General features: G+C 47.8%; 55 protein-coding genes and 1 riboswitch (1 of these 56 running past the window's edge). Of the genes, 32 read left to right on the forward strand and 23 right to left on the reverse strand.

All coding sequences use genetic code 11. The features are described 5' to 3' along the window. The first annotated feature begins 127 nt into the window (after positions 1-127). The 7 genes from ABNS04_RS00770 (at position 128) to ABNS04_RS00800 (ending at position 9,544) form a co-directional block, all read left to right on the forward strand. Complete coding sequence (locus ABNS04_RS00770; RefSeq protein ID WP_272978567.1) at positions 128-1,114, forward strand: efflux RND transporter periplasmic adaptor subunit; 987 nt, start codon at positions 128-130, stop codon at positions 1,112-1,114. Next, positions 1,107-4,220 carry a CusA/CzcA family heavy metal efflux RND transporter gene (locus ABNS04_RS00775; RefSeq protein WP_272978568.1) on the forward strand — a complete coding sequence of 1,038 codons (3,114 nt, stop codon included), beginning with the start codon at positions 1,107-1,109 and terminating at the stop codon, positions 4,218-4,220. Before ABNS04_RS00770 ends, ABNS04_RS00775 begins: the two co-directional genes overlap by 8 nt. 166 nt (positions 4,221-4,386) lie before the next feature. Continuing rightward, positions 4,387-4,473: riboswitch (cyclic di-GMP riboswitch) on the forward strand. Positions 4,474-4,490: 17 nt separating this feature from the next. Next, positions 4,491-4,994, forward strand: coding sequence for a hypothetical protein (locus ABNS04_RS00780; protein WP_006956728.1), 504 nt, complete (start codon positions 4,491-4,493; stop codon positions 4,992-4,994). A gap of 72 nt (positions 4,995-5,066) precedes the next feature. Further along, the gene (locus tag ABNS04_RS00785; RefSeq protein ID WP_272978572.1) at positions 5,067-5,771 is read left to right on the forward strand and encodes a fimbria/pilus periplasmic chaperone; all 705 of its coding nucleotides are present in this window, start codon (positions 5,067-5,069) and stop codon (positions 5,769-5,771) included. After that, positions 5,740-8,124 (forward strand): fimbria/pilus outer membrane usher protein, encoded by a 2,385-nt coding sequence (locus ABNS04_RS00790; RefSeq protein WP_272978574.1) that lies wholly within the window; start codon positions 5,740-5,742, stop codon positions 8,122-8,124. Before ABNS04_RS00785 ends, ABNS04_RS00790 begins: the two co-directional genes overlap by 32 nt. After that, the gene (locus ABNS04_RS00795) at positions 8,121-8,990 is read left to right on the forward strand and encodes a hypothetical protein (RefSeq protein WP_272978577.1); all 870 of its coding nucleotides are present in this window, start codon (positions 8,121-8,123) and stop codon (positions 8,988-8,990) included. Before ABNS04_RS00790 ends, ABNS04_RS00795 begins: the two co-directional genes overlap by 4 nt. An 8-nt stretch (positions 8,991-8,998) precedes the next feature. Next, on the forward strand, positions 8,999-9,544 hold the full coding sequence (locus ABNS04_RS00800) for a prepilin-type N-terminal cleavage/methylation domain-containing protein (RefSeq protein ID WP_272978578.1): 546 nt from the start codon (positions 8,999-9,001) through the stop codon (positions 9,542-9,544). A 68-nt stretch (positions 9,545-9,612) separates the two neighbouring features. On the opposite strand, the gene ABNS04_RS00805 is transcribed toward ABNS04_RS00800, so the two are convergent. Together ABNS04_RS00805 and ABNS04_RS00810 are read right to left on the reverse strand one after the other, a co-directional pair. Further along, a complete protein-coding gene (locus ABNS04_RS00805; RefSeq protein WP_286681547.1) occupies positions 9,613-12,201 on the reverse strand; it encodes a bifunctional aconitate hydratase 2/2-methylisocitrate dehydratase in 2,589 nt (862 codons plus the stop codon). Positions 12,202-12,343: 142 nt separating this feature from the next. Then, positions 12,344-13,219 carry a LysR family transcriptional regulator gene (locus ABNS04_RS00810; protein WP_272978583.1) on the reverse strand — a complete coding sequence of 292 codons (876 nt, stop codon included), beginning with the start codon at positions 13,217-13,219 and terminating at the stop codon, positions 12,344-12,346. A gap of 134 nt (positions 13,220-13,353) precedes the next feature. Between ABNS04_RS00810 and ABNS04_RS00815 the strand changes: the two genes are divergently transcribed. After that, entirely contained in the window at positions 13,354-14,427 is a 1,074-nt protein-coding gene (locus tag ABNS04_RS00815) for an efflux RND transporter periplasmic adaptor subunit (RefSeq protein ID WP_272978585.1), read from the forward strand. Next, positions 14,427-17,486: an efflux RND transporter permease subunit gene (locus tag ABNS04_RS00820; protein WP_272978586.1), complete on the forward strand. Its 3,060-nt coding sequence runs from the start codon at positions 14,427-14,429 to the stop codon at positions 17,484-17,486. The genes ABNS04_RS00815 and ABNS04_RS00820 overlap by 1 nt, the downstream gene beginning before the upstream one ends. 72 nt (positions 17,487-17,558) lie before the next feature. On the opposite strand, the gene ABNS04_RS00825 is transcribed toward ABNS04_RS00820, so the two are convergent. Further along, a complete protein-coding gene (locus ABNS04_RS00825) occupies positions 17,559-19,316 on the reverse strand; it encodes a DUF885 domain-containing protein (RefSeq protein WP_272978588.1) in 1,758 nt (585 codons plus the stop codon). A 107-nt stretch (positions 19,317-19,423) separates the two neighbouring features. Between ABNS04_RS00825 and ABNS04_RS00830 the strand changes: the two genes are divergently transcribed. Further along, on the forward strand, positions 19,424-20,359 hold the full coding sequence (locus ABNS04_RS00830) for a Dyp-type peroxidase (RefSeq protein WP_272978590.1): 936 nt from the start codon (positions 19,424-19,426) through the stop codon (positions 20,357-20,359). 16 nt (positions 20,360-20,375) lie between these two features. On the opposite strand, the gene argR is transcribed toward ABNS04_RS00830, so the two are convergent. Continuing rightward, entirely contained in the window at positions 20,376-20,855 is a 480-nt protein-coding gene (gene argR, locus ABNS04_RS00835; RefSeq protein WP_272978592.1) for a transcriptional regulator ArgR, read from the reverse strand. 122 nt (positions 20,856-20,977) lie between these two features. On the opposite strand from argR, the gene mdh reads away from it, so the two are divergent. Then, entirely contained in the window at positions 20,978-21,910 is a 933-nt protein-coding gene (gene mdh, locus ABNS04_RS00840) for a malate dehydrogenase (RefSeq protein ID WP_006956704.1), read from the forward strand. A 71-nt stretch (positions 21,911-21,981) separates the two neighbouring features. Here the strand turns inward: mdh and ispB are convergent, their stop codons facing one another. Then, entirely contained in the window at positions 21,982-22,953 is a 972-nt protein-coding gene (ispB, locus tag ABNS04_RS00845) for an octaprenyl diphosphate synthase (protein ID WP_006956703.1), read from the reverse strand. Positions 22,954-23,168: 215 nt separating this feature from the next. On the opposite strand from ispB, the gene rplU reads away from it, so the two are divergent. The 8 genes from rplU (at position 23,169) to ABNS04_RS00885 (ending at position 29,567) form a co-directional block, all read left to right on the forward strand. Continuing rightward, positions 23,169-23,480: a 50S ribosomal protein L21 gene (rplU, locus tag ABNS04_RS00850; protein ID WP_006956702.1), complete on the forward strand. Its 312-nt coding sequence runs from the start codon at positions 23,169-23,171 to the stop codon at positions 23,478-23,480. A gap of 18 nt (positions 23,481-23,498) precedes the next feature. Beyond that, positions 23,499-23,756, forward strand: a complete 258-nt coding sequence (gene rpmA, locus ABNS04_RS00855; protein ID WP_006956701.1) for a 50S ribosomal protein L27 — start codon at positions 23,499-23,501, stop codon at positions 23,754-23,756. A gap of 104 nt (positions 23,757-23,860) precedes the next feature. Then, entirely contained in the window at positions 23,861-25,027 is a 1,167-nt protein-coding gene (gene cgtA, locus ABNS04_RS00860) for an Obg family GTPase CgtA (protein WP_286681476.1), read from the forward strand. Between the two features lie 22 nt (positions 25,028-25,049). Next, positions 25,050-25,550 carry a type 3 dihydrofolate reductase gene (folA, locus tag ABNS04_RS00865; protein ID WP_348671157.1) on the forward strand — a complete coding sequence of 167 codons (501 nt, stop codon included), beginning with the start codon at positions 25,050-25,052 and terminating at the stop codon, positions 25,548-25,550. Between the two features lie 114 nt (positions 25,551-25,664). After that, on the forward strand, positions 25,665-26,042 hold the full coding sequence (locus ABNS04_RS00870; protein ID WP_286681475.1) for a DUF3718 domain-containing protein: 378 nt from the start codon (positions 25,665-25,667) through the stop codon (positions 26,040-26,042). Between the two features lie 144 nt (positions 26,043-26,186). Next, entirely contained in the window at positions 26,187-27,686 is a 1,500-nt protein-coding gene (locus ABNS04_RS00875; RefSeq protein WP_348671158.1) for an alpha/beta hydrolase, read from the forward strand. A 1-nt stretch (position 27,687) separates the two neighbouring features. Beyond that, positions 27,688-28,422 carry an ATP-binding cassette domain-containing protein gene (locus ABNS04_RS00880; RefSeq protein WP_006956890.1) on the forward strand — a complete coding sequence of 245 codons (735 nt, stop codon included), beginning with the start codon at positions 27,688-27,690 and terminating at the stop codon, positions 28,420-28,422. Then, entirely contained in the window at positions 28,422-29,567 is a 1,146-nt protein-coding gene (locus ABNS04_RS00885; RefSeq protein ID WP_006956889.1) for an ABC transporter permease subunit, read from the forward strand. Before ABNS04_RS00880 ends, ABNS04_RS00885 begins: the two co-directional genes overlap by 1 nt. Before the next feature lie 13 nt (positions 29,568-29,580). Here ABNS04_RS00885 and ABNS04_RS00890 read toward each other — a convergent pair whose 3' ends face one another. The 7 genes from ABNS04_RS00890 to folE2 all read right to left on the reverse strand — a co-directional run bounded on the left by ABNS04_RS00890 (position 29,581) and on the right by folE2 (position 36,575). After that, positions 29,581-30,903 (reverse strand): FAD-dependent oxidoreductase, encoded by a 1,323-nt coding sequence (locus tag ABNS04_RS00890; protein ID WP_348671159.1) that lies wholly within the window; start codon positions 30,901-30,903, stop codon positions 29,581-29,583. Positions 30,904-30,906: 3 nt separating this feature from the next. Next, complete coding sequence (locus ABNS04_RS00895; protein WP_348671160.1) at positions 30,907-31,488, reverse strand: GNAT family N-acetyltransferase; 582 nt, start codon at positions 31,486-31,488, stop codon at positions 30,907-30,909. A gap of 2 nt (positions 31,489-31,490) precedes the next feature. Continuing rightward, positions 31,491-32,876 carry an adenosylhomocysteinase gene (gene ahcY, locus ABNS04_RS00900; protein WP_006956886.1) on the reverse strand — a complete coding sequence of 462 codons (1,386 nt, stop codon included), beginning with the start codon at positions 32,874-32,876 and terminating at the stop codon, positions 31,491-31,493. 35 nt (positions 32,877-32,911) lie between these two features. Next, positions 32,912-33,916, reverse strand: a complete 1,005-nt coding sequence (locus ABNS04_RS00905) for an adenosine kinase (RefSeq protein WP_006956885.1) — start codon at positions 33,914-33,916, stop codon at positions 32,912-32,914. Positions 33,917-33,965: 49 nt separating this feature from the next. After that, entirely contained in the window at positions 33,966-34,916 is a 951-nt protein-coding gene (locus ABNS04_RS00910; RefSeq protein WP_348671161.1) for a cobalamin biosynthesis protein, read from the reverse strand. Between the two features lie 24 nt (positions 34,917-34,940). Continuing rightward, entirely contained in the window at positions 34,941-35,525 is a 585-nt protein-coding gene (locus tag ABNS04_RS00915) for a DUF2726 domain-containing protein (RefSeq protein ID WP_348671162.1), read from the reverse strand. A 123-nt stretch (positions 35,526-35,648) separates the two neighbouring features. Further along, the gene (gene folE2, locus ABNS04_RS00920; RefSeq protein ID WP_348671163.1) at positions 35,649-36,575 is read right to left on the reverse strand and encodes a GTP cyclohydrolase FolE2; all 927 of its coding nucleotides are present in this window, start codon (positions 36,573-36,575) and stop codon (positions 35,649-35,651) included. A gap of 188 nt (positions 36,576-36,763) precedes the next feature. On the opposite strand from folE2, the gene ABNS04_RS00925 reads away from it, so the two are divergent. Continuing rightward, a complete protein-coding gene (locus tag ABNS04_RS00925) occupies positions 36,764-37,117 on the forward strand; it encodes an Hpt domain-containing protein (RefSeq protein ID WP_286681466.1) in 354 nt (117 codons plus the stop codon). Here ABNS04_RS00925 and arcA read toward each other — a convergent pair. The 8 genes from arcA to ABNS04_RS00965 all read right to left on the reverse strand — a co-directional run bounded on the left by arcA (position 37,111) and on the right by ABNS04_RS00965 (position 45,169). Continuing rightward, positions 37,111-37,833 (reverse strand): two-component system response regulator ArcA, encoded by a 723-nt coding sequence (gene arcA, locus ABNS04_RS00930; RefSeq protein WP_006957035.1) that lies wholly within the window; start codon positions 37,831-37,833, stop codon positions 37,111-37,113. The two genes, ABNS04_RS00925 and arcA, sit on opposite strands and share 7 nt — an antisense overlap. A 113-nt stretch (positions 37,834-37,946) precedes the next feature. Further along, a complete protein-coding gene (locus ABNS04_RS00935) occupies positions 37,947-39,566 on the reverse strand; it encodes a HAMP domain-containing histidine kinase (RefSeq protein WP_006957036.1) in 1,620 nt (539 codons plus the stop codon). Positions 39,567-39,672: 106 nt separating this feature from the next. After that, positions 39,673-40,692 (reverse strand): class I SAM-dependent methyltransferase, encoded by a 1,020-nt coding sequence (locus ABNS04_RS00940; RefSeq protein WP_287830657.1) that lies wholly within the window; start codon positions 40,690-40,692, stop codon positions 39,673-39,675. Positions 40,693-40,695: 3 nt separating this feature from the next. Beyond that, positions 40,696-42,399, reverse strand: coding sequence for a FapA family protein (locus ABNS04_RS00945; protein ID WP_348671164.1), 1,704 nt, complete (start codon positions 42,397-42,399; stop codon positions 40,696-40,698). A gap of 80 nt (positions 42,400-42,479) precedes the next feature. Next, on the reverse strand, positions 42,480-42,827 hold the full coding sequence (locus ABNS04_RS00950) for an Hpt domain-containing protein (RefSeq protein WP_272977662.1): 348 nt from the start codon (positions 42,825-42,827) through the stop codon (positions 42,480-42,482). Then, positions 42,820-43,824, reverse strand: coding sequence for a succinylglutamate desuccinylase/aspartoacylase family protein (locus tag ABNS04_RS00955; protein ID WP_040488272.1), 1,005 nt, complete (start codon positions 43,822-43,824; stop codon positions 42,820-42,822). The genes ABNS04_RS00950 and ABNS04_RS00955 overlap by 8 nt, the downstream gene beginning before the upstream one ends. A gap of 20 nt (positions 43,825-43,844) precedes the next feature. Continuing rightward, positions 43,845-44,750: a 30S ribosomal protein S6--L-glutamate ligase gene (rimK, locus tag ABNS04_RS00960; protein ID WP_006957041.1), complete on the reverse strand. Its 906-nt coding sequence runs from the start codon at positions 44,748-44,750 to the stop codon at positions 43,845-43,847. After that, positions 44,747-45,169 carry a RimK/LysX family protein gene (locus tag ABNS04_RS00965; RefSeq protein WP_272977663.1) on the reverse strand — a complete coding sequence of 141 codons (423 nt, stop codon included), beginning with the start codon at positions 45,167-45,169 and terminating at the stop codon, positions 44,747-44,749. The genes rimK and ABNS04_RS00965 overlap by 4 nt, the downstream gene beginning before the upstream one ends. Before the next feature lie 159 nt (positions 45,170-45,328). On the opposite strand from ABNS04_RS00965, the gene ABNS04_RS00970 reads away from it, so the two are divergent. Further along, positions 45,329-46,075 carry an EAL domain-containing protein gene (locus tag ABNS04_RS00970; protein WP_272977664.1) on the forward strand — a complete coding sequence of 249 codons (747 nt, stop codon included), beginning with the start codon at positions 45,329-45,331 and terminating at the stop codon, positions 46,073-46,075. Here the strand turns inward: ABNS04_RS00970 and ABNS04_RS00975 are convergent. Continuing rightward, positions 46,072-46,758, reverse strand: coding sequence for a DUF2982 domain-containing protein (locus ABNS04_RS00975; RefSeq protein ID WP_006957020.1), 687 nt, complete (start codon positions 46,756-46,758; stop codon positions 46,072-46,074). The two genes, ABNS04_RS00970 and ABNS04_RS00975, sit on opposite strands and share 4 nt — an antisense overlap. Beyond that, complete coding sequence (gene mutH / locus ABNS04_RS00980; protein ID WP_272977665.1) at positions 46,748-47,428, reverse strand: DNA mismatch repair endonuclease MutH; 681 nt, start codon at positions 47,426-47,428, stop codon at positions 46,748-46,750. The genes ABNS04_RS00975 and mutH overlap by 11 nt, the downstream gene beginning before the upstream one ends. 66 nt (positions 47,429-47,494) lie before the next feature. Between mutH and rppH the strand changes: the two genes are divergently transcribed. From rppH to tcdA, 8 genes are read left to right on the forward strand one after another with little or no spacing between them, the layout of a single operon-like run. Continuing rightward, a complete protein-coding gene (rppH, locus tag ABNS04_RS00985) occupies positions 47,495-48,034 on the forward strand; it encodes an RNA pyrophosphohydrolase (RefSeq protein ID WP_006957022.1) in 540 nt (179 codons plus the stop codon). Between the two features lie 2 nt (positions 48,035-48,036). Then, the gene (gene ptsP / locus ABNS04_RS00990; RefSeq protein ID WP_272977676.1) at positions 48,037-50,307 is read left to right on the forward strand and encodes a phosphoenolpyruvate--protein phosphotransferase; all 2,271 of its coding nucleotides are present in this window, start codon (positions 48,037-48,039) and stop codon (positions 50,305-50,307) included. Positions 50,308-50,310: 3 nt separating this feature from the next. Beyond that, positions 50,311-51,105, forward strand: a complete 795-nt coding sequence (locus tag ABNS04_RS00995; RefSeq protein ID WP_272977666.1) for a sulfite exporter TauE/SafE family protein — start codon at positions 50,311-50,313, stop codon at positions 51,103-51,105. Positions 51,106-51,115: 10 nt separating this feature from the next. Beyond that, the gene (lgt, locus tag ABNS04_RS01000; protein WP_287831278.1) at positions 51,116-51,913 is read left to right on the forward strand and encodes a prolipoprotein diacylglyceryl transferase; all 798 of its coding nucleotides are present in this window, start codon (positions 51,116-51,118) and stop codon (positions 51,911-51,913) included. 7 nt (positions 51,914-51,920) lie between these two features. Further along, positions 51,921-52,772, forward strand: a complete 852-nt coding sequence (locus ABNS04_RS01005; protein ID WP_006957026.1) for a thymidylate synthase — start codon at positions 51,921-51,923, stop codon at positions 52,770-52,772. Positions 52,773-52,790: 18 nt separating this feature from the next. Then, a complete protein-coding gene (locus ABNS04_RS01010; protein ID WP_272977669.1) occupies positions 52,791-53,795 on the forward strand; it encodes a response regulator in 1,005 nt (334 codons plus the stop codon). Positions 53,796-53,805: 10 nt separating this feature from the next. Further along, positions 53,806-54,225, forward strand: a complete 420-nt coding sequence (locus tag ABNS04_RS01015; RefSeq protein WP_071463145.1) for a PAS domain-containing protein — start codon at positions 53,806-53,808, stop codon at positions 54,223-54,225. After that, complete coding sequence (gene tcdA, locus ABNS04_RS01020) at positions 54,191-55,000, forward strand: tRNA cyclic N6-threonylcarbamoyladenosine(37) synthase TcdA (RefSeq protein ID WP_272977670.1); 810 nt, start codon at positions 54,191-54,193, stop codon at positions 54,998-55,000. Before ABNS04_RS01015 ends, tcdA begins: the two co-directional genes overlap by 35 nt. Here the strand turns inward: tcdA and ABNS04_RS01025 are convergent. Next, positions 54,972-55,361 (reverse strand): SufE family protein, encoded by a 390-nt coding sequence (locus ABNS04_RS01025; protein WP_272977671.1) that lies wholly within the window; start codon positions 55,359-55,361, stop codon positions 54,972-54,974. The genes tcdA and ABNS04_RS01025 overlap by 29 nt on opposite strands. Before the next feature lie 137 nt (positions 55,362-55,498). Between ABNS04_RS01025 and ABNS04_RS01030 the strand changes: the two genes are divergently transcribed. The 3 genes from ABNS04_RS01030 to ABNS04_RS01040 all read left to right on the forward strand — a co-directional run. Beyond that, positions 55,499-56,248 (forward strand): electron transfer flavoprotein subunit beta/FixA family protein, encoded by a 750-nt coding sequence (locus ABNS04_RS01030; RefSeq protein ID WP_272977672.1) that lies wholly within the window; start codon positions 55,499-55,501, stop codon positions 56,246-56,248. Continuing rightward, positions 56,245-57,174 (forward strand): FAD-binding protein, encoded by a 930-nt coding sequence (locus ABNS04_RS01035; RefSeq protein ID WP_272977673.1) that lies wholly within the window; start codon positions 56,245-56,247, stop codon positions 57,172-57,174. The genes ABNS04_RS01030 and ABNS04_RS01035 overlap by 4 nt, the downstream gene beginning before the upstream one ends. Positions 57,175-57,350: 176 nt before the next feature. Further along, positions 57,351-57,671 carry the 5' end (the start) of a DUF1302 domain-containing protein gene (locus ABNS04_RS01040; RefSeq protein WP_272977674.1) on the forward strand. 1,500 nt of this gene lie beyond the right edge of the window, so 321 of the gene's 1,821 nt are visible here — the first part of the coding sequence; it begins with the start codon at positions 57,351-57,353; its stop codon lies off the right edge, out of view.

Raw genomic sequence — 57,671 nt, forward strand, 5'->3', positions numbered from 1 at the left:
TTAGTTTAAAAGAAATTCTACGAGTGAGCTGTATTATTTTACGGGATAGTTACAGAACCATGCCAAGCAAAGTCCGATAACATCGCCATTATTTGAAATACCCGCCGCTCAACAGCAGGCGATTGGCGTGACAACGACTTCGGCGACCCGGAAGTCGCTTAAACCTGAACTGAGTGTGCAAGGAAAACTGCAATGGGCTGAAAATGAACAGACTCATATTCATCCACGCGCGAAAGGATGGGTTGAGAAGCTGTATGTGGACGTCGAGGGAGAGGCTGTTAATAAAGGCGATCCGCTTTATCAAGTCTATGCGCCAGATTTAGTTGTCGCTCAAGACGACTATTTGCAGTTACTTGATTCTCTACAACAAGTTGGCTCAGCTGAAAAGCAAACGAGTTTTAAAAACCGTGGTCGCAAGCGGCTCAAATTACTCGGTATGACCGACGAACAAATTGAACGATTAGAGCGCACAAAAGAAACGCGCTACACGGTTGATTACTTTGCACCTCAGTCGGGTTTTGTGAGTGCGCTGAATATTCAAGAAGGTATGTATATCGTGCCAGAACAGTCAGTTATGACCATCAGTGGTGAACAGTCACTTTGGCTGATGCTTGATATACCACAGCGGTATAGTGCGCTGATTAAGTCGGGGCAGATGGTTCATGTCGCTTCAAACACTGTGCAAGGTCACTGGATGGGGCATGTTGATTACGTTTATCCAGAGATAGACGAGGCATCACAAACGCTTCGCGCCCGAGTGCCGCTCAGCGTATCAAGTGACACCCTCGCGGTCGGTAGTTGGTTAAATGCTCATGTTGAGCTGCCAAAACTTCCCGCAACGCTGGTGGTGCCTGTCTCAAGCTTGATTCAAGTTGCTAAGCAAAACCGAGTTGTGGTTAAAAGCAGTGACCATGAATTCGCTGTAAGGGCGGTGAAAGTCGGTCAAATGGTGGGTGATGAAGTCCAGATATTAAGTGGACTCGATGCGGGAGAAGAGGTGGTCACTAATGGCCAGTTCATGCTCGACTCTGAGGCGTCTTTAAGGGGACTGTTGCCCGAGCAGTCAGCAGTGATGCCGATGAATCAGCATCAGCATGGAGGCGCGCATGATTAACTTTCTGATAGGACTCAGTTTACGACATCGTTGGCTTGTGCTGTTACTCGCCGCGGCGATAGCACTCGTCAGTCTTCAATCGTTACGCGATACGCAACTCGATGCGATTCCCGATCTATCGGACGTCCAGGTTGTCGTGAAGACCAGCTACCCAGGTCAAGCCCCTGCGGTAGTTGAAGAGCAAGTAACGTACCCCTTGTCGAGTACTTTATTGTCCGTCCCTAACACGAAGTCAGTGCGTGGCTTTTCATTTTTCGGCGACTCATATATTTATATCGTATTTGAGGAGGGCACAGACCCCTATTGGGCACGAAGTCGAGTACTCGAGTATTTGAATCAGGCACAGGCACAGTTGCCAACAGGAGTTCAACCGATGCTCGGACCGGATGCTTCCGGTGTCGGCTGGATTTATCAATATGCACTGGTGGACCGAACGAATACGCATGACTTAGGCGAGTTAACGCGAATCCAAAACTGGTATTTAAAGCAAGGATTGCAGAGTGTTAAAGGTGTAGCTGAGGTAGCCCGAGTAGGGGGGATGGTCGAGACATACCAAGTGGTCGTTGATCCGACGCAACTGCAACGCTATCAAATCAGCCTAGGGGATGTCACAGCAGCGATTCGAAATGCTAATTCAGAGGTCGGTGGCTCGGTTATTGAAATGGCTGAGGCCGAATACATGGTGCGTGGATTCGGTTACTTACAATCTATCGAAGATTTTCAGAGGCTACCGATTGGCCCAGCTTCCTCAAATGATGGTGTTGTTACCTTAGGGGACGTTGCACATATTCGAGTGGGACCTGAATTACGAAGAGGCGTGGCCGATTTAGGTGGGCAGGGTGAAGTGGTGGGTGGCATTATTGTTATGCGCTATGACAGTAATGCGTTAAAGACGATTAACCGCGTAAAGGCTCAATTAAAACAGCTTGCTCAAGGTCTTCCCGAAGGCATCGAGGTCGTAACGACCTATGACCGCTCTGAATTAATCAATGCATCAGTTGATAATCTCAGTAGCAAGCTCATTGAAGAGATGGCGTTTGTCGCCGTGATCTGCTTTATCTTCTTGTTGCATGCCCGCTCGACGCTTGTCGCCGTTATCAGTTTACCGTTATCGGTGTTGATTGCCATTTGGATTATGAACCTGATGGGAATTACAGCGAATATCATGAGTTTGGGTGGTATTGCGATAGCCATTGGTGCTCTAGTCGATGCGGCTATCGTAATGATTGAAAATGCGCATAAACATTTGCAATTATTTACCGACAAGCAACAGCGACAACCTGATTCGTCTGAACGTCAGAAAGTGATACTCGATGCGTGTCGCGAAGTAGGTGGCTCACTGTTCTTTTCGTTGCTCATTATTACCGTTAGTTTTCTTCCTATATTCGCGTTACAAGGGCAGCAAGGGCGCTTATTTGAACCATTGGCATATACTAAAACGCTTGCGATGGCGTGTGCAGCGCTGTTATCGATCACTTTGATTCCAGTGCTCATCGTTTTTTTAATACGCGGTAAAATTCCATCAGAGGAAGGTAATTTTATTACTCGCGTATTAGTTTGGTTCTATCGACCTGCGCTTAATATGTCATTGAAGTGGCCTAAAGTAACGGTGTTACTTGCCATCGCTATCACCGCAAGCGCGGTCTATCCTTGGCAAAAATTAGGCTATGAACTGATGCCTCCCTTATATGAAGGGGATTTAATGTATATGCCGACGACGATGCCTGGCATTAGCGTCGAAGAGGCGTCTGAACTATTACAGCAGACGGATAAATTGATAGCTCAACATCCTCAAGTTGAGCGAGTATTCGGTAAGATTGGCAGAGCGGATACAGCAACTGATCCGGCTCCTCTTACGATGATTGAGACAAGCATAACCTTAACTCCCGAATCGGAATGGCCCGCGGGAAAGACCATTGAGGACATTAAAGCTGAACTTGACCAGTACGTACAAATTCCAGGCGTAACGAATGCTTGGGTCATGCCGATTAGAACCCGTATAGAAATGCTAGCAACGGGGGTGAAAACACCTTTGGCGATTAAAGTCAGCGGCTCTGAACCGAGCCAGCTACAGCATATTGCGACGCAAATCGAAAACCAGCTGAAGCAGCATCCTGCAACAGGCTCTGTTATAGCCGAACGTGCGCAGTCTGGTCGATATGTCGAAATTTCGCCCAAATTAAAGGAAGCGGCTCGCTATGGGGTTTCGCAAAATGAGCTACAACAACTTATTTCGCAAGCGATAGGGGGGCAGCAAATAGCAACATCTATTCAGGGTGATCAACGGTTCCCGATCAATATTCGTTATCCGCGTGCGACACGTGATCACATTGAAAAGCTTAAACAACTTCCTTTTTTCAGTGAGTCTGGTCGTTGGTTAGTGTTGAGTGATATCGCAGATATTCAGCTGACCGCAGGTCCTGCCGTGCTAAAAAGTGAGAACGCACGGCTCAGCAGCTGGATTTTTATTGAGCCGAAGGCGGGCGTGACGACTTCGGAGTTGATTGAAAAAACGACACCTTCTCTTCAATCATTGTCGCTCGCTGACGGTTACAGCTGGAACTGGACAGGGCAATTTGAAGCGATGCAACAGGTTGAGCGAGACTTGCAACTAATCATTCCAATTACATTGGTACTCATTCTTTGCCTGCTTTACGGCGCTTTTAACTCGCTATCGCAAGCGTTAGTTGTTATCGCGACTCTACCTTTGGCGCTAGCAGGTAGCCTTTGGTTTATTTATTTACTCGATTACCAATTATCATTAGCTGTAATTGTCGGAATGATTGCTTTAGCGGGGGTCGCTGCAGAATTTGGTATCGTCATGTTGCTTTACCTTAACCAAGCCTGGAAAGCCCGTAATAACGATGCTTCGCAATTGCTACAGGCAATACAGGATGGGGCGCTAAAACGCGTCCGCCCGAAAGCGATGACAGTATCTACAATCATTGTTGGATTATTACCTATCATGCTTGGAGCCGGTATTGGTAATGACGTTATGCAACGCATTGCCGCTCCGATGGTGGGCGGGATGGTATTGGCGCCGTTGGTGTCGATGGTATTAATCCCAGTTGTATTTTTGGTGTTAAATCGGCGTCAAAAAAGGTAGTCAATCAGCAAACCGATGTTCGCAGATGTGCGGTATTTACAAAATGCTTACAAAATAAACTATTAACAAACAATGGTTTAACAATCGATTGCAATAAAACGTTGCAATCGTTATGGCAAATACTAAAACGCTCATCTATTATTTTCTTCGACTCAAGTGGGTTGCCACTTGAGTCGGCCAAACCCTCCGTGAGGCGGGGACGGAAAGCTTCGGGTCTTCTAAAAATAAAAACGAAGATAGCCGGGTTGCGAAACTTAGGAATTTCGCAAAATGAAAACTTCAGTAAAAACCCTCTTAGTTGCTAGTCTATTCACCACCACCGCAGCAGTCGCTGAACAAATGGATTTAAGCAACACCGATACCACGTCATTTACTGTCAACGGTACCGTTGAGAAAGTCTGTAAAGTGGATAACAGCAGTGGTCCATCAAAAACTATCGCTCTCGACGGCGTTGCTACAGCTGGCTTTGGTGTTGGTTTCTGGTGTAATACTTCTGCAATGCCTACCATCACCTACAGCTCACAAAACGGTGGTGTGTTAGCACTAAACAACGATCCACAAGCTGGCTTCATTCCATACACTATGGATCATGGTTCAGCAGTGGGCGTTTCTCTCACCTCACCTTATTCAATGACTGGCAATGGAAACATGGTCGGTAACAACACCAATGGTGACCTCCATCGCCGTACCTTGAAGGTTTCTCCTGCACCTACAGGTTATGAGCGCGCCGGTGACTATAGTGACACGATCACTGTCACTGTGACTCCGAACTAATTGAGTTTTCCATATAAGCCATCGCTTTAGGGCGATGGCTTAATTTTCCCGAATAATCTTATGAGTTCAGCCATGTTAAAAAAAGCAATGTTGTGGCTGCTAGTACTGGTTGCTGTGCTGGTAGATGCCTACGAAGTGGAGCCGATGATCGCTGAAATCCAGGCGACCAGCGGTCATAACCGTGTGACTTATCGCGTCGCAAATCCGAGCGACACCACCTTGCCGCTTGAAGTTGAAGTGTACAAACGAAGCTTCGATGACAACCAAGTTGAACAGTTAGTCGAAACCGATGACATTATCGTACTGCCACCGCAGATTAAAGTGGGCGCCCAGTCCTATCAAGTTTTTCGAGCGCAATTTATTGGTGACCCACGTTTAGCTGAGACGCAGTCTTACCGAATTGTGTTTAAGCAATTGCCGCTAAAAAGTGAACCCGATGGCCAACCTGAAATTAACATGGTGTTTAATTTCGCTACACTGCTATTCGTCAATCCTCAACAGGGGGTTGAGGACCTACAACAGAAACTCGAGTGTAATGATGCCGAGATAGGCTGTCAGTTAGTGCTTACTAACAATGGTAACCAAGTGGTTAATCTTAATGGCAGTCAATTGATTATAGATTCAGGTAATGAGCATGCTGTTGAATGGACAATGTATCGCGAGTTACTACCGGTTTCCTATTTAATGCCATCGCATACCATTCGTTTAGCGCTGGCGTCTCTCAATGAGCAAGGACGAGTCGAAGATGCGCGCATTAAACTGGCTGATGATCGTTAGTGCGTCTGCCTCGGCTTATGCATTACCGGTACAATCTCAACAATATGCAATTGATTTGCCGGTCAATTATAATGAACGCGCGATTCAAGACATCGCGGCGACCATTCAATCGGGCCAAGTCGTTGCTGTTGTTAAACAGTCATTACTGAGCTCAATGGGCCGTATGCTGAATGACGACACCATGCATTGGGTAGAGGCTTATCCTGACAGTTTAATCCCCATCACTGCACTGCAAGATCGTGGGATTTTCATCGACTTTTCACCGCAAAATATGAGTCTAACGGCAAAGTTAGCGGGTAGTGCTATGCGTCCAACTGAGTTAAATTACGGTACGGCTGATTATGTCGTAATCCCCGATAGCACTGCGACTATTGCGAGCTTAAATCGATTTAACCTACTGACGGAGACTGTCGACTCAGACACGCGCTACGCCCTAGAATGGCTCGGTTCGGCAAACGTCGGTGGATACGATGGTGTGAACGCGCGTTGGTCTGCCTTTGCCGATCGAAACGATGAGGGCAATAACGAGTTCTATCGTGGAGAAGTCACACTATTTCACGATAACCCTCAATTGCCATTGCGCTATGAACTCGGCGATTTGACTACCTTTACGAGTGGGCATGTCAGCGGTCTCAATATGGGGGGTATTGGTGTTTCGCGCGCCTACCGTGAGCTTCAACCGCGTCGTGAAATCAGTCCAGGCAACAGTCAGCAGTTCTATCTACCGTCGAGCGCCGATGTTGAGATCCAAGTCAACGGCTTTACCGTCTTACGACAACAATTTAATCCAGGTCGTTATGAGTTAAATGATCTGCCCTTCACAGCAGGCGCCAATGAAGTGCTCGTCGTTGCGACTTTTGAGGACGGCTCCACACAGACATTTCGCTTTGACAACTTTTACAGCGGCGCATTGTTACGCAAAGGTCTTTCAGATTTCTCTTTTCAGCTCGGCTATGCGTCGGAGTTTGAAGAGTTTTCATATAACTATGGGGATGAACTGACATTCTCTGGCTATTACGATTACGGTTTCTCGGATAGTTTCACTGCCGGTGTGAACCTCGAACTTAGTAGTTTGGGCCATATTGTGGGCACGACGGTCTCCTATGGCTTTGATATCGGTGTCATTACATTGCGTGGCTCACAATCTAAGTTGGATGAATTTAATGGTTATGCAGCGTCTGTGGATGTCGGGTTCTCAGTCTGGGGAAGTGGTTATAATAGCTCGCCTAACCTGCGCTTCAGTTTTGAGAAAAGAGTTGAGTTTGCCCCCACAGTCGCCACGCAGCCACTGACGTTATTTGATGACCGTCGAGTGACGGCAGATTATACTTATTTCTTCAATGATGAGTTTGATTTAACCGCCAGTGTGTCGCGCTACGAAGCGGTCGATGGCACAACAATTAACACGGATTCGCTTCGATTCAGTTGGCGTCGTCGCGGCTGGTTACTGAGTGCCGAATATTATCGCAGTAACTTTGTTGATCCAGTAACGCAGCAGCAAGATGGCGTGTTTTTGAGCGTTTCATGGAATAGTTATGATTCACGTAGTCAGTTGCGTACAAGGGTTGAATACGATCACCGTAGAGAACAGGCGCAAGCGAGCTTTGGTCGCATTAACCGCAACCGTGTGGGCAACTATGGCTACGAAATCTATGGTATCGATAATCCACAACTACGGGATATTCGCGCCAGCGGTAGTTACACCGGAAACCGCATACGCGGCGAACTGACGGTGTCAAAACTAGAACTCGAGTCGGGCGCTCGTTTTGACATCTATCGAACCTCATTGAGTACAACGCTCGGTTTTGCTGATGGAAGCCTTGGTATGTCGAGTATTGTTGATGCTCCATTCGCGCTGATTAAAAAGCATAAGACACTCGCCGATAGTGATGTCGAGATTAATCCAGATTATTTGGGTGAAATTGAGGCTCGCGCGGGAGAGCATTTAGCAGGATTAGTGACATTAGGCGCGCCGTTTAGTGAAACCAGCCTTGTCGTTAATGTACCTAATGCACCGCTCGGTTATAACTGGGGCCCAGGGTTGTATGACTCAAGTGGTGGTAGTGTGACTGGACGCGTCATTACTGTGGGTTCGGATGCCGCTTATTTAGTCTTGGGCTACATTCAAGACGAATCAGGTCAGCCGTTGAGCTTAGAGCGTGGCGAATTGATTGGAAATGGATTGGTGTTGGATGTATTTACCAATCGCAGGGGCCGTTTTGCGGTCGAGGGCATTGCGCCAGGTGCTTACCAGTTAGTGATAGGTAAGTATCAAGCAAAAGTGAACTTTAAAGCAGCGGAAGAGAATTTAATTGACGCGGGGGTTATTACCGTAAGCGAGGTGCAACCATGAACAGGTTCATAATCGTACTTATTTTTCTGGGATCAGCTGTGGCACAAGCTGATAGTCGTTACCCACACCAGTGTACGGGTGACTTTGATGTGCAAGTTAATCAATACAACTCGGTAAGGTTTGACGATGAAATTTTACTACCCATAAAAGTGCAGGCATTTCGAGAAGGACGTCCTTGTATCGATAGTTTGATTTTTAGCGCTGTGGATAACGGACCTTTTAAACTCATCGGTGAAGGAGGTGTACAACTCGACGCCACCTTATTGAACACTAACCGCAAGCCTTTGCCCGTGCGTACGGTCGATGGACGTCGTTCTTGGATTGTTGATTACAATGGTCATCAGCATTTAAACCTATGGTTACGTATTGACGCGCACCGCGTGATCACGGCAGGCGCCTACGCCGCTGCCCTGGTGGTTCAATCAAAGGATGGCCATCGTACATTAATGGACAAAGTGGTCGATCTTGGGTTTTACATGCCTGCCGTTGTCAGTATTGAAGTCGCTCGGTCGCACAGTGATTCGGTGCGCGGTCATGGCGGCCACTACCAAGTAGATTTAGGCAGCCTTAATGACGGGGCGCGTGCCGATTGGCGATTAAAAGTGTTTAGTAACAGTCTTTACGACGTATCGATTTATTCGGAGGACCGTGCGTTAGTACATCAGCAAGACAGTAGCAGTCGTATTGCGTATGAGATCCTTTTTGATGGCAACCGTTTTCCCGCGACCACCACCTACCAACGCAGCTACCAGCAAAGTTACTCAGGCAAGCGACGTTTTGATATGGGTATCGTCGTGGATGATGTGAAGTATCAACGCGCGGGTCGGTACCAGGATACCGTTTATGTGACCGTAACAGCAAGGTAGGAGTCGTTTTGAGTAAACAGACGTTAAATGCAGGTTTTACCCTGATTGAGTTAATTATTGTTATTGTGGTCATTGGTGTCTTAGCGGTGACGGCGGCGCCTAAGTTTTTTGACTTTGGTACCGCAGCACGGACCAATGCGGTTAAGTCGATGTCGGGTACCTTGACGGAAGCCTCCAAACATATTGATGCTGCGTTGCAGCTACCTAACCGCGTTATATACGTGAATGGCAGTCCGTGGTTAGATGTTAATGGTGACGGCATTATTGAAGCCGATGCCACGTCAGACCAAGAGAATCCGCGTAATAATGTCAGCCGTGACATCAAGCTAATAAAGAATGACGTGGGTCAATTGGGGCCTGATAACTTTGAGGTGGCAAAAATGGTAAGTTTCTCAGAGGATGTCACTATTGAAGTCGGTGAGCGTCATCAAACCTATATTGGTTTTGATCGTGATGATGACGGTGAGATAGCCGATGACAACTGTCGCGTTTACTTTACCCAACCGATTAATTCACGCGGCACGTTTGTCGCAAATAAAACTGACGGCTGTTAATTGATCATTAAAAAAGCCTCGCAGCAAAACTGCGAGGCTTTTTACTTTGATTTAATCAGGCGCTGCGATTAAGCAACGTTGATAGTCGGGATAATGTTCTCTTTCGCTGCTTTTTCAGCGTCGCGGAACGCATCCATTTGGTCAAAGTTTAGATACTTATAAACTTCGCCAGCCATCGCATTAATATCCTGCGCGTACTCGAGGTACTCTTCTGGTGTCGGTAAACGACCAACGATAGCACCGACTGCTGCAAGTTCTGCAGAAGTAAGGTAAACGTTTGCGCCATCACCTAAACGGTTAGGGAAGTTACGCGTTGAGGTCGATAACACTGTTGAGTTTGGCTCCACACGTGCTTGGTTACCCATGCACAGTGAACAACCCGGCATCTCAGTACGAACGCCATTACGTTCGTAAATGTCGTAGTAACCTTCAGTCTCAAGCTGAGCCTTATCCATTTTCGTTGGCGGCGCAATCCATAAGCGCGTGTTCAACGGATCTGAGTTCTTCTCAAGCAACTTACCGGCTGCACGGAAGTGACCGATATTGGTCATACAAGAACCGATGAAGACTTCGTCAACTTTATCGCCAGCGACTTCACTCAAGAATTTAGCGTCGTCAGGGTCGTTCGGACAACAAACGATAGGCTCTTTGATTTCATCAAGGTCGATTTCAATCACTTCTGCGTATTCAGCGTCTTTATCTGCACGCATTAACGACGGGTTCTCAAGCCATTCTTCCATCTTACGCGCACGGCGTTCAAGTGTACGTGCATCACCATAGCCTTCGTTGATCATCCAACGCAACATAGTGATGTTTGAGCGTAAGTACTCACCCACTGACTCTTCTGAAAGGTTGATAGTACAACCTGCCGCTGAACGCTCTGCAGAAGCGTCTGACAATTCGAACGCTTGCTCAACAGTTAGATGCTCAAGGCCTTCAATTTCTAAGATACGACCCGAGAATGCGTTTTTCTTACCGCGTTTCTCGACTGTTAACAAACCGTCTTTAATCGCAAACGCTGGGATCGCATGAACAAGATCACGTAATGTGATACCTGGCTGCATCTTACCTTTAAAACGCACCAATACAGACTCAGGCATATCCAGTGGCATAACGCCCGTTGCTGCAGCGAAAGCGACCAAACCAGAACCCGCAGGGAAAGAAATACCCAGAGGGAAACGAGTATGAGAGTCACCGCCAGTACCTACTGTGTCTGGTAATAACATACGGTTTAACCAGCTGTGGATGATACCGTCGCCTGGGCGCAGTGATACACCGCCACGGTTCATGATGAAGTCTGGCAACGTGTGCTGAGTCTCAACATCAACCGGTTTAGGGTACGCAGAGGTGTGACAGAATGACTGCATGACCAAGTCAGAGTTAAAGCCAAGGCACGCTAAGTCTTTGAGTTCGTCACGGGTCATTGGACCGGTGGTATCCTGTGAACCTACGGTTGCCATTTGCGGCTCACAGTAAGTACCTGGGCGTACGCCCTCCATACCGCATGCTTTACCGACCAGTTTCTGAGCAAGGCTGTAGCCCTTACCACTGTCTTGTGGTTGCTCAGGCGTTAAGAATAAATCGCTTGCGCCTAAGCCCAATGATTCACGCGCTTTTGCAGTCAAACCACGACCGATGATCAAGTTGATACGGCCACCTGCACGCACTTCGTCTAGGATAACGCGCGATGCGTAATCATATTCAGCGATCACTTCGCCCGTTTCGTTTTTGATTTTGCCTTCGTATGGGAAGATGCTGATCACATCGCCCATGTTCATTTTCTCAACGTCGGCCTCAAATACTAATGCGCCCGCGTCCTTCATCGTGTTAAAGAAGATAGGTGCAACTTTACCGCCGATACAGATACCGCCTGCACGCTTGTTTGGCGTACCTGGCATATCTTCACCGATGTTCCACAGTACAGAGTTAGTCGCTGACTTACGTGAAGAGCCAGTACCCACAACATCGCCTACGAATGCAACGGGGTGACCTTTCTTCTTAAGTTCTTCAATTTGCTCGCCGGCATTGGTGATGCCTTCACGCGGCATTTTGTACATCGCCTTAGCGTGCAAAGGAATGTCAGGACGTGACCATGCATCCGGTGCAGGTGATAAATCATCGGTGTTGGTCTCACCCGTTACTTTAAATACAGTCGCTTTGATTTCGTCCGCCATCTTGTCACGGCTAGTGAACCACTCACCTTCAGCCCATGATTCAACGACTTCTTTTGCAAGCGCGTTGCCTGCTTTCATTTTTTCTTCAACGTCGTGGAAGGCGTCGAACATCAAGATGGTGTGCTTAAGCTCTTCAGCCGCAAGACGACCTAATTCAGCGTCATCTAACAACGCGACTAAAGTCTCGATGTTATAGCCACCGTGCATGTTGCCCAACAATTTAACGGCTTGTTCTTTACTGATAACAGGGCTTTCGACGTCGCCTTTAACAACTGCGCTCAAGAAGCCTGCTTTCACATAAGCCGCTTCATCGACGCCTGGAGGTACACGCTCTGAAAGGAGCTCGACTAAAAACGCTTCTTCACCCGCGGGTGGGTTTTTTAGCAGCTCAACTAAATCTGCAACTTGTTCAGCCGTTAATGGCTTCGGAGGGATGCCCTCAGCGGCACGCTCTTCAACGTGCTGACGATATTCTTTTAGCACTCCAGTTACCTCTTGTGTGTTTGCATGAGAAATAATGACTTCACTAGTGGCGGGCATTATACGCATTTTCCCGCTAATTCACACGGCACGCGGCTATAAATCAGACAATGTAGGGTATAAATACTATGAATAACAGAAGGTTTTAGCTATCAACGGTCTTTTCGGCAAATGCTTGCCAAATGGCCTCAGCCGCAGGACCCGGACTGCGTATTGCCGAACGTATAATGTGTACTTCTAAATTGACCCGTTGCACGAACCCCGGAATTTCGATTTGTACCAACTCGCCACTGGCCAAATAAGGTGCGGCCATGTGCATAGGAATCGCCCCCCAACCTAGACCAGCAACGAGCATATCTCGTTGTGTCGCCACGTCACTGGTTTGAATACGTCGCTGACTCGGGAGTTTGAGGATAGCGTCGACATTAATACCGACTTCGAGTACTTGCGGCACCAACATCGGCAGCCCCAGCAGCTGCTGCCGATTATCAGGCACACCGCCATTTTCTTTGCCAAGTTGACTATGCATTACAACGACAAGTTGAAAAGGGCTCACTTTGAGTGTCTCAAATTCGCCGTACTGTCGAAACAACGGCAGCCAAGGACAAATCGCGAGATCGGCTTCACCCTGATTAATGCGTCGCAAGGCTCGTAGTTGCGATTCGCCTTCAAAGCGTAATTCGGTGGCGGGAAATTCGCTTTGTACTAAGGTTATGGCATCGAACCAATAACGCGCATCGCAGGTGTGGTCAAAACAAAGCGTTAAATGGGGTTCAGCGCCGGTGCGCAAACGACTGGATAACGTATCCAAGCGCTCATGCTGGCGCAAGACTTCTTCAGCTTGTCGTAAAAACTGTTGACCGTGCGCTGTCAGTTGCAGACGGTAACCGTCCCGATTAAATAGTGCAAAGCCAGCCTCTTGCTCGAGCTTTTTGAGTGCCATACTAATGGCTGACTGGCTACGGTGCAGTTGCTGAGCACTTTTTTGAAGCGAGCCCGAAGCGGCGACGCTCGCCATCATTTTAAGATGCAGTATATTCATTAAAATTGAAGTAGTTAAAAATATTTTTTCAATATAACTAAATTAAATTTAACGCTAAACTAAGCGATAAGCAAAGTTTTTCCTATTAACTTGCGCCCAATGGGAGTTCCAAAATGAATCGAATGATTGGCTGCATCACACTATGCACGGCGTTTTTGTTAACAGCATGCTCCGAGCCGGCATCCAGCAACGTCTCGGCAGAGAAGCCACCTCGCCCAGTGCGGATCGTAACGGTGCAAGATGCCGGCGGGGAACAACTACGCCAATTTCCAGCCGTCGTTGAAGCAGCCGAAGTGGCACAGCTAACGTTTCGTGTTGCCGGTGAAATCACCGAATTACCCGTGCGCTCAGGTGCCGAAGTACAAAAGGGCGACCTCATTGCTCGCCTTGACCCGACGGACTACCGTCTGGCGATGGAACAAGCAAAAGCGCAATTCGACTTGGCGTCGTCACAGTATCAACGCAACAAGAAGCTGGTTGCGCAGGGGCTGATGTCCGAGGCGCAGTTCGATCAAATCGAATCGCAGCTGGCTGTTGCCCGAGCGAATTATGAAACCACCAAGGCTAACTTAGGCTATACCGAGCTACGCGCACCTTTTGATGGTGTAATAGCTCAACGACCTGTTGAGCGCTACGAAAATGTTCAAGCAAAACAACCCATTGCGACTTTGCAAATAGCCAACGCAGTGGATGTTTCTATCCAAGTGCCGGAAAATCTCTTTGCGCAAGTGAATAAAAACCTTAATTATGAGCCGACGGTAGTATTTGATGCTGCGCCACAAAAACGCTTTGTCGGTCATTTGAAAGAGTGGGACTCCCAGGCAGATCCCGCTACCAACACCTATGAGGTCGTGTTTACCTTACCTCGCCCCGATGAATTGAATATTCTGCCAGGCATGACTGCAACGGTTATTGTCGATTTACGGCAAGTTATGCGCGGCACTCTGGAAGGCGTGTTAGTGCCTTCGACCGCCGTGTTTGATGAGCAAGATAACCAACATTATGTATGGGTCGTCGATGCGCAAATGCAAGTCGAAAAGCGAAGCGTCGAAGTCGGGAACATGACCAACGAGGGTCTACTCGTCACTGATGGGCTCGCAGCGGGTGAGCGTATCGTCAGCGCGGGTGTATACCAACTACAGCCGCAGCAGCAAGTGCGTGAATGGCAGCGTGAGCGGGGGCTGTAATGAATATAGCTCAATACAGTATGGAGCGAAAAACCAGTAGTTGGCTGTTGCTTATTGTTCTACTGGTTGGGGGCATTGTCAGTTTATTACAGCTTGGGCGACTTGAAGACCCCAAGTTTACTATTAAGCAAGCCATGGTAATCACCGCCTACCCAGGCTCATCGGCACAACAAGTCGAAGAAGAGGTTACTTACCCACTTGAAAATGCCATCCAGTCGCTCAGTTACGTCGATAATATTCGCTCGATCTCGAAGCCCGGCCTGTCGCAAATAACCGTTGAAATGAAGTCCACTTATCGCGCTGATGATCTAGAGCAAATTTGGGATGAATTGCGCCGTAAAATCAATGACAGCGCGCGTAATTTACCGCCAGGAACACAACAACCGATCATTCGTGACGATTTCGCTGATGTTTATGGTGTGCTGCTCGCCATTACCGGTGACGGTTATGATTATCAAGACATCGAATATTACGCAGACTTCCTACGTCGTGAATTGGTGCTGGTGGAGGGCGTCGGCAAAGTGATCGCCAGTGGCGAACAGCAAGAGCAGGTGATTGTTGAAGTATCACGGTCTAAGCTCTCAAATGTTGGTATTCCCACGAGTCGTATCGCTAACTTGCTAACCACACAAAATACCGTGGCCGATGCTGGGCGAGTCACGGTAGACGAGGAGCGTTTTCGGATTGCCACAACAGGTGAATTTGAATCCGTGGAAGAGCTTGCTAATTTGGTGATTAGTAATCCGGGAGCCGAGCAACGGATTTACTTACGTGACGTCGCACAGATTTACCGTGATACCAAAGAAATTCCCAGTCATATTGTACGCTTCAATGGACAGCCCTCAATTTGGCTAGGCGTCTCATTTGCAGATAATGTCAACGTGGTTGACGTAGGACAGCGTATTAACCAACGTTTGGACGAGTTGAGCTATGCTCAACCCGTGGGCATGAGCGTGGAGCGTATTTACGACCAGCCACACGAGGTCGAAAACTCGGTCGATAATTTCTTGATGAATTTGGTCGAAGCCGTAGTCATTGTGATTATCGCTCTTTTACTGAGTATGGGCTTTCGCAGTGGGATTCTCATTGGTGGCGTGCTGCTATTAACCGTATTGGGCACGTTCATCTTCATGAATATTTTTGATATCAACCTCCAGCGGGTGTCACTAGGAGCGCTCATCATTGCGCTGGGTATGCTGGTGGATAACGCCATTGTTATTGCCGATGGTATGATGGTCGGTATGCAACGCGGACAAACCAAGCTTAAAGCCGCGGTGACCGTGGTTCGCCAGAATCAATGGCCACTGCTCGGTGCCACCGTGATTGGCATTATCGCCTTTGCACCTATCGGGTTATCTTCTGATGCGACGGGGGAATTTGCCGGAAGCCTGTTTTGGGTGTTGTTGATTTCGTTACTACTCAGTTGGATAACCGCGCTGACACTTATTCCATTCTTAGCCGACCGAATGTATAAAGAGGGGGATAAATTGGCGGCGGATGGTGATGATGTGTATGGTCATCCGGTGTTTAAAGGTTATCGACGTGTATTATCGTGGTGCTTGCAGCATCGTTTGCTGACCATGTTAGCGATGCTGGCGCTCTTGGTCACTTCGGCGGTGGGCTTCAAACAAGTTAAACAGGCATTTTTTCCACCGTCGACGACGCCCATGTTTTACGTCGACCTTTGGTATCCAGAAGGCACTGACATTCGTTTTACGTCTCAAGATGCAAGACGTGCTGAGCAATACTTATTGGCGCAACCAGAAGTCGCCTCAGTTGCGACCACCGTTGGTCAGGGAGCGCCGCGCTTTACCCTGACTTACTTGGTCGAAAAGTCTTACGAAAGTTACGCGCAGTTGATCGTAAGGGTCGCTGACAAAGACACCATGATGAATGTCATGGCAGAGACACGTCAGTATTTAAGAGAACATCACCCTCAGGTCGAAGATAAACTCATACGTGTCAATATTGGTCCAGCAACGCCCGCTAAGATAGAAGCGCGCATCAGCGGTCCCGATCCGGAGGTCTTACGCAAACTGGCTCAGCAAGCTGAGACAATTTTACGCGACGATCCTGGGGCGATGAATATTCGTCATGATTGGCGCCAAAAGACCAAGTTGCTTCGACCGCAATTTGATGAAGCGGCCGCGCGTCGTTTGGGTATTACTAAACAAGATGTAGACCATTTACTCAAAACCAATTTTGAAGGTCGCACCGTTGGCATTTATCGCGACGGAACTGATTTATTACCGATTATCTCGCGCGCGCCGGCGCAAGAGCGAGTTGACTTGGATAACTGGCGCGAATTGCAAATATACAGTCCTGTGCTTGATCGCTACTTACCGCTAGGACAAGTGGTTCAAGATATTAATGTGGTCTGGGAAAACGCCCTGATTATGCGTCGTGATAGAAAACGGACGCTGACAGTGATGGCCGATCACGACGTGCTCGGTAACGAAACGGCGGCGGCTGTATTTGCGCGAGTAAAACCCAAAGTTGAACAGATGGAACTACCACTCGGTTACTCTATCGAGTGGGGCGGTGAGCATGAGGCATCCAATAAAGCGCAGAAAGCACTATTTGGTTCTTTACCACTCGGATTTCTCGCGATGTTCATTATTACCGTATTGTTGTTCAATTCGATCCGTCTAGCGACTGTGTTGTGGACTACAGTGCCCTTATCGATTGTGGGTGTCACCTTAGGCTTGTTAGTGCTGAATATGCCTTTCGGGTTTATGGCACTGTTAGGTTTTCTCAGTCTTTCCGGCATGCTAATCAAAAACGGTGTGGTATTACTTGAGCAGGTAAATGTTGAGCTTGAGGAGGGTAAGCCTGCGTATCAAGCTTTAGTGGATGCTTCGGTCAGTCGTGTAAGACCGGTATTTATGGCCGCTGCAACCACGATATTAGGCATGTTACCGCTATTACTGGATGACTTCTTTGCGAGTATGGCGACGGTCATTATGTTTGGTTTAGGTTTTGCAACGGTACTGACATTGTTTGTCGTCCCAGTGATGTATGCCGTTGTGCAGCGAGTTAAAACACCTAAATCATCGTAGTCGATAACATCGGCTCATAAAAAAGGCTTGCCGTATTTGGCAAGCCTTTTATTTATCTATCAGTCGTCTTGGTTAGGCCGACTTTTGGTCATCAATCCATTGATTAATATGCTGCTCTAACACATCCAGTGGCACACTGCCGTTCTCGAGTATCGCATCGTGGAACTCGCGTAGATCAAAATCACTACCAAGCTCGTCTTCTGCTCGCTTGCGCAGTGCTTTGATTTTCAACTCACCCAGCTTATAGGACAGTGCCTGAGCGGGCCAAGTGATATACCGATCAATTTCAGTTTTCACGTTATGCAACGATAGGGCGGTGTTGCTCGCCATAAAGTCAATTGCGCGTTCACGGCTCCAGCCCATGGCATGCATACCGGTGTCTACCACTAAACGTGCCGCACGCCACATCTCATAGCTTAGGCGACCAAAGTTGCTGTATGGATCTTGATAAAAACCGGCTTCTAAACCCAAATATTCAGAGTACAAGCCCCAGCCTTCACCAAAAGCAGAAATATAAGTTTGCTGGCGATACTCTGGCACATTTTCCATCTCTCCGGCGATTGCATTCTGCAAATGGTGACCTGGTACGGCCTCGTGCAAGGTCAATGCGGGGATTTGATACAGTGGACGACGATCCAATGCATAAGTATTTACCCAATAATAGCCCGCTTGGTCAGCACGGTTTGAGCCTTTATAACGACCGGTTGTGTACTTGGGAGCAATCTCGTCTGGTACAGGCGCAATACCATAGGGCTTACGTGGCAACGTTTTGAATAAGCCGGGTAGTTTACCATCCATCTTTTTAGCGACCAGCGCAGCGGTTGCGAGCAACTCTTCCGGCGTGTCTGCATAAAACTGATCATCGGTACGCAAGAATTCAACGAATTCATCAAAATCACCGTCAAAGCCTGATTCCGCAATTACTTCATCCATTTCTGCACGAATACGCTTAACTTCGCTCAACCCAATTTCGTGGATTTCTTCGGCGGTCATGTCGGTTGTCGTGTAATGCTCGATACGGTTCTTATAAAACGCTTTTCCATTAGGTAAGTCATAAGCGCCGATTGAATCACGTGAGTTCGGCAAGTACTCGGTGACCATAAAAGTAAAGTAGTCATCGTAAGCTGGCATAATCTGGTTATCGATGACGTTACGCGCTTGTTGTTGCAGTTCAGCCCAAGTGGCATCATCAACAAAGCGAGGTTGTTGTTTGAACGGGTCAAAATAAACACTTTGCTCAGGATTTTGCACAATATAGGCAAGGATACTTTCTTCAAATCCTTCCATCGCTGCTTTCGGTTGCGTGTAGCCTTCCTCAATTGCCTTACGCAGCCAGTTAGTTTGTTGTGTCATGTACCGCTGAATAGTTGCTAGCTTACTAAGGTAGTCGCGATAATCCTGAGTCGACTCAAACCGCGTATTACCTGGCATGAACGCCAATGACGAATGAAATGAGCCCTCTGCAGTGAGTGGCATATAATGAGCTTTAAAGCGATACTCGTCGACGCTATTTTTAAGTGAATATGAGATCATTGCATGGTTAATGCGATCTTGAGAACTGAGCTGGCTGACATCAATCGCATCAAGTTGTGCTAACCACTTTGCGTGCTTCTGATAACGCGCATTAAGTGCCGCTGGGGACATGTCCGGTAATGCCGTTTTGTGGCTTGCTGATAAGTCTTCCCAAACAGTATTGGCCAGTGTATGAAACGACTCGGTCAATGAAGTTTGCTGACTGACTTGATGAGTTTCAGCGTTCGGCGGTGTATGCGATTGGCTTGCACACGATACCAGTGAGACAATACTGGCGGCTAAAATCAATTGGCGCATGATTTTTCCTTGCGATTCTGTGTGATTTACAGGCATTCTATAATGCCTGCAGTTCCGATGAATGTAAAAATAACTAAAATAACGTTTAACTGGAACGGAGATACACTTTGTTAAAAGCGCAATCCGGAATTTGTGACGAGCCTAATCTACATGGGCTGAGTCTGTTTTGCCATGTTATGACCGATGATGTGGATGTCATGCGTCGCAAAATTGCTCGTATTCCATCGATTATCGATGAGCTCAGCGATCGCTTCTCGGAAGCGATGTTGAATGGGTTTATCGCGATTGGCAGTGAGTATTGGGATATTCTTTATCCTGAGCATCGTCCCGAGGGCTTTGGTAGCTTCCCCGAGCTGCGAGAGGGCCATAGAGATGCGCCCGAGCAGGTGTTCGATTTGCTGATTAACCTCCGATCAGATCGCTATGATGCCAATTACTTAGCCGCTCGCACACTTAATGAGTGGTTGGGTTATGATATCGAAATCGCGGAGCATGTTCATAGCTTCCGTTATCTCGATGGCCGTGATCTGATGGGATTCGTTGATGCGCCTGATAATCCACGTGGTTTACGCCGCCGAAATGTAGCGCTAATCGACAAACAACAAAGTGACTTGTTTGAGCACAGTAGTTATCTGTTCGTGCAAAAGTTTAAACATGATTTAAAGCGTTGGGACTATCTCGGTATTGAGCGTCAGGAGCAGGTATTAGGACGTGATAAAGTCACCTCGGAAAAGTTACCCGAGGCCGACATTATCGGTGTCACTCATGCCAGTAAAACGCGCTTGCTTGATAAAAATGAGCAACCTATTCCTTTATTACGGCAAAATATGGCGTGGGGTGATACGCGAGAGCAGGGTATGTTAGCGATGTATTTTACATGCCAGCCAAAGGCCGTAGTGAACTGGCTCAAGCAGCGCTATCAAGAAGATGACTCGAACCAATACGACCCTTTGCTCGATTACACGCAAGCCACAATCAATTCGGCATTCTTCGTGCCGAGCCGGGCGTTTCTTGCATTGAGTGTAGAACGCTCGGCTTGCTGAGCCCGCGAATCGCTATTTAACTTTCGTTGTCCGGTACAACCGAGTGTGCCTCAAATAACGACTTTACTTTTTCTAAGGTAAAATCGATCTCAGAGACCTTTAACGGCGCGATAAAAATGGTGTCGTCGCCCGCGATGGTTCCAAGTACGCCTTCCTTTTTACCGACCGAATCAAGTAAGCGAGCAATGAGTTGTGCGGCACCCGGGCTAGTACGAATAATGACCATGACATCATTGTGCTGAATATCCAAAACAAGTTGGTTTAATGGTGCTTTAGCCGAGGGCACTGATATTTCGGCGGGTAAACAGTACACCATCTCTTGTTTAGCATTCCGTGTTCGCACTGCACCATGCTTACTAAGCATACGCGAAACCTTGGATTGACTGACATTGCTAAAGCCTTGTTGCTTGAGTGCCTCAACGATTTCACCTTGTGAACCGTAGCGTTCTTCTTTCAATAATGCTTTAAATGCTGCCAGTAGTTTTGCTTGTGTCATGCCCTTCGCCTAGATCAGTTTATTTGTATTTTAAGCCCTATTGGAGTACAGTTTTGCGCCATATCCGCATAACTATTCTATGCTTATGCAGTCACTAATCCAACATAAAAACGGAGTCTGAGATGAAAGTAGCCGTATTAGGTGCGGCCGGTGGTATCGGCCAGGCGTTATCTTTGTTGTTAAAAACTCAACTACCTGCGGGTTCTGAACTGTCTTTATATGACGTTGCCCCAGTTGTTCCTGGTGTAGCGGTTGATCTGAGCCACATCCCAACTGACGTAAAAGTTACCGGTTACGGTAAAGATGATTTAGCGTCGGCGCTTGTTGGTAGCGATATCGTTTTGATTCCAGCAGGTGTTCCGCGTAAGCCAGGCATGGACCGCTCTGACCTGTTCAACATGAACGCCGGCATCGTTAAAAACCTTGTCGAAGGCGTCGCAGATAACTGTCCAGACGCGTGCGTCGGTATCATTACTAACCCAGTGAATACAACGGTTCCTATTGCGGCTGAAGTATTGAAGCAAAAGGGCGTTTATAATAAACAAAAACTTTTCGGCGTAACGACACTTGACGTTATCCGTTCTGAAGCTTTTGTTGCTGAACTGCGTGGTTTGAATCCTGCTAATGTCACTGTGCCAGTAATTGGCGGTCACAGCGGCACGACGATTCTGCCACTGTTGTCACAAGTCGAAGGCGTTGAGTTTACTGAGCAGGAAATCAAAGATTTGACTCACCGTATCCAGAATGCGGGTACCGAAGTTGTTGAAGCGAAAGCAGGCGGCGGTTCTGCAACATTATCAATGGGTCAAGCCGCAGCTCGTTTCTGCTTGTCATTAGTTAACGGCTTGCAAGGTCAGGACACTATCGAGTGCACTTACGTTGAAGGTCCTGGTGATAACGCTAAATTCTTCGCACAGCCAGTTCGCTTAGGCAAGAATGGTGCAGAAGAAATCCTATCTTACGGTGAGTTAAGCGCATTCGAACAAAAGTGCATGGATGACATGCTCGACGGTTTGAAAGGCGATATCCAAAAAGGTATCGACTTCGCATCTTAATCGCGAAGCGAACAAAAAAACCGCATGCTTGCATGCGGTTTTTTTATGTTTGATTTATGTGATGAGCCTAATTATGCGACGCGATCAACCGCTAAATGAGTCAGCGCGATCAACGCTTGCTTATAATCTGATTCAGGTAAAACGGCTAAACTCTCCCGCGCCTGCTGCGCCACCTCAAGCGCTTTTTGACGAGTGTACTCGAGCGCGCCCGTGGCGTGCATAGCCGCAAGCACGGTTTCTAAGTGTTCGCGCCCATCACCTTGTTCTATGGCTTCTCGAATCAACTTGCGAGCAGCTTCATCACCATGCCACATCGCGTATAACAGTGGCAGTGTCGGTTTACCCTCAGCGAGATCATCGCCCGCGTTTTTGCCCATGGTTTGACTATCGGATGTATAATCCATCAGGTCGTCGACCAATTGGAACGCGGTGCCTAAATAGCGACCATAGTCAGCCAATTGTTCGGTCACTGTGCTGTCTTGTTCGGTAAGCACGCCAGCCAGTTGTGTCGCAGCCTCAAACAACTTCGCCGTTTTGCCATAAATGACATCAAAGTAGCGTGCTTCGGTGGTGTCCGGATCATTACAGTTCATCAACTGCAAAACCTCACCCTCTGCGATCACGTTCGTGGCATCCGCTAAAATACTCAAAATCGTCATTGAGTCGAGCTGAACCATCATTTGGAACGCGCGGGTATATAGAAAGTCACCAACGAGTACCGAGGCTTCATTACCAAATACCGCGTTAGCGGTCTTGCGACCACGGCGCAGTTCCGACTCATCAACGACATCGTCATGCAGCAACGTTGCGGTGTGAATAAATTCGATAATAGTCGCCAGCGATAGGTGGGCACGGCCTTCATAACCGAGTGCACGACATGAGAGAACAGCAAGCAGAGGGCGTAGTCGCTTACCGCCACTATTCACAATATACATGCCCAGTTGATTGATCAGCGCTACATCGGAGCTTAACTGTTCGCCAATGAGCGCGTTAACGCCTTGCATGTCTTTTTGTGCGAGATCGTTAATGGACTTCAGATCCATCATAATATGAGATGCTTTACGTAAATTTAACGGAGATGGGATGTTACAATATATGAGCGTGCGTTGCTAGCCATTGGCAACGACGTTGAATAACTCGAAAAAGTGCGCAAATGAATCATAAAAGAACACCAGAAACTACTTGCGATCCTTTTGTTTATTCAGTAGAATTCGCGACCTATTTTAAATTCGAGTGCCTAATGGCAGTGGAGATTACTATGTACGCAGTATTCCAAAGTGGCGGTAAGCAGCACCGTGTGACTGAAGGCCAAATCGTCCGCCTGGAAAAACTGGAAGCAGCTACCGGAGACGTAGTTGAGTTCGACCAGGTTCTTATGGTTTCTGACGGCAACGATGTAAAAATCGGTGCGCCGTTAGTATCAGGTGGCAAAGTGACAGCTGAGATCGTTGATCACGGTCGTGGCGACAAAGTGAAGATCGTTAAATTCCGTCGTCGTAAGCATTCACGTAAGCAACAAGGTCACCGTCAGTGGTTCACAGAAGTGAAAATCACTGGTATCAACAGCTAATTTAAGGAGTAACGACACATGGCACACAAAAAGGCTGGTGGTTCTACTAAAAACGGTCGTGACTCAGAGAGTAAACGTCTGGGTGTTAAGCGTTTCGGTGGTGAGTCTGTATTGGCAGGCAACATCCTAGTTCGTCAACGTGGTACTAAATTCCACGCTGGTAGCAACGTAGGCATGGGTAAAGATCACACCTTATTCGCGACCGCGGAAGGTAAAGTTTCTTTCGAAACTAAAGGCAGCAAAAACCGTAAATTTATCAGTGTAATCACTGACTAATTTCAGCTGTCTCAAAAGATTTGAAAAGCCCTGCCTTTACGGCAGGGCTTTTTCATATGTGCTAACCTTAGTATCCTCAAGAATTGTTCTAAAAGAAGTCGCTCATGAAATTCGTAGATGAAGTAGAAATCCGTGTGGAAGCCGGTGATGGTGGTAATGGCTGTATCAGCTTTCGCCGTGAAAAATACATTCCCAAAGGTGGCCCCGATGGTGGCGACGGCGGAGATGGCGGCGATGTCTATTTAGAAGCCGACGAAAACCTCAACACCCTTATTGATTATCGTTTTGAGCGCTTTCACCGTGCTGAGCGGGGTCAAAACGGAATGAGTAAAAATTGTACGGGTAAGCGGGGTGAAGATATTACCTTAAAAGTGCCCCCTGGTACGCGTGCGAAAGATATTGATACGGGTGAGGTGATCGGGGATTTAACACGCCACGGTCAGCGCATCATCGTGGCGAAAGGTGGCTTTCATGGGCTAGGTAACACGCGTTTTAAAAGCAGTGTTAACCGTGCCCCGCGACAAAAAACCAATGGTACGCCGGGTGAAGTACGACAACTTCAGCTCGAATTGATGCTGTTGGCTGACGTCGGGTTATTGGGCATGCCCAATGCAGGTAAATCGACCTTTATTCGTTCGGTATCTGCCGCAAAACCTAAAGTTGCGGATTACCCGTTTACCACTCTGGTACCCAATTTAGGTGTTGTGCGACCTGCGGCTCACCACAGCTTTGTGATCGCTGATATTCCGGGTTTGATTGAGGGTGCCGCTGAAGGTGCTGGTTTAGGTATACAGTTCTTGAAGCATTTAGAACGCTGCCGTCTGCTATTGCATCTTGTCGACTTAGCACCATTTGATGAGAGCGATCCCGTTGAACAAGCGCGCGTTATCATTGAAGAGCTGGAGAAATACAGTCCTAAGTTGGCGGAAAAGCCGCGCTGGTTAGTGATCAATAAAGTTGATCTCGTACTCGAGGAAGAACGCCAAGAATTAGTTGATGACCTGGTTGAGCGATTAGGCTGGGAAGGTCCAGTGTATCAAATCGCCGCATTGGAAGGCCGCAATACGCAGCAGTTGTGTCATGATGTCGTCGAGTATATTGATACTTTGCCTTCACCTCATGAAGAAGCGCAGAAAGCGCAAGAGGAAGAAGCCGTCGACTTTAAATGGGATACGTACCATGATGAAGTCTTGGAAGAGTATCAAGATGAAGACGATTTTGATGACGACGATGATGATGACGACGGTGTCGAAGTCATCTACCAAAAGTAATGTCTAAAAAGGGCGACATTCAATGAAAGTTTCTATGATAGCCGCGATGGCGAATAATCGAGTCATAGGAAAGGACAATGCGATGCCATGGCATATTCCTAATGAGCTACAATATTTCAAAAAAGTTACATTAGGTAAGCCGATTGTTATGGGTCGGCGAACGTTTGAATCATTGGGTCGTCCCTTGCCAGGACGTAAGAATATTGTATTAACTTCGCAACCCGATCGACACCAAGCCCCCGATAATGGCGTAATTTGGGTGGCAAATGTCGACCAAGCATTTGCCGCCGCTGGGGATGCTGAAGAGTTGATGATTATTGGTGGAGGAAAAATATATGAACTTTTTTTCCCGCATTGCGACCGTCTATATGTTACCGAAATCGAATTAGATGTTGAAGGCGATACATACTTCCCTGATTATCAAAAAGCGCATAGCTGGCAAGAACTTAAGCGGCAATTTGTTGCCGCGTCGGATGATCAAGTACCTGCCTATACTATAAAAGTACTCGACAAAGAAAGTTAATAAAGTGTTGTTTTTTCAAAGCGTTACTCCGACTTGCTTCGTTGATTGGGTCAGCGTTTCATAGTATTATTCGCGGCGAAAAAGTGAACAGTTGTAAGTGATGGGGGTCACACAATGAAATCATTCATCTTAAGTTCGTTAATTGCCGCGACGGCAATTGCGGGCGTATCTTTCAGCGAGCCGGCTAAAGCACAAAATGAACTAGCACTTAGTCTTTGTACGTATGTACAAGGCGATGACACGATGCGTTTGCGGAAGAAGTTACGCGATTCACGTGTACGTATGCGCGACGTATACTCGGGCATTCAGTGCAACGGTCAGTCGTTATTGCAATTTGCAATGACAAACGGCTCAAACGATATCGGCACCTTTATGGTTGGTCGACTTTCAGTTGATGACTTGGCAAGTTCAGGCGATTACGAATGGGCTCAGCAAAATGGTCATGGCAGTTCACCTATTGCGGCGGCGATTAAAGAGCGTGCTGGCTTATAATTATTGAAGCTGTAAAAGATTGCAAAAAGCCTCCACTCTGGAGGCTTTTTTTGTGAACGTTAACAATTTGTTTCGATTCTTCTGTTGCCAAATAGGTGTGATACGAACAGAATATTTGTTCACCGTTATTTCTAGGACTATTTCATGAACTTAGGTAATGATCGCAGCCCGCATGGAGGGTTAAGTTCGCGCCTGATAAAAACACTTTGTTGCTTGCTGATTGGATTTTTTGCGAGCGTGTCGAACGCGCAGGAGCAGGTCAATTCAACTGACGCGACTCATTGTTTTGTTAAAGGCTTTTCAGAGCGAATGGAGTGTGGTTACATCCAGGTTCCTGAAAATTACGAGCAGCCCGATGGCCAACAAATCGATATTCACTACGCGATTATTCCCTCTATCCAAGAGAATGCACAACCGGATCCGTTACTGATTTTAGCCGGCGGGCCCGGTCAAGCAGCGACGGAACTCGCCCCGATGATTGCACGCATTTTCGCCGATGTTAGAAAGCAACGTGACATCGTGTTGATCGACCAGCGAGGCACCGGTAAAAGTAATCCACTGTCATGTGAGGTAAATCGGCCGGATGAGCTGGTGAGATCCGACGATGAGCAAGACCTGTCAGAGCTCGCTGCAGAGTGCTTAGCACAGTATCCTAATGTCGATGTATCGCAATACAATACGCGAAATACTATTCGTGATTTTGAACAAGTTAGACAGGCGCTCGGCATTGAGCAGTGGAATCTATACGGCGGTTCTTACGGAAGCCGTGTTGGGCTGAAATATCTGCAACACGCTTCAAACTCAGTTCGTACTGCGACATTGGATGCCGTCGCGCCCCCCCAAGTGGTGATAGGTCCATTTGGCTTCAACGGCAGTTTGGCATTTGAAAAAATGCTGCAAGATTGCCAGCAGCAAAAGCCTTGTATGCAACGGTTTCCTAATCTGAAGCAAGATTATGATCAGGTCATGCAGTCGCTTGATCAGCAGAGTGTTCTTGTAGACACTCAAGATCCGTTATCTGCAGAGCCTATGCAGATTCGCCTGACACCCGGTCGTTTTAGCTCTGTCGTACGGTTGGCGTTGTACAACCCTGCGACTAGACAACTCTTACCTTACGCGATCAGTGAAGCGCGTGCTGCCAACTATAAGCCGATTTTAGGACTTATGGGAGGCACCACCACCGCAGTTCAAAACTCGATATACTTAGGTCTGATGCTTTCAGTGGTATGCCGGGAAGACTTGCCGCGCGCGACTGAGAGCTTGTTAAAGCAGGACGCCAACAATGAGTTTATCGGAGGAAAAACAGGTCAAGCATTTGTCGACTTGTGTCAGGGTTGGCAAACGACGCCAGCGCCGAGCTCCTTTGCGCAGCCGGTTGAGAGCAAAAAGCCTGTGTTATTACTATCGGGTACTCAAGATCCTGTCACGCCGCCCCGATGGGCTGATATTGCTGCGCGAACATTACCGAATAGTGTGCATGTAATAGCCCCGTACGCAGGCCATACAATTGCGGGACATACGTGTGCTAATAGGATCGTCGCGCAATTCATCCGCGCGGGTAGCGTCGAGGCGTTAGATACTCAATGTGTAAAGCAAAGGAAGTTAGCACCCTTTGTGCTCAATGCTAACGGAGAGGGGCTTTAATATGATCGAAGTAAAGTCGATAAGTAAGTCCTTCAAAACAGTAAGCGCATTGAGTGAGCTGACATTCTCGGCTCGTGATGGTGAAATTACCGGTCTCTTAGGGCCGAATGGGGCGGGTAAGACAACTTGCCTTCGCATTATTTATGGATTACTTCGTGCCGACTCCGGGCAAGCGTTAATAGAAAGTGTGGATGCCAACAGATACCCGTTGCAGGCGCGAAGCAACTTGGGTATTTTCCCCGACAAATTTGGTCTTTATGAACGTTTAACAGTACGCGAACAAGTGCGCTACTTTGGCGAGTTACATGGACTACAAGCTGAACAACTTGAGCACAGTGTTGATAACGTTATCGAGCGCCTAGATATCGCCTCTCTGGCTGACAGGAAATCAGCTGGATTCTCGCAGGGGCAACGGATGAAAGTCGCCTTGGCGCAGGCGTTGGTTCACAATCCTAAACATCTGATTTTAGATGAACCAAGTCGCGGTCTTGATGTGATGAGCACGCGGATTTTGCGTGATATTTTGCGAGAACAACGTGCGGCAGGCACCTGTATTTTATTTTCCAGTCACGTCATGCAAGAGGTGGCTGCATTGTGCGACCGAGTGGTAGTGATGGCAGCTGGCAAAGTTGCTGCCGAGGGAACGCCGGATGAATTGTGCCAGTTAACCGGTGAAGCCGCCCTTGAAGATGCGTTCGTCAAGATTATTGGCAGTGACGAGGGGATAGCAGCCTAATGAGCGCTTACAAAACGATATGGAAAAAAGAGTTCAAGGATGCGCTCCGCGATAAGCGTTCAGTACTTGCGGCAATGTCGTATGCCTTCTTTGGTCCGATGCTGATGGCGGTTGCATTTTTCTTTTTGATTAGCCAATTAACCGATCCGAGCGATGTCAAAATAAGCATAGACGGTAAGCAGTATGCGCCTGAATTGATTGAGCATTTGCGTGAGAATGGAATCGTAGAACGTGACACCGATTGGCCGGCTGAGGTGACACCCATCGAACTCTCGATTCCAGAAAATTGGGCTGAAGCCATTGCCTCCGCCACTCCCATAGCGGTGACATTACGTGCAGACTGGTCCGCGCAAAAACAGCAAAGTGATATAAAAAGGGTAGAGCAGGCGCTACAAGCCTACTCCGCTCAAATAGCTAATTATCGACTGATTTTAAGAGGCATTGATCCACGCGTTATCCAGCCGGTTCAGGTAGCGAAACAAGACATGGCGACGCGGGGCTCTAAAGCCGCGCTTATCATGGGCAGCGTGCTAGTGTTTATCTTACTTTCGGTATTTTGGTCTGGCATGAATGTGGCGATCGATATTAGCGCCGGCGAGCGCGAACGTAATTCGCTTGAGTTTTTATTATCTCAGCCAGTCAGCTCGCAGGCGATCGTCATTGGTAAGGTGCTTGCTGCCTCCTGCTTCGCGTTATTTGGAGCCATGCTGTCGCTGATCCTTATTCCTATTATATTTAGTTTTGTACCGCTCCATCAAATTGGCATGAGCGTTGATTTCAGTTTAGAGATGTTGCTAATCATGTTTTTGGCATTAGTGCCATTGGCATTGCTAGCAACGAGTCTGCAACTATTCGTGTCTTTTCGAGCGAAGAACTTTAAAGAAGCGCAAACCTATATTAGCTTTCTGCTGATTATCCCGATGGCGGCGTCGTTTGGTGTCGAGTTTGCTCGTCTAAAAACGCCATTGCTTTACTATTTGCCATTAACGGGGCAGCATCAAACTTTCTTGTCTTTAATCCGGGGTGAGACAGTGAATTGGTTAGGAGCAGGTGTAAGCGCGGTATTCACGTTAGTAGTGGCCGTGTTATTAACTTATTTAATCGGACGTATGCTAAAGAGCGAAAAAACCGTGTTTGGACTATAAGCATTGTGGGGTGTTAGCCCCACATATCCCGTAGCCGTCCGTAATGATAAAACGCCCACTGTCCAACGCGACGAAAGCCAGCAAACGGAAACGGTTTAAGGTTCGACTGATAATACGGTAGAGCAGGTAACGGCAAACCGCAGGCCTTTTCCGCTAGCCTTTTACCCGCTAAAGCGCTAAAACTAACGCCCGCGCCACAGTACCCCATGCTAGCAAAAACATTGTTGTCGAGTTGCATGATGCGCGGATAATCATCCAAAGACACACTGACCCAACCGCTCCAAAAGTCATCCCAATGCGTGATGTCTTTTAAGGCCGGGAAACTGGCATGAAGTGCGGCGAGTAGACGTTTAGCGTAGCGGGGACTCTCGGCATGGGCGCCTCGAATCGCACCACGACCACCGAATAATAGTCGACCGTCTGGCAGTAAGCGAAAGTAATACTTAAGTACGCGCGTGTCCATGTAAGCGTAGTCGTCTTTGAGCCCCGTCGCGTCGAGCTGCGCGCGACTCAGCGGTGGCGTAACAATCACGCTAGAAACCACGGGCAAATTACGTTGTGCAAGGTCAGGGAACAGCTTTTGTGTGGTGTATGCATTCGTAGCAAAGAGTACATCACGCGCGACGATTTCGCCTCGTGCTGTGTCTACCCGCCACCCATCATCCGAACGCTGCATTGCGACCGCCGCACAGTGTTCTATTAGCTGTGCGCCTGCTTGATGAGCTTGGCGAGCGACGCTAGCGGCTAGTTTTACTGGATTGAGCGCAAAGCAATCATCAAACTTCAGACCCGCAAAGCCATGTTGTGTCTTGATGGTATCGGCAACCTGCTGTTTATCAAGCCATGTCACCGGCTGTTGAATCGAACGCAGGAATTGGTACTGCGCGCTCAGGGCTTTAACCGCCCCTTTATTATGTGCCAGTTTGACGTAGCCACCTTCGCGCAGGTCACATTGATCGGGGCAGTGCTTTACATGCGCTCTGATGCGCTCAAGGGCAAGTTGATGCTCGTTCGCCATTGCGTAGCCGACATCCTCACCGAAGCTATCGTGCCAGTGCTTCAAGCCGAGCCGGCCGGTACTTTTCATGACAAAGCCAGCATTGCGGCTTGAACACCCCCAAGCTAATTGCTCAGCATCGATGACAGTGACTTCACGTCCCTGTGCACGCAGTTCAATCGCTGCATTTAATCCCGTATAGCCGCCACCGATGACGAGTGCATCAGTCGTTTTAGGCAGCTGATTTAAACTCGCTGGCCATTTGACTGGATGACCTGCCCAATAGCCTGCACGTGGCGCTGCCTTGGGGAGCTCGGTGTCATTAAGCGGATCGTACATGGACTAAAGTCGCTCAGATGAAAAATAGAGTATCATTTCACCGGCTTTACAGTAGCAAGTACCATCGCATACGGGGCAGTAATAGCCGTCTTCAATCGAAGCTTGATACCAACGTTTAGCATGCGTGGTTATTAGTTCACCACCACACGCACTGAAGTAGCCATAAGCGCTGTTGTTCGGACTTTGCATCCATATATGCGCGAGTCCTGCTTCGCAACCGAGCTTTTTGGCGGCCTCGATACTAGCTGACAGCAATTTTTTACCAACGCCTAAGCCGCGAGCATTCTCGGCAACGGCAGCACATTTAAAGTAGCAAATATACTCAGGCGAAACCTGCCATGCGGCGGGTGTACATGCCTCGTCGATAGGCCACTGTCCCGGCGCGACCGTAAGCCGAACACCGAGTATTTCGCCTGCCTTTTCCGCTAAGAATGAAAGATTAATGTCACCCACTGTGCCTGCGTTGAGTAGCGCCGCGAGAGATTCCTCATTCAGGTAGTTATCGCCGTGAACTTCGTTTGCCAAACTAATAACGGCCGCTGAATCAGCGGCCGTTATAGGGCGAATAATCAATTCGTCTTGCATTATTAGTACCGATACTCGTCAGTTTTGAAAGGACCTTCGACCTCAACATGGATGTAATCAGCTTGCTGTTGAGTCAAGCGCGTGATCACACCACCAAAGCCTTGCACCATGTAACGTGCGACTTCCTCATCGAGCTGCTTCGGTAAGACTTCAACCCGCAAGTATTCTTTTTGCTGTTCAATCGACATGTCGGCAAATTTCTGCTGGAACAAGTGCATTTGTGCGAGCACCTGGTTGGCAAAAGAGCCATCCATAATACGGCTAGGGTGGCCCGTTGCATTACCCAAGTTCACTAAGCGACCTTCAGCCAGCAACAATAAGTAGTCGTTGTCGTCATCAGAACGGTAGATCTTATGAACCTGTGGCTTAATTTCTTCCCAGCGCCAGTTTTTGCGCATGAACGCGGTATCGATTTCGTTATCGAAGTGGCCAATGTTACACACCACGGCGGTCGACTTAATCGCTGCTAACATGTGGCGGTCACAAACGTTCACGTTACCTGTCGTGGTAACCAATAAGTCGATATTACCCAACAACGCTTTATTGATGGTGCTACCGTCGTCACTATTGACGCCGTCAATGTATGGCGAGACCACTTCATAACCGTCCATACACGCCTGCATAGCACAAATTGGATCGATTTCTGTGACTTTAACGATCATGCCTTCTTGGCGTAAGCTCGCTGCAGAGCCTTTACCTACATCACCATAGCCGATGACCAACGCCTTTTTGCCTGACATTAAGTGGTCAGTCGAGCGCTTGATGGCATCATTCAATGAATGGCGGCAGCCGTATTTGTTGTCGTTTTTCGACTTAGTTACTGAGTCGTTGACATTAATAGCAGGCACACGCAGGGTGCCTTGCTTGAGCATATCAAGGAGGCGGTGCACGCCCGTTGTGGTTTCCTCGGTAATGCCGTGGATCTTCTCCAACATTTCTGGGAATTGCTCGTGGATCATTAGCGTCAAGTCGCCGCCATCATCCAAAATCATATTTGCATCCCAAAGCTCGCCATCTTTCTTACAGGTTTGCTCTAGGCACCACTCGTATTCTTCTTCTGTCTCGCCTTTCCAAGCAAAGACTGGAACGCCGGCTGCAGCAATGGCCGCGGCTGCGTGGTCTTGGGTTGAGAAGATATTACAAGAAGACCAGCGCACGTCCGCACCGAGTTCAACCAAAGTTTCGATAAGTACAGCCGTCTGAATGGTCATATGGATACAACCAATAATACGGGCGCCCTTAAGCGGTTTCTCGTCCGCATATTTACGACGAATAGTCATCAAAGCGGGCATTTCAGATTCAGCAATGGCAATTTCCTTGCGGCCCCAATCAGCCAGGTTAATATCTGCCACTTTAAAATCGGTGAACTTAGGATCGTTTAAACTCATAATGCTACCGTTATCCTTTGCATAAAAAATGGGTGTTAAGCGTAGCTTAGCAGCTTTTCTAAAAGTTGCTGTTGACGCTCTTTGCTCAAGCGCGCGCCGAACTCAGTGACAAGCTCTGCTGCTGCTAAACTGGCGAGTCGACCCGCTTGCTCAAGTTCCATATCTTGAGTAATACCGTATAGCATGGCACCGGCAAACATATCGCCTGCGCCGTTAGTATCGACCGCTTGAACAGGAACGCCTGGAATATGAATCTGACGCTCAGAATCAGCAATTAACGCACCTTCTTTACCGAGTGTGATAGCAACGGTCGATGCGCAGTTTAATAAACGTTGTGCAGCGGCGTGTGGATCCGTCTCACCTGTCAAAAGTTCGGCTTCTTCTCTATTACAGAACATCAAGTCGACACCGCCATCTAGAATTTCATCGATACCATCGCGGAAGTATTTAACCATCGCGGGATCGGAGCAAGTCATGACAATTTTAGTATCGTTTTCGCGGGCAACGCGTTTTGCTTCTGCAATAGCTTCACGGGCGATTTCAGAAGTAATTAAGTATCCTTCGATGTAGAGGTATTTCGCAGCGGCAATTGCCTCAGGATGAAGTTCATGAGTCGACAAATCGGCAGTAATACCAAGATGTGTACGCATCGTGCGCTCGGCATCGGGGGTGACCATCACTAAACAACGACCTGTGGTACCGTCATTATTTTGGCTGGTGAGGTTAGTTTGGATACCGACGTGCTCTAGGTCACGTTGATAAAAATCGCCCGCTTCATCGTTAGCGACTTTACAACAATAAAAAGCTGAGCCACCAAACTGTGCAAATGCGACCAACGAGTTAGCCGCAGAGCCACCGCCACATTGCTTTTTAAGGTCACCCATCGTACTGAGCTCGGCGATCAGTTTATTCTGATCCTCTTCCTCAATGAGTGCCATCATGCCTTTTTCCAAATGGTGTTTGGCTAGGAAGTCTTCGCTGACTTCAAATTCCTGATCGACGAGTGCGTTGCCGATGCCAATTACATCAATGGTTTTCATAATTACTTTCGGTTGCTTATTAGGGCGCACAGTATATACGAACTCGACCTCAGGGTCGATAAATGAACAAAACCAAACACAGAAAAACCTGCATGATTATTATTATATCGAGCCAAATACCTGTTAAATAAAGCTTATTTTGTACTATTTGGGGTGAAAGAGTGCCATCGAAGCGTGTACGACTGAGCCGTTTATGGTGGTATTTTTGCGGGCCACCGAGACTCAAGTTGTACAACCGACTTTGTGAATCTAACCACATAAACGCACCGAGCGACAAGCCTTGGCCTTGTCGTAGCGCGACTGCTGGGCGTCTTCTTATGAGCCAAAGCCAAGGTCGTAAAAGTAAGGCAGGTACGACTAAAGCCAGTGATTCAATTGTCTGATAGAGCACTTGAGCGGCGCGACCAAAGTGCTGGTAGCGTGGGGCGGGTACGGGCCATAAGTGATGGCACTCGATAATTAGGCGTATCGCGAGTGCGGCGATAGGTCCCGATACGTACCAAGCAAGTAAAGGCGCGAGCACATTAACAACGAGAATCCGCAAACGAACCTCAAAAATTGCCTTGGCGAGGCCTATTTGACTGAGCTGTTCGCAGTCAAAGGGCACGAATCGACTCACGATAGCTCGAGCGGCACGTTTTTGCCCTTTATTCAGCGCCATAGCGGCGAGTTTTGTCTGATTTAATGTACGTTTGTATTTAATTGCAAACCAAAGCCAGACAACACCGGTTAGCTCATGCAATTCGGCACTCATTTGAATGATGCTCACGGGAAGCAAACATATCAGTAGCAAAAGCCCAAGCAACAAGGCTCCAGCGACAGTTTGCTGCGTGTTGCCGTGGTCTTGGTGACATACCTTATCTGTCAGAAACTTGGCAAATAAGCGGAAGATCGTTAGGGGATGCCAATGTTCTGGCAACGAAAAAAAGCGCTCAATAATGAGCGCTAATGTGGCCAGTACAATAGGGTGATAAACCCAAGAGAGCAAGTGTGCATCCATACACGAAGTCTTACAAATGTCGGCTTAAGCTGCAATAGGTGATTCATGGCCGTGCTTGCCATGGTTTTCGCCCGTTGCTGGGCGTTGTTGATCACCCGGGATAGCAGCTTTAATATGCTCCGCCTGCTGAATTTTAGCGTGTATATACTGTTTTAACTCGGCCACACGATAACCCGGTTGGGCTTTAAAGCGGAGAAATGGCAGGCCCGCAGCACCGAGCGCATTCTTCAAAAATAAATTGCGTTTTTGCTGGTTCAGCTGTGGCGATGCAGGCTCGAGCTCGATAACGGCTTTGATTTCCATCGTATCAATATCACACAATACGTAATCGAGGATTCGTTGACTTGCTTTGGTCTGCGCATCCTTTTGAGCAGCGCGAGAAAGACCGCTTTTGACGGAAACAAGATCACTCAAGCGAACTTTGGTAAAAATCCTAAAGTCGTCACTGACGGCTTTATCAAGTAATGTCAAAAATTGTGCTTCTTGTGCTGAGCAAAAAGTGACATCCTTCATCTTATAAGGATAGGGGACATAGCTTTCTGACATGCGACTCGCAACAACAGCTACAGCAATTAATACAACAACGAACAGTAATAGAATAATTTCCATCGTGACACCTCAACAAAAGTTTGACGGATGATTTGCTGAGATATTTATTGCAACTAGTGTGCCAAAAAGTAAAAAAGCTTGGCGGTTGCCAAGCTTTTTAATCGCGCATTCGATGATTTTAGCTTAAGAGCTATAACCACCTTTCACACCTTTAGTGGTTACACTCACTGCGTCATGCGCATGTAATGATTCATAATGATTAACGCGTACCCAGAAGTCTTCAAAGATAGGCATTTGATTAAGACGGTGCTGTAATCTGCGTGATGCATCTTCGCAGAACATTAAGTTCTGCCCATTTAGACGCGCAAACTCTTGCTCATCTTCACGCTTAACCGCTGCTTGAACGGGGGTCTTAAGTGCGTCTTCAATCGCATCGATCAGTGCAACAATCGGGAATTCTTCTACGCTATCGCTCAGCGCTACTTTGACTTGCGCTGTGGAGCGCTGACTGTGTGGCGTTGCAACGATGCCTTCGGTAGTACCAAGCCATTGATGGATAGTCGCCTTATCAATATGCTCTTGCTCGGCAAACTTTGCATCGAATGCTTCTTGGATAAGTTGACGAGCCAATGCGGCAGAGCATGGGCATGTTGACGAATAGGGCACATCAACCGCCAACTCAAGATTCAGGTGACCTTCATCATAGCGACCGGTTAAACTGACCGGATAGGCTTTCCATCCTTTTTTGCGGCTAATCAGTGACTCACGACGAAGGTGATAATCAAAATCAAACTTGATGAAGGCGCGATCACTGATGTCTTGATGGCTTTCAATAAAGTCACGTAACAATTGCTTCAAAGAAGCGTGACTTAACTCACCTTCGGTTGATAGTTGATCCAAAAGAAGATAAAGGCGAGACATGTGAATGCCTTTTGCTTTTGGGTCTTTTAAATTAACAAAAGCTTCAACGTGAGCTGCAACAGGACGCTCTGATGCGTCAGAAGCTGCAACCATCATAGGTACTTCGATATTGCTCATGCCTACCCAATCTAAGGTCCCTTCAGTCTGGGCCTGTGTTTGGTTGGCTACGTCGGGCATACTGTTCGGCATTCGTTTGGAACTCCGCTCTTTCTTCAATTTATCAAGCATAAACTCTAGGTCCGGTAGTATATCTTAGATAGGGGGATCATTTCATTCCCGAAGCTAAAAATTAATCAAATAAAACCGATTAAAGGTATCGGTTGACTCAATGTACGATTACGCACAGGATAAGGTTTTAGATTCGAAATGGATAACTTATGACAAATTCGGATGTAATCGATACCGAACTGCTGCAACAATACTACGAGTCGCTGGGCGAAGATGGATTAGAAATGACGCTAAAAACCTTTGATCAAGTGATACAGGGTTATGCAAGCCTATTGCACGAAGCCGCGACGAAGAAAGACGAGGCACAGTTGCGCTCACAAGCGCACAAAGTCAAGGGAGCCTGTCGTTCCGTAGGACTCAAGGCTTTGGCCGTATATATGGAAAACCTTGAGAAGGAGTCGTGGGGTTGGCCAACCGCGGAGCAGTGGCTAGTAGAGTGGGCTGACAATGTGATCCCACACCGTCAGCAGATTCAACAATGGCTAGAGCAACAGTCTCATTGAGACTCTTGCTCTACCTCGCCTATAAACCGATAACCTTCACCGTGAATGGTGGTGATTAAATTGGGCGTGTCTGGATGTGATTCAAAATGACGACGAATGCGGCGAATAGCCACATCGACAGTTCGGTCATTGGGACGTAAGTCACGGTCCAACATACGTTTTACGAGTGTCTCACGGTCCAGAATACGGCCAGGGTTCGTTAAGAACAGTTCAAGCGCGCGGTACTCACTCTTGGGCAATCTAAACATTTGATTGTCGGGAGAGTATAAGCAACGGCTGTCACTGTTTAAACGCCAGCCGTGGAAGTTAAATTGTACACTATCGTTATCGACGGGGCTGCTTGAACGTGACGATTCGATACGACGGCACAAGTTACGAACACGAATAGTCAGTTCTTTAGGGTTATATGGCTTGATTAGATAATCGTCTGCACCAAGCTCCAGCGCAAGTAGACGATCATCTTCGCTGTCTCTTCCTGTTAAGAAGATAAGGCCAATGTTATCTCTTTCACGTAAAGACTCTGCAAGCTCGAGACCGTTTTTACCCGGAAGGTTAACATCCATGATAACAACATCGATACGCTCTTGACGCATGATATTTTCCATTTGCAAGCCGTCAGCAGCGTCAAACACTTCATAACCTTCTTGCTGAAAAAGTCGTGTTAATGTTTGGCGAGTAACCACCTCATCTTCAACAATTAAAAGTCTGGCGTTCATAAAGCAATGCGTTCCTAGCAATGAGTTCGAGTGACGAATTAAAATGTATTAAATACAGTTCTATTGATGCCACATTATGACTTTTGTTCAAAAATTTTCAACAAAAACCCCAGTTAAGTTTGATTTTCGCACGATTTGACCGGAAAACGAACAATAAATTCAACGCCGTGATTAAGTTCGCTAAAAAAGTGTATCTGACCGTCTAATACCTGGGTCACTAAGTTATAGACAAGGTGTAAGCCTAAACCACTACCGCCAGAGCCGCGCTTTGTTGTGACGAAAGGATCAAATATCTTTTTACCGATCTCATTAGGAACACCTTTGCCATCATCGCGATAAGTGATTTCGAGTTCGCTTTCACGTCGTTCAAATAAAATGTTAACTTTTCCTTGTTCGCGGCGATCAAATCCGTGCACCATCGAGTTGGTAATTAAATTTATAAGTATTTGGTTCAAAGGTCCGGCTTTAGTGACCACACAAAGTCCTGGGTCAAAACTAATCTCAATTGGAAATTTTTCGATGTCGAGTCGACGCGGCTTAACCGAAATCAGCAAATCGCGAGTGAACTGTTCAATATCAATCGCTCTATCGATTTCAGTAGATTGGTCGACAGCCACTTGCTTAAAGCTTGTTACAAGATCCGCTGCGCGATTTAAATTGCGATAGATAATGGATAGATTTTCTGTGCAGTCTTCAAGAAAGCGAGCAAACTCATTGGTTGAAATGCGCTTTTCATCGAACTTTTCACGCATGACCTCCAGCTTATCTTGTAGCAGCGTTGAAGCGGTGACCGACAAGCCGATAGGCGTATTTACCTCATGGGCTATGCCGGCCACCATATCGCCGAGAGATGCCATTTTTTCCGACTCAACCAGTTGTCCCTGATACTTATGCAGCTGTTCGAGTGTGGTGAGCAGTTCCTGGTTTGATTCGCGTAGTGCTTTTGTTCGTTGAGTGACTTGTTGCTCAAGCTCTGCGTTCAACTGACTGGCTTCTCGTTCCGCCTTTTGTTGGCGTAAAATATGATGTTGTACACGCTCGAGCATGATGTTGAGGGCATTACCTAATTCATTGAACTCATTAACGCGAGATTCCGGCAAGCGAAGACCGTAGTCTTTGTTTCGCGATATCTGTGACACAATGTCAACGATCCTATCAAGCGGTTGACTTAATATACGGCGTAAACGCAGCGCTAATAATGTGCACATGAGCAGCGTTAATACAAAAACAGTGCACGCGACCGCAATCGAACGTAACTTGAAGAGTCTTAATTCGTCGGCACTTGCGCGCAGATATACGTAACCGACGACTTGACCATCCAGCTGTATCGCTTGGGCAACCTCAATATAATCGTCTTGTAAACGGGGTGCGGTTAATCTTTCTATTTGTGCAAACTTAGCAGGAATGGGGGCGAGCCCTTCCTTGTTATAACTTGAGAAAAAGCTCAAGTCGCCGCTGACAGTATCAATTTTATAGATATGCACATGTTGAATAAATTGGTTGTTGCTCAACGTCGCGAGCCGCCGTTGTTCAGCGGTGTTATCGCTAAATGCTAAGTTTTGCACTGCGTGCGCGGCAATCATTCGAGCATCGGATTCACTGCGTTCCAAAAGTGCTTGACGGTATTGGCTAACTTGGCTGAATAGATTGATACTGAAACCGATAGCAAGGGCGACAACGGTAATCAATAGAACAATGTAGATTAAGCCTCTTTTGAGCGAAATGGTTTGCATTATTTTGCTGTATAAACGACTTTGTTATCCTGTTTAGACTATGTTATCAAATGGTTAATGAGTGTGCATCTAAATATCAATGTATTCAGCGCGAAGATTTGTATATTCAACTTAAGCGTTTGCTTAGTAACACTTTAAACTTGCCATTATCAGCCAGTTCATCACAATGACCGAATACCTGCCGCATGTGTTCTGGCCACGGTAAGAACCGGTTCGCAACAATGACCAGTGTGCCGTTCGGTGCGAGTTTCTTAAATGCCTGTTTAATAAATTGCTCACCAATGTCGTAATCGGTGCGTAATCCGGTATGAAATGGGGGGTTGCTAAGGATCCAATTAAATGACCCATCGCTAAGGCTTGATAGACCGTCAGCGAGTATTAAACGCCCGTGGATGCCAAGCTTCTCCCAGTTCATTTGCGTACTCGCAATGGCCATTGGACTAACATCGGATGCTGTCAGTTCGACGGCGAACTTCTGTGCGACGAGTGCGCCAATGACACCGCATCCACATGCAAAATCAAGCACGTTGCCATGAATCGCCTCGGGCAAATGTTCAAGTAACAATGCAGTACCTGCATCCAGCCGGCCTTGGCTAAAAACTCCCGGGTACGCACTGAATGAGGCAGAAACACCTCGCCAATCCACATCGAATCCACTCAGTGCAGGTGCCTCTGAATCCGTCAACGGCTTTGTTAGGACGCGGGTTTGAAATAGTTGGCAATGATTACCCGAGGCAAGTTTTTGTGCTTTTAAAAAGGCGGGAGGCAATTTTTTTACCAAGCTAGTAACACCGCCGCGTTTTTCGCCGACGATCAGAATGCGAGCGGACGGGGCTTGAAGGGACAGTTGGTGCAGTATCCATTGATTAAGAGACTGCTCCTTCGCAACCACCAACAGTATCAACTGATAAGCCTCGAGCTTTGGGGATAGCGCCTGAGTATAGGCATGTGAATAATGCATCGCATGACCCGCATGCAGACACCACGCGTTGTCGAACAGGGTTGCTAATTGGCTGCCATCGGGGTGTATCACTAAACGCTTATCGCGAGGAGTGGACAGCCACTCTGCATCTTGGTGACGGCTGAGTAGCCGAGCTACGGCATCAGAGGTCGATTGAGCGGGCATAAGTTATCTGAGGATATCCATTCGTAGTTCATGATCTTTAAGTAGTAACAGTGTACCACCTCGATGTTCCTTGATGCGCAGTTTTTTATGATCGTATTCGAGTTGAACACCAGGAAATACCTCTTTTGCTGCCATAATACGCAGTGTCGTATGATTTTTTAGCGAAGCGCGCATAACTTTGAGGTCATTCTGTATACTGCGTAACCTTTCAAGCTCCGACTTAGCGCCCGTTACAAGTGAGTGCTTCAGTGACTTTTGTTGCTCACTATTGGCAAGCGACTGGCAGCGTGTAATACCTTTTTCTACTCTTCTTAAGCGTGAGGTTATCGCGCGTAATTGATGATATAACTGGCTCAGTGCCTGTAAGGTGCTGATTGGTGGCGGTGGTACACTGAGTATAAAGCGAGTGAGTGTCCCTGCTCGAGCGCCCAATTGGCCTGCACAGATGTGGGCACAGGTCTCAAAGGTTCCGCCGATGATTTTTCCTCGAGCCGAGTTATCTTGCCCACCGATAAATGCCTCCCCATGACACACAACATGACAGTGAGTCAGTTGTCGGTCGATAGTCAGCGACTGATTACATTTTAAAAAAGCATACTGTGCATAGGCACACCAGATCGAATCATTGGCATGAAGTTTGGATGATAAGTGGGGGATATAAGCCTCATCACTTTGCAAGCGTTGTTCATCTTCTGACGAGATGTGACCAATGCAACCTTTACGAACGGTAATACTCCCACCAGCGAAAAGGTGAGCGGAATCAACATAACCAGCTACGGTGATATCACCCGTGCATTCAACGCGCATGCCTTCTGTGACGTTACCAGTAACAATAACACTGCCTTTGAACTTCACATGGCCAGTAGAAACATCAACGGTTTTCAGGGTAAGTACATCATCAACACTGGCAGAGTTGTGCGTAAACCAAGGCATCCCTGTGCGAGCGGCAATAATTGTCATTGGGTCATTATCATCAAAGCGAGCGCCTTCCCCAGGCGCCATGTCAGTATCTTCGCCGTCGAAGGCTTCGATGACATCACCTTTTACCGTGCAGCCGTGGCGACCCTTAGTCGGAGGATGTTTGCGCAGTAAAGGATCACCTTCCAACACCGTGACTTGTTCACCTAAATCACGCATGTCCACCGTTCCATCTTCGCGCGCTTGCGGACGTAAAACACGTTGCCGAGCATCGTCGACCAGTCGTTCAAACCAGGCGTTATGCCCATTTTTTGCGGTCACGCCTCGGGCAATAATGGCATCAAAATGACTGCCGGGCTCTACGTTTTGGGCATGGTTGATGACTTTGTCGACCATTTTTCGCTTTATACCCGCTACGACTCCAGCACCTTTGAGCGCTTCGAGGACATCTTGGCGTTCGATAGGCGTACCGCCTTGTGCGGCGTCACAGCTTAAGGTGGCGGTCATGTGGTCATCGCTGATTATCACGTATAGACGGGCGTCTTCCAGCGTGGCGATACGCTCAGAGTACCGGCTAGAGGGCGTCTGTTCACTCAGTTGCCATTGCTTAAAGTTTTTTATGACTTGTTCAAAGACATTTTCATTAACCAACAGCGCCTCAGCAAAACGGCTCATTTCAAAAGCCGTCTTGATCTGCTCCGCGGTCGTGTCCTTTGCCGATTTTAAAACACTGACGTAGACATCATTGGCGGAGCGCTCGAATTGTATCGCTCTGCTGGACTCTGGCATAACATTTTGTTCGAATGTTTATTGTTATTGTTATATCGACTGATAATAGCGAAAAATAAATAAGATTGCGCTTATTTTAATCAGTTATTTTGTGTTAAGTATTCTTTAATCTCGTCAAGGACTTTTGATAACTCAAATTGTATACTGTCGAGTGCTTTTATTCTTGAGTCATCACTCATGCTTGTCCAGTTCTTAAATGCGCTTTCTGTTAGCTCGCTAAGAGACTGAGCACCTATGGTCGCACTCAGTCCTTTCAGAGAGTGGAGTTCTTGATAGAGCGCATCACTTGCGATGCTGTGATGCTGGCAAAGGCGATTTGCATATTGTTCACAAAAGGCCTTTAGCACAGCTTGGTAAATATTCACTTGTCCGTCGCAGTGGCGCAAACCGCGCTGAAAGTTCATTAAGCAGTCAGTCATTTCATTCATAAGTTTCAGTAAAGGAATCTATAATATCGGTCGCTTCTTCTAAACTGTCTGACTCGAATTGTGCGATGTTAAATAGTGCTTCGCCTTCGTTTGCAACAGGGATGTTAGTACAGCCGATGATAATACCTGGCACGGGGGAGGTGATCACATCGACATCGTCACCATGCGGGCTGGCAATGTGTGCTAAAACTTGTTCAGGTTGCACTGTTTGCCCGAGTTCAACTTTGCGAAGCACCAAGCCATCTTTTTCGGCGCGTACCCAAGTAGAACGGCTTGAAATGACCGGCGATATTCTTCGGCCTTGGCGTCGTCCTTTAAGCATTTTGAGGTGCTTAAGTACATTAATAACACCAACCACGCCTGAGTTTATCGAGGCATCGTCAAATCGTAGCGCCTCGCCCGCTTCATACAAAATAAGTGGAATTCCTAAACTATTGGCTAACGCGCGCAAGGAGCCGTCCCGCTCTTTTGAATTGAGAATGACCGGAGAACCAAAGGCTTTTGCCATTGCCAAAGCACTCTCGTTATCAATGTCGACACGAATTTGTGGCAAATTACTGCGATGGATGGCACCGGTGTGCAAATCCACAATGTGCGAAGCCTTTTGAACAAGTTCCTCGTTAAAGAGGTGGGCAATACGGGAGCCTAAAGCGCCCCGTTCGGAGCCAGGAAAACAACGGTTGAGATCTCTTCGATCCGGTAAGTAACGAGATTGCTGAATAAAGCCAAATAGATTGACGATGGGCACAACGATGAGCGTGCCAGCAAGTTCCAATGGGTTAATGCGCTGAATGATTTGCCGACAAATTTCGATACCGTTCAGTTCATCGCCGTGAATTGCGGCGCTTAATAGTAGTACGGGGCCTGGCTTAACACCATGAAAAACATCGACTCTTAGGTCGAGCGGCGCATCGTTATATAAACGCGCTGCTGGCAAACGTACATGCTGGTGACTACCTGGCTCAACCCGACAGCCTGCCAATTCAAACACCGCCATACGCGGCTTTCTCGCTGCCATTAGCCGCGTCCCTTAGTGCGCGTTTTATGAGCTTTGGCATTCTTTTCCATAAATGCAATAATTTGACTCGCGACATCTTTTTCGGTCGCCGCTTCAATCCCCTCAAGTCCTGGAGATGAGTTAACTTCCATGACCAGTGGGCCGTGGTTAGAGCGTAACAAATCAACACCCGCTACATTAAGACCCATGGTCTTGGCGGCTTTAACCGCTGTTGCGCGTTCGGCGGGTGTCAGTTTAATCAGTGATGCGCTACCCCCACGGTGTAAATTAGAGCGAAACTCTCCCTCTTTTGCTTGGCGCTTCATAGCTGCGATGACTTTATCGCCGATAACAAAGCAGCGAATATCGGCGCCACCGGCTTCGCGAATATACTCTTGCACCATAATGTTTGACTGTAGTCCCATAAACGCCTCGATAACACTTTCAGCGGCTTGCCGGGTTTCTGCTAAAACGACGCCAATGCCTTGTGTTCCCTCGAGCAATTTAATGACTAGAGGCGCACCACCGACCATATCAATGAGATCAGGAATATCCTGAGGCTGACTCGCGAAACCGGTTGTGGGTAAACCGATCCCTTTGCGAGAGAGTAACTGCAGTGAGCGCAACTTGTCGCGGCTACGGGAAATCGCTACCGATTCATTCAGCGGGTAGGTTCCCATCATCTCAAACTGACGCAATACGGCAGTACCGTAGAAAGTCACGGAAGCACCGATACGAGGTATGACACAATCGTAATAAGGTAATTCCACACCATGTTTATGAATTGATGACTCTCGCGCATTGATATTCATATAGCAGCTTAACGGATTTAGCACGTCGACGTCATGACCACGCGCTTTCGCAGCTTCGATTAAGCGACGTGTCGAATAAAGTTTGGAATTTCGAGATAGAATGGCGATTCTCATGGGCGCTCTCCTAGTTGATGAGCCAGTTCTGGATTTACCATAAACCGCTTCCGCATAGCTTGTCGACCTAGCAGCATGCGAAACTTCATAGTATCGCGGTTGGTTAAAGTGAGTTCAACGGCTCCATCAAACTGACCAAGACACAGTCGTGTTTTTATGACGTAGCGAACTTCCGTATGACCGCCGGAATCAGTGACTTCACGCTGGTCATGAATAGGGGCTTCAAAGACATGCTCCTCAACACTGTCTTGATGCGGATGAACATGGACACGAAGCCAAGGCTGTTCATCCTTTTCAAAAGGCTCTAATTTGAATGCATGCAAACAAGACGTCTTGGCACCGGTATCAACTTTCATGTGAATTGCATCAATCCCGATGTCGGGCAACTGCCCCCATTCTTTCCAACCTAAAACTTCCATTAAAATCTCCATTCGATATACGCAGCGCTTAATTACACTATATTCAAATAAAGGCAAGAAAAATTTGTCGTGGCGCGTGCATTTTTGTATTGATCAAAATCAGCCTATATTCCGTTACCTTAGATCACGCGATAAATAATTGAAACGAGGAACCTAAACATGGCGGCTTGTCCATCATGCGATTGCCAGTCTGAACTAGGCTTTGACATCAAAATGGCTTTTCAGCCGATAGTGAACGTGCACAGTAAAAACGTGTTTGCGTTTGAAGCCCTAGTAAGAGGCTCTAACGGAGAAGGTGCCGGTGAGGTATTATCTCGAGTCAATGATTCGAACAAGTATACCTTTGATCAAACGTGTCGGATGACGGCAATAGAGACCGCTGCTCGCATTCAATTACCGTCGAAAGTGAGCATTAACTTCATGCCTAACGCGATCTATGAACCCGAGACATGTCTTGCGCAAACGCTCAAAACAGCACGTAAAACTGGATTGCCACGTGAAAATATTATTTTCGAAGTGACCGAGCACGAGAAGGTCGAGAATCACAGTCTACTCGTTGATGTATTCAAAACCTATCGTGAACATGGCTTTTTAACAGCCATTGATGATTTTGGTGAGGGGTATGCTGGACTAAACTTGTTAGCAGACTTTCAACCCGATTTACTAAAAATCGATATGAAGTTGATTCGAAATATTCATGAGGATCGCATCAAAAAGGCGCTGTTTGCAGCGGTTCAGCGTGCCGCAGAAGAATTAGACATCACGCTTGTAGCAGAAGGCATCGAAACGATAGAGGAATACTACTATCTTAAGTACAACGGCGTTGAGCTCATGCAAGGCTATTTGTTTCAAAAGCCGGAAGTCGAGGCTTACACAATCCCCGACTTCGAGCGTTTAACGCGTTAACGGGTATTGTCCAGTTTCGCTTCTTGTCGAGATGCCTGCAGTCGTTGCAGATGACTTCTAAATTCATAGATGTCTCGATCAAGTGCGTTTGCGCTGACATAAAGATCGTAACCGAGTAGTTCGCGCATTTGTTCCATGCGGCGACCAAAGACTGCGATAAGCCCCTTATAAACACGTCCCTCTGAGCTGACAAAACGCTCGGGTATATCAAAGTACTCACTGTAGTCAGCTTGTTCTGGACGCTCGTGACGCAACGCCATGGTCATCAACTGGCGTTGCTCAAATAAGATAGCAGACGCTAAGCGGGGCGAAATGGTTTGCAAAATTGCATCGTTGTTGTAAACACGAAAGCCTAAAAACGGCGCGTCCTCGAGCTCCATTAAGCGGTGCACTCGGGGAATATCGAAACGCACTACATTGTCCCAATCCAATTGCCACTCGCCTTTTCGGTGAATGTAACGAATGGTGTCTGGGGTGATGGCTAATGATACGGGGGGCTCAATCAGCTTTCCTACGCCAAGTAGCAACAAAATACCAGCCGCAGCACCGATGACCACAGAAATGCCAACGGGAATATCATCTCGCACTAAATGCATAAAAACCAAAAGTGCGATGAGCCCTATCGCAACAGCACAGAACGTAATGGCATTACGCTTTGCTTGTGGGGTGACGTTAAACTGCATTAAACACCTGTTCTAGTATCGCTCGGGTAAATGTTTTCTTTAAATAAAAGCCCCGCGGACGCACCTGGATCATCTGACCGTTGGGTCCGACCGCCTCAGTGAGCGCGCTACCATCCGCAGCCTTCGGGCGAATTTGCAAAAACTCGCCTTGTCGTGCTGTGATCGATTCGACCTCACCTAATGCAATACGATCCATATGTTCTTCCCAATCCGACTGCAAGGCTTGCTCTTGTTCGTTTGTTGGACGCCACAAAAAAGGCTGACCGACGACGCGTTTTGCTAAAGGAACGGCTCGACGTCCATCGATGGGTAACCATAATACACAGCTTAACTTATTACGTACGTTACTGTTTAACCAGTTCAACCCAGACGTATTTAGCAACGGGGCAACACATACAAAGGTCGTTTCCAATGGTTGGCCTTGTTCATCGACGGGTAATGTTTTTAGCTCTACACCCAGATCAGGAAAGTCCTGCAGCGGCTTAGATCCCGCACTGGCGCCTAAGTGTTGTTCGAGCATCATGCCCACCCAACCTTTATCCTTCTTTAAATCGTTGGGCATGTGTAAGTTGGCTATCTTTGCTAACTGGGCGAATGATTGTCCTGTTAGCCGATTTGCGCGCTGTAATAGTTCGTCTACAGAGGTTGGCGTCGGTACTGTATAACGCATTTGATTTGCCCCAAGTCGCCCTTTATGGAAGAATCACTTTATCAAAGAATAATTGAGGATGCTCGCGTGATAGATGCTGAAGGATTCCGAGCAAACGTAGGAATCGTCATCTGTAACGGGCATGGGCAGGTATTTTGGGCTCGCCGTATTAATCAGCATAGCTGGCAGTTTCCGCAAGGCGGCATAGATGATGGTGAGACCCCTGAACAGGCGATGTACCGAGAACTTTGGGAAGAGGTCGGTCTCAAGCCAGAGCAGGTAGAAATTCTGTACACCAGCCGTCACTGGTTTCGCTATCGTTTACCCAAGCGGTTAATTCGGCGAGAACAACGGCCCATGTGTGTTGGACAGAAACAAAAATGGTTTCTGTTAAAACTGAAGTGTCGTGAAGAAGATGTCGACGTTTTACAATCCGGACACCCGGAGTTTGATGGCTGGCGCTGGGTCAGTTTTTGGTACCCTGTGCGTCAAGTCGTCTCGTTTAAACGTGACGTTTACCGACGCGTGATGAGAGAGTTCGCTGCGTATGCAATGCCCAGTCTGAACACCCCAAAGACCTCGAACCGCCATGCTCGGCATGGTCGTTCAAATAGACGGAAGCGTTAATGATGCTGGTGACGCTACAGCGGATCGTCGAAAGTGTGAATAAAGCGGCTGACTTTCAGCTGGCGCTTCGCACGATGGTGTCTCAAGTGCGCTCGGCACTTGAGACAGACAGCTGTAGCGTATTTTTAGCCGATGCCCAAGCCCATCAGTACGTGATGGCGGCAAGTGATGGTTTAGCGGATGCGTCTGGCGAGCCGATTCGAGTTGATTTTGGGGATGGTATTATCTCGCTCGCCGCGCAACGTGAAGAGCCACTGAATATTGCTGATATCAGTAATCATCCAGCTAACAAAGAACTACTAGACTCGAATGAGTCGCAGTACCGCGCGTTACTGGCAGCGCCCATTATCCATCGCCGTAAAGTGCTGGGGATTCTTGTTGTTCATCAAAGTGAGGCGCGTCACTTTACGCGTGAGGAAGAGGCCTTTGTCGTGACATTGGCGGCACAGCTATCGGTCGTCATCGCACACGCAAATACTAAGGGTCTACTCACCGATGAGCACTCGCCTTGGGTGCACAGCATTCAAGCTTTGCCTGGCTCGCCGGGAGTAGCGATTGGGGATGCGTATGTTGCGCGACCCGAGGTCAGTTTAAAGGAAGTATCACCGCAAAAAACCGACCGTCCGCTACATGAAGTACGCAAGTTTCGACAGGCCGTCGCGCGTACCCGTGCTGAATTAAAGCAACTTGCCGAACGTATGTATGGTCAGGTGCCTGACGATACTTTGGCAATATTCGATGTCTATCAAGGTATGTTGGATGCGGCAAGTTTAGGCAATGCCGTTGAAGCAATGATCGGACAAGGGTGGCGAGCACAAACCGCGTTAAAGCACGTGGTCGAAGAGTTTGTTGATCAGTTTGAAGCACTCGAGGACTCTTATCTTCGCGAGCGTGCGACGGACGTGCGAGATATTGGGCAAAGAGTACTCATGCACTTGCAGCAACGTCAACGTAAGCGGCGAGCGTTTCCCGAGCAAGGTATATTGGTCGCCGACGAGGTGACAGCGTCAATGTTGGCGGAGCTACCACGCACCAAAATTGCTGGCATCATCTCTTTACGAGGCTCAAGTAACTCGCATGCCGCGATTATGGCACGAAGCATGGGTATTCCCGCTGTCTTAGGCGTGGATGATATTGAGTTACATTATTTCTCCGAAAAAATCCTGATTGTTGATGGGTATACGGGCGAAGTCTACATTAACCCGCCGCCGCAAGTGCGCGAGCAGTATCAACACTTAGCTGATGAAGAAGAAGAGCTGAAATCCATCGTTGCAGAACATGCGCATTTGCCAGCACAAACGCAAGATGGACAACGTGTCAGCCTGCATCTCAACTTGGGACTCGATATTCATCAGGAGCACTTAAAACACCTCAATATTGATGGTGTAGGACTGTATCGCTCTGAAATCCCTTTCATGATGCGCGAACAATTGCCGACAGAGGATGAACAGGTTGAAATGTATAAGGAAGTATTGGATTGCTTCCCAGACCAGCCTGTCATTATGCGGACTTTGGATGTGGGGGGTGACAAGCCGCTGCCCTACTTACAATTACAGGAAGATAATCCGTTTTTAGGATGGCGTGGGATTCGACTCACACTCGATCACCCAGAGATATTTTTGGTACAAATTCGAGCGATGTTACGAGCGAGCATCGGGCGCAGTAATTTACGTATTTTGCTACCGATGATTACCAGTGTGAGCGAAGTGGAAGAGGCTTCACGCTTACTTAAACAGGCTTACTTTGAAGTCGCCGAAGAGCAAGGTTGCGCGGTCGGTGTTAACTTATTTCAACCTCAGTTGGGCGTTATGATAGAGGTACCCGCCGCGATTTATCAGCTCCCCATGTTGGCAAGCAAAGTCGATTTTTTCTCGGTGGGCAGCAATGATTTAACCCAATACTTACTTGCCGTCGATCGCAATAATCGGCGTGTTGCGAGTCTGTACGATGCCTACCATCCTGCCGTACTTGCCAGCCTCGATGAAATTGCACGACGGTGTGAAGAGCTCGGCAAACCTGTCAGCGTCTGTGGTGAACTCGCCGGTGACCCGGGTGGAGCTTTGTTACTTGTGGCGATGGGTTATCGACAGTTAAGTATGAACAGTTATAACGTCGATCGCGTTCGCTGGATTTTGCGGAACGTACGTTCGAGTACATTGCAAGTGATGTTGGCTAAGGCATTACAGGCGCGTAGACCTGAGCAAGTTCGAAGCATGATTTCAGAAAAAATGGAAAGCATGGGCTTGGGTGGTTTTGTAAGGGCAGGGAAATAGCATATGGAACTTACAGTCATTGTTTGGTGCCTATTGGGCGGTGTGCTGGCCGGGACCTTAGCGGGTTTACTGGGTATTGGTGGTGGCTTAGTTATTGTGCCGCTGCTCGTCTATCTTGCGCCTGAGTTAGGTATTGAGCCGGCATTGGTGATGCCGACTGCAATCGCAACGAGTTTGGCTACGATTTGCATGACAACCGCGAGTTCGGCCTTTAGCCATTATCGCTCGGGTTTACAGGAGCGCTTTTGGGTCGTCCGCGTGTTACCCGGATTGTCGTTAGGCGCGATGGTAGGGGCATTTTTAGTGACTGCTGTCGACCCGCACTGGCTGAAAATGTTGTTTTCGACGGTATTGGTGGTACTCGCCATTCGCATGTCGCTACCGCAAAGTAAACGCGAAGTGAACGCTAAACATATTAAGCAGCGTTGGTTAAGCGTGGGTTCAACAAGCATTGGTGTTATCTCAGGGCTCGTTGGCATCGGCGGCGGTGCATTAACGGTGCCTTTTTTACAGCGTTGCGGGTTGTCTGTGCGACAAGCTATTGCGATATCTTCGCTAGGCAGTTTTATCATTGGTTGTAGTGCGGTACTCATTTTTATTATCAAAGGGTACAGTTCGGGTGTAGCGCATGGTGCATTAGGTATTATTCATGTACCCGCGTGGCTAACCATATCGATTGCGTCAGTCATTTGTGCACCAGTAGGCGCTAAGCTGGCGCACAGTTTGCCGGTCAAACAGTTGCGGCGTATATTTGCAATTTTCCTCATTATTGTGGCTATAAAGCTGATATTTTTTTAAGGAGTGAGTAGTGCCACTAAACGAATACATGCAGTTCCCTGATATTGATCCTGTGATCTTCAGCATAGGCCCGTTAGCCATCCACTGGTACGGTGTAATGTACTTATTAGGGTTCGTTTTTGCTTTGTGGTGGGGTGGGCGACAAGCTGAGCAATCGCCAAATTGGACGCGCGACAAATTCTCCGATCTCGTGTTTTGGTGCTTTCTAGGTGTTTTGGTCGGTGGCCGCATCGGCTATGTGATTTTCTATCACTTTGACCTGTTTATGGCTGACCCGCTGTATTTATTTCGAGTGTGGGAAGGCGGCATGTCTTTCCACGGCGGTCTGCTAGGCGTTATTGCAGCGATGTATCTTTATGCTCGCGTAACGCACCGACGGTTTTTGGCGGTCGGTGACATGATTGCGCCACTCGTGCCGATGGGATTATTCTTTGGACGGATGGGTAACTTCATCAACGGCGAACTGTGGGGACGTGTAACGGACGTGCCTTGGGCAATGATTTTTCCATCGGGTGGGCCCGTGCCGCGACATCCCTCACAGCTTTATGAAGCCGCATTAGAGGGGTTACTCTTGTTTGCGCTATTGTGGTGGTTCCAACGTAAGCCACACGGCACCGGCGCGGTCAGTGGTTTATTCTTACTGGGTTACGGTATAGCGCGTTTTACCGTCGAATTTTTCCGTGAGCCGGATGCGCATTTAGGCCTTCTCTCCTTGGGCATGTCGATGGGACAATGGCTTACAATTCCGATGATTATTTTAGGTATCGGACTGCTGATTTACGCGCAAAAAAATAGCTCAAAAGCATAGGTCGATAATGAAACAATATCTTCAACTGTGTCAGCGTATTATTGATGAAGGAGAGTGGGTGCACAACGCCCGGACCGGGATCAACTGTTTGACGGTGATTAACGCCGATTTAGAGTACGATGTCGAGCACAATCAGTTTCCTCTCATTACTACGCGTAAAAGCTATTACAAGGCTGCTATCGCTGAGCTACTGGGCTATCTGCGCGGTTATGACAGCGCTGCGCAATTTCGCGATATCGGCTGTAATACATGGAACGCCAATGCCAATGAAAACGCCAGCTGGCTAGCCAATCCTCATCGCAAAGGGCCCGATGACATGGGGCGTGTTTATGGTGTTCAAGGCCGCGCTTGGCAACGACCGGACGGTAGCCAGTTTGACCAACTGCAAAAGGTCGTTGATGACTTAACTCAGGGCATTGACGATAGAGGCGAGATCGTTACGTTTTATAACCCCGGCGAGCTCGACATGGGATGTTTGCGTCCGTGTATGCATACGCACACTTTTTCGCTACTGAATGGCAAATTGTATTTGACGTCCTATCAGCGCAGTTGCGATGTCCCACTTGGGTTGAACTTTAATCAAATTCAGTGTTTTGTGTTGTTAGCGCTAGTAGCGCGTATTACGGGACATAAACCGGGTAAAGTGTTTCACAAAATCGTCAACGCGCACATTTATGAAAATCAACTTGAGCTTATGCGCGATGTGCAACTAAAGCGGGAGCCGTATCCATCGCCACAACTGCATATTAATCCCGATATTAAAACGCTGCAGGATATTGAAACTTGGGTGACGAAAGACGATTTCTCGATTGAGGGTTATCAGCATCATCCGCCGATTAAATATCCATTTGCAGTCTAATGACCAAAGGTTAAACAAATGACGTTGAAGGTGACCCTATGTGATGACTCACGGATGGCGCGCAAGCAGCTGATAAAAAGTTTACCCAAGGACTGGGATGCAACCGTGTATCAAGCAGAGCATGGCGAACAAGCATTGCAGCGGATCGAGAACGGCGAAGCGCAATTACTGCTGCTCGATCTGAATATGCCGGTGATGGACGGCTATGAGGTGCTCGAGCATTTAGCGCAGTATGAACGTGACTGCGTCGTCATTGTCATTTCTGGTGATATTCAACCCGAGGCCTATCAACGCGTAATAAAACTCGGTGCACTCGCTTTTGTAAAAAAGCCATTCAAAACGACAGAAATAGCTCAACATCTACAACAGTTTGGTCTGTATCAGCCCGGCAGCGGTCATTTGCAGGAGGCGAGCGAAGTTGAAGTGGCAGCCAGCGCGTTGGACGTCTATCGCGAAGTGGCCAATGTTGCCATGGGCCAAGCAGGTGATCATATTGCCCGCGTATTAAATCAATTTATTGAGCTACCGGTGCCCAATGTTAACTGGATAGCCCCGTCAGAGCTACACATGGCGCTGCAATCCATTGATCAAGCGGAGCGTGTATCGGCGGTCAGCCAAGGATTTGCAGGGTCGGGTATTTTAGGCGAGGCGCTCACGTTGCTCACTGATACGTCAGTGGAAGACGTGCGTAAGTTATTGGGCGAACAGCTTTCGGGTACTGAACAGCAGCAGCGCATTGAAGCATTGATGGATGTTGCTTCGATTATTACCTCCGCGTGTCTCAACGGTTTAGGTCATCAATTGCACGTCGAATTTACCGCATCGCAACCGGTGTTACTGGGGCAGCATAAATCCTTAGCAGATCTGCTGAGTCAGCCACAACAGCGTTGGCAAAAAGTACTAGCGATAGAGATTGGTTATCAGCTACCCAAACATCGTATTGGTTTTGATTTGCTTATTTTGCTGCCCGAAGATGCGGTGCTACGTCTCGACCAGCAGGTCGCCCACTGGTACGCGGACTGAGGAGACAGCGATGAGTGAGATGGATGAATTACACGCTAAATTAAGCCTGCTAGGCGCCATTGATATCGGTATCGTAGTACTAGACCGTGATTATCGCGTACAAATGTGGAATGAGTTTATGACCAACCACAGCGGTCTGCGGCCCAGCCAAGTTCGTGATAAAATCTTGTTTGAATGTTGTCCCGAGATCGATGAGCACTGGTTTCGCCAGAAAGTGGAGCGCGTGTGGAACTTAGATGCTCGCGTGTTCATTACTTGGGAACAGCGACCCTATGTTTTTCGATTTCGACATAGTCGTCCCCTGAGCGGTCAGCAACAGTGGATGCAACAGAATATTACCCTAATGCCACTGCATGATACGCGTGGCGAGATATTTCAGGTAGGACTGATACTTTATGACGTCAGCGAGCAAGCAACCCGCACCGAATGACCAAGCCCAAGGTGGCGTTGAGCGCGTCTACGGACGCAAAGCACTGAATACATTTCGTAACCAACACATTGCTATTGCCGGACTCGGTGGCGTAGGTTCGTGGGCCGTTGAAGCGCTCGCACGCAGCGGCATCGGTGAGTTGACGTTGATCGATCTGGATGATGTCTGTGTGACCAATATTAACCGCCAGCTTCCAGCAGATTTTAACACCATTGGACAGCTTAAAACCGAGGTATTGGCGGATCGGGTACGTGCGATTAACCCCGCATGCAAGGTCAATATTGTTGACGATTTTTTACTAGAAGAAAACTTTGCTATTCATTTACGGGGCGTTACCGCGGTATTGGATGCTATTGATAGCGTTAACACCAAGGCTGCTTTAGTAGCGCACTGTAAGCGTAATAAACTGCCATTAGTGGTCTGTGGCGGTGCGGGAGGACAAATAGATCCAACCCAAATTCGTGTAGCGGACCTGGCAAAAGCAAAACAGGACCCGTTGTTGGCTAAGGTGCGCTCTAAACTGCGCCGTGATTTTAATTTCTCCAAGAATCCTAAGCGCAAATGGGGCGTTGACTGCATTTATTCCGAGGAGCAGTTACGGTATCCCTGGGTCGCGGGAGAGCATGAGGGTGAGGTTACGCTTCAAAAACCCGGTAGCGGCACCATGCAAATGAACTGCAGTTCTGGTTTTGGTGCAGCCATGGTGGTGACTTGTAGCTTTGCCATGTTTGCCGTATCAACTTTGCTCAAGCGCATTGAGCGACGCGCTGCTTGAGTACTTTACTCACGTTGTATAAACCATTGGCTCTAGACGGCGTCAGTTGTTGTGTGAGGCCGTAGTTGGCGAATAATTCATCAATGTCGAATTGTGCAATGTCCGTTGCGCTATGGCCATCGAGCTCCGCTTGAATCAGAGCGAGCAGGCCCTTCACAATGCGTGAGACACTGTCAAACCGCACGGTAATACGACGGCTATCACTGCAGTCTAAATAGAGCCATACCGTTGCTTCACAGCCCCCAACTTCATGGGCTTTATCACGATATTGTTCGGGCAACGCTGGCATCGTTTTGGCAAGTTCGATAAGCTCACGATAGCGCTTTTCCCAACCGATAGGTTTGCGTGAAGGCTGTATCACTGTGTAAACTCCTGATTACAACAAATTTCTGTTATTGTCGCATAACTTGTGAGATAGCCTCCAGTCTAGGATAATAGCGGAGTTAACAAATTTTAAATCCAGGTAACTTAGATCAGTTCCAACAAAAGGAAAGTGACATGAAAATACTTGTCGCGGTGAAGCGCGTCATTGACTACAACGTCAAAGTACGTGTGAAGCCAGATCAGTCAGACGTCGATTTGGCTAATGTCAAAATGGCGCTTAATCCGTTCTGTGAGATTGCAGTCGAAGAAGCTGTGCGCTTGAAAGAAGCAGGTACAGCCGATGAGGTTGTAGTGGTATCTATTGGACCCAAAGCAGTGCAAGAGCAATTGCGTACCGCATTGGCGTTAGGTGCTGACCGCGCTATCCAAGTTGAAACCGACGATATGCCGGATTCACTTTCAGCCGCAAAAATTTTTAAAGGCGTTGTTGAGCGTGAAGAGCCTGACATGATCATTTTAGGTAAGCAGTCGATTGACTCGGATAATAACCAAACCGGTCAAATGCTAGCTGCACTTACTGATATGCCTCAAGGCACATTCGCATCGAAAGTAGAAGTGGCTGATGGTCACGTTTCTGTAACGCGCGAAGTTGACGGAGGCTTACAAACGGTGAAGTTGGCTCTGCCTGCAGTCGTCACGACTGACTTACGTTTAAACGAACCGCGTTATGCTTCGTTGCCGAACATCATGAAAGCAAAGCGTAAGCCACTTGAAACTGTTTCAACCGACGACTTGGACGTTTCGGTAAAACGTACTGTGAAGCTACTCAAAGTTGAATCGCCAGCAGAACGTAGTGCGGGCGTTAAAGTGGCAGACGTAGATGAGCTTGTCGATAAACTGAAGAATGAGGCCAAAGTCCTATGAGCATCTTAGTGGTTGCAGAACACGACAATACCGCCGTAAATCCTGCCACGCTGAAAACCTTGGCGGCGGCGAAAGCCATTGGCGGTGATATTGATGTATTAGTCGCAGGTAAAGACTGCGCAACGGTCGCTGATGAGCTCGCAAAAGCTGAAGGCGTCAACAAAGTAGTGTTGGCCGACAATGCCGTGTACGAACATCAGCTCGCAGAAAATGTAAGCAAGTTAGTTGCCGATTTGGGCAACGACTACAGTCACGTGCTCGCGCCGGCCACAACAACGGGCAAAAACTTTATGCCGCGTGTGGCTGCATTGCTCGATGTGGCGCAAATTTCTGACATTATTGCGGTTGAATCTGCGGATACGTTTAAGCGTCCGATCTACGCAGGCAACGCGATTGCGACCGTGCAAGCCGAAGATGCCATTAAGGTGATTACGGTGCGGGCGACTGCTTTTGATGCGGTGGCAAGCGAAGGCGGTTCGGGCTCGGTTGAAGCGATTGATGCGGTCTTTGATAACGACAAGTCTGAATTTGTCGGAGAACAATTAGCCGAATCAGAGCGTCCAGAATTGACCGCCGCCGAAATCGTTATTTCGGGTGGTCGTGGTATGCAAAATGGCGAAAACTTTAAATTGATCGAAGATATCGCTGACAAACTAGGCGCTGCTGTGGGTGCGTCGCGCGCCGCTGTAGACGCAGGCTTTGTACCGAATGATATGCAGGTAGGTCAAACCGGTAAGATCGTTGCGCCACAATTGTATATTGCCGTCGGTATCAGTGGGGCTATCCAACACTTAGCGGGTATGAAAGACTCAAAAGTGATCGTCGCTATCAACAAAGATGAAGAAGCGCCTATCTTCCAAGTGGCTGATTATGGTTTGGTCGCTGATTTATTTGAAGTCTTACCTGAGTTAAACGAAAAACTCTAGTTATTCTCGCCTTTAATGACACGGTCGATTACCGCGTTTTAACAATCGACCGTGTCAATTTCGATACTTTTCGACCTGATGTACTTGCATATTTTTAACTCATCGGACATGATTCAATCATCACCGCCGTAAAAGTCAAAAACATTAGGTGGATCACAATGAAAAGAAGAACAACTATGTTAAAAAAATTACCTCTCGCGTCAGCCATCGCGCTGGCATTCGCTTTGCCTGCGCAAGCCGCGGACTTTGAAGTTGGCGATTTCGACGTTAGCTTTACCTCGATTCTTTCTTATGGCGCTGCGTGGCGCATGGAAGACCCATCAATGCGTTTGATCCATCCAGGTAACCGTGCAGGCGGCATGGCCGGATCGAGTGTCGGTGATGATGGTAACCTGAACTTCGAAAAAGGTGACTTGGTTAGTTCTGTATTCAAAGGCGTGCACGATTTAAGTATCGACGGCGGCGATTACGGTGCGTTTATTCGCTTCAACTACTGG

Origin of the sequence: uncultured Idiomarina sp. (assembly GCF_964010655.1) — a bacterium.
Lineage (GTDB): Bacteria > Pseudomonadota > Gammaproteobacteria > Enterobacterales > Alteromonadaceae > Idiomarina > Idiomarina baltica.

Excerpts from the sequence above, each read along its gene's own strand:
- ABNS04_RS00775 (WP_272978568.1), top strand. The coding sequence starts at position 1,107 with ATGATTAACTTTCTGATAGGACTCAGTTTACGACATCGTTGGCTTGTG.
- ABNS04_RS00780 (WP_006956728.1), top strand. The coding sequence starts at position 4,491 with ATGAAAACTTCAGTAAAAACCCTCTTAGTTGCTAGTCTATTCACCACC.
- ABNS04_RS00785 (WP_272978572.1), top strand. The coding sequence starts at position 5,067 with ATGTTAAAAAAAGCAATGTTGTGGCTGCTAGTACTGGTTGCTGTGCTG.
- ABNS04_RS00790 (WP_272978574.1), top strand. The coding sequence starts at position 5,740 with ATGCGCGCATTAAACTGGCTGATGATCGTTAGTGCGTCTGCCTCGGCT.
- ABNS04_RS00795 (WP_272978577.1), top strand. The coding sequence starts at position 8,121 with ATGAACAGGTTCATAATCGTACTTATTTTTCTGGGATCAGCTGTGGCA.
- ABNS04_RS00810 (WP_272978583.1), bottom strand. The coding sequence starts at position 13,219 with ATGATGGCGAGCGTCGCCGCTTCGGGCTCGCTTCAAAAAAGTGCTCAG.
- ABNS04_RS00815 (WP_272978585.1), top strand. The coding sequence starts at position 13,354 with ATGAATCGAATGATTGGCTGCATCACACTATGCACGGCGTTTTTGTTA.
- ABNS04_RS00820 (WP_272978586.1), top strand. The coding sequence starts at position 14,427 with ATGAATATAGCTCAATACAGTATGGAGCGAAAAACCAGTAGTTGGCTG.
- ABNS04_RS00825 (WP_272978588.1), bottom strand. The coding sequence starts at position 19,316 with ATGCGCCAATTGATTTTAGCCGCCAGTATTGTCTCACTGGTATCGTGT.
- argR (WP_272978592.1), bottom strand. The coding sequence starts at position 20,855 with ATGACACAAGCAAAACTACTGGCAGCATTTAAAGCATTATTGAAAGAA.
- mdh (WP_006956704.1), top strand. The coding sequence starts at position 20,978 with ATGAAAGTAGCCGTATTAGGTGCGGCCGGTGGTATCGGCCAGGCGTTA.
- ispB (WP_006956703.1), bottom strand. The coding sequence starts at position 22,953 with ATGGATCTGAAGTCCATTAACGATCTCGCACAAAAAGACATGCAAGGC.
- rplU (WP_006956702.1), top strand. The coding sequence starts at position 23,169 with ATGTACGCAGTATTCCAAAGTGGCGGTAAGCAGCACCGTGTGACTGAA.
- rpmA (WP_006956701.1), top strand. The coding sequence starts at position 23,499 with ATGGCACACAAAAAGGCTGGTGGTTCTACTAAAAACGGTCGTGACTCA.
- cgtA (WP_286681476.1), top strand. The coding sequence starts at position 23,861 with ATGAAATTCGTAGATGAAGTAGAAATCCGTGTGGAAGCCGGTGATGGT.
- folA (WP_348671157.1), top strand. The coding sequence starts at position 25,050 with ATGAAAGTTTCTATGATAGCCGCGATGGCGAATAATCGAGTCATAGGA.
- ABNS04_RS00870 (WP_286681475.1), top strand. The coding sequence starts at position 25,665 with ATGAAATCATTCATCTTAAGTTCGTTAATTGCCGCGACGGCAATTGCG.
- ABNS04_RS00875 (WP_348671158.1), top strand. The coding sequence starts at position 26,187 with ATGAACTTAGGTAATGATCGCAGCCCGCATGGAGGGTTAAGTTCGCGC.
- ABNS04_RS00880 (WP_006956890.1), top strand. The coding sequence starts at position 27,688 with ATGATCGAAGTAAAGTCGATAAGTAAGTCCTTCAAAACAGTAAGCGCA.
- ABNS04_RS00885 (WP_006956889.1), top strand. The coding sequence starts at position 28,422 with ATGAGCGCTTACAAAACGATATGGAAAAAAGAGTTCAAGGATGCGCTC.
- ABNS04_RS00890 (WP_348671159.1), bottom strand. The coding sequence starts at position 30,903 with ATGTACGATCCGCTTAATGACACCGAGCTCCCCAAGGCAGCGCCACGT.
- ABNS04_RS00895 (WP_348671160.1), bottom strand. The coding sequence starts at position 31,488 with ATGCAAGACGAATTGATTATTCGCCCTATAACGGCCGCTGATTCAGCG.
- ahcY (WP_006956886.1), bottom strand. The coding sequence starts at position 32,876 with ATGAGTTTAAACGATCCTAAGTTCACCGATTTTAAAGTGGCAGATATT.
- ABNS04_RS00905 (WP_006956885.1), bottom strand. The coding sequence starts at position 33,916 with ATGAAAACCATTGATGTAATTGGCATCGGCAACGCACTCGTCGATCAG.
- ABNS04_RS00910 (WP_348671161.1), bottom strand. The coding sequence starts at position 34,916 with ATGGATGCACACTTGCTCTCTTGGGTTTATCACCCTATTGTACTGGCC.
- ABNS04_RS00915 (WP_348671162.1), bottom strand. The coding sequence starts at position 35,525 with ATGGAAATTATTCTATTACTGTTCGTTGTTGTATTAATTGCTGTAGCT.
- folE2 (WP_348671163.1), bottom strand. The coding sequence starts at position 36,575 with ATGCCGAACAGTATGCCCGACGTAGCCAACCAAACACAGGCCCAGACT.
- ABNS04_RS00925 (WP_286681466.1), top strand. The coding sequence starts at position 36,764 with ATGACAAATTCGGATGTAATCGATACCGAACTGCTGCAACAATACTAC.
- arcA (WP_006957035.1), bottom strand. The coding sequence starts at position 37,833 with ATGAACGCCAGACTTTTAATTGTTGAAGATGAGGTGGTTACTCGCCAA.
- ABNS04_RS00935 (WP_006957036.1), bottom strand. The coding sequence starts at position 39,566 with ATGCAAACCATTTCGCTCAAAAGAGGCTTAATCTACATTGTTCTATTG.
- ABNS04_RS00940 (WP_287830657.1), bottom strand. The coding sequence starts at position 40,692 with ATGCCCGCTCAATCGACCTCTGATGCCGTAGCTCGGCTACTCAGCCGT.
- ABNS04_RS00945 (WP_348671164.1), bottom strand. The coding sequence starts at position 42,399 with ATGCCAGAGTCCAGCAGAGCGATACAATTCGAGCGCTCCGCCAATGAT.
- ABNS04_RS00950 (WP_272977662.1), bottom strand. The coding sequence starts at position 42,827 with ATGAATGAAATGACTGACTGCTTAATGAACTTTCAGCGCGGTTTGCGC.
- ABNS04_RS00955 (WP_040488272.1), bottom strand. The coding sequence starts at position 43,824 with ATGGCGGTGTTTGAATTGGCAGGCTGTCGGGTTGAGCCAGGTAGTCAC.
- rimK (WP_006957041.1), bottom strand. The coding sequence starts at position 44,750 with ATGAGAATCGCCATTCTATCTCGAAATTCCAAACTTTATTCGACACGT.
- ABNS04_RS00965 (WP_272977663.1), bottom strand. The coding sequence starts at position 45,169 with ATGGAAGTTTTAGGTTGGAAAGAATGGGGGCAGTTGCCCGACATCGGG.
- ABNS04_RS00970 (WP_272977664.1), top strand. The coding sequence starts at position 45,329 with ATGGCGGCTTGTCCATCATGCGATTGCCAGTCTGAACTAGGCTTTGAC.
- ABNS04_RS00975 (WP_006957020.1), bottom strand. The coding sequence starts at position 46,758 with ATGCAGTTTAACGTCACCCCACAAGCAAAGCGTAATGCCATTACGTTC.
- mutH (WP_272977665.1), bottom strand. The coding sequence starts at position 47,428 with ATGCGTTATACAGTACCGACGCCAACCTCTGTAGACGAACTATTACAG.
- ptsP (WP_272977676.1), top strand. The coding sequence starts at position 48,037 with ATGCTGGTGACGCTACAGCGGATCGTCGAAAGTGTGAATAAAGCGGCT.
- ABNS04_RS00995 (WP_272977666.1), top strand. The coding sequence starts at position 50,311 with ATGGAACTTACAGTCATTGTTTGGTGCCTATTGGGCGGTGTGCTGGCC.
- ABNS04_RS01005 (WP_006957026.1), top strand. The coding sequence starts at position 51,921 with ATGAAACAATATCTTCAACTGTGTCAGCGTATTATTGATGAAGGAGAG.
- ABNS04_RS01010 (WP_272977669.1), top strand. The coding sequence starts at position 52,791 with ATGACGTTGAAGGTGACCCTATGTGATGACTCACGGATGGCGCGCAAG.
- ABNS04_RS01015 (WP_071463145.1), top strand. The coding sequence starts at position 53,806 with ATGAGTGAGATGGATGAATTACACGCTAAATTAAGCCTGCTAGGCGCC.
- tcdA (WP_272977670.1), top strand. The coding sequence starts at position 54,191 with ATGACGTCAGCGAGCAAGCAACCCGCACCGAATGACCAAGCCCAAGGT.
- ABNS04_RS01030 (WP_272977672.1), top strand. The coding sequence starts at position 55,499 with ATGAAAATACTTGTCGCGGTGAAGCGCGTCATTGACTACAACGTCAAA.
- ABNS04_RS01035 (WP_272977673.1), top strand. The coding sequence starts at position 56,245 with ATGAGCATCTTAGTGGTTGCAGAACACGACAATACCGCCGTAAATCCT.